The organism is Comamonas testosteroni, from assembly GCF_000761245.1.
Taxonomy (GTDB): Bacteria; Pseudomonadota; Gammaproteobacteria; order Burkholderiales; family Burkholderiaceae_C; genus Comamonas; species Comamonas testosteroni_C.
Map to the genome: position 1 here is coordinate 458464 of NZ_AWOR01000068.1, position 55691 is coordinate 514154.

Consider the following 55691-nt stretch of genomic DNA (forward strand, 5'->3'; position numbering starts at 1 on the left):
CTCCTTGATTCATGGCCCCTTGAATAGATTTTGGTGACGGGGCCTTTAGGGGATGGCGCAGCTGCCGCCAGGCCGGCGGCGCGCTGCATCTCAAACGGCAGCGTGTACCGGGGCAACCGGTGTCACGGCGCCGCGCTCGGCCGGGTCTGCACCGGCAGGAGCGAATCCTGCGCTGGCGCGGGCCAGTTCGAGCGCATGCAGCAAGGTCTCTTGATGGCCGATGTGATTGGCCAGCAGCAGCACCAGGCGGGCATTGAGGGCATGGCTTTGCGCGGTTTCCAGGCCCTGATGCGTGGCGATCAGGGCTTCATAGAAATCGTCGCAGGCCTGCAGATTCGGGTGAGTGGACAGCAGCATGGCGGTCTCCTGAAAAAAAGGGAATCCTCTGGGGTGTTTCATTGCAAGGCGCCGCTGGCTTGCAGCAGCGCAGCACGCACGCCAGCCTCGTCAGGACGGCGCCAGCGCGCGCAGACATGCTGGTCGGGGCGCAGCAGATAGCAGGTGCCGGGGCGCGCATCGAGGCGCTGTGCGGCCAGACCCTGCACATCCAGCAGATCGGCTTGCGCGGCCCCGGCATCGCCCTCGGCGGCTATCGAGAGATTGAGCACACCGCCAAGCTCGCGTGCCCAGGCCGGCGTGGGGCCGAAATGCAGCAGCGTGAAGTCCGTGCCCAGGGCGCGCAGCAGCCATGTGGTCTGGCTGTCACCGGGGCGGCGCATGGGCGCGTCGCTGAGCACGGCACCGGGCATTTGGGAGCCTTCGAAGACCTCGCCGTCCGGCGTGTTGAGCGGCGAATGCTGCAGCGTGGCCGGCACCGACAGGCGCCCGCTGTTGACGATGCGACGCGCAAACTCATGCTCGCGCGCCAGCTCCAGTGCCGCATCACGAAACAGCCGGCTGATCTCGCTCTTGGGCGTGATGAAGTCGGTGGCGCGTGTGGAGTTGCGGATGTTCTCGTCGGCCGCGTATTCGCGCTCGGCGCCGTAGGTCGCGATCAGCGCAGAATCGGCCTGACCGCGCAGCACGCGGTCGAGCTTCCAGGCCAGGTTCTCGGCATCCTGCACGCCGCTGTTGGCGCCGCGTGCGCCGAAGGGCGAGACGCCATGCGCGCTGTCGCCCGCAAAGACCACGCGGCCGTGGACGAAGCGGTCCATGCGCAGGCAGGCAAAGGTGTAGACACTGGCCCATTCGAGCTCGAAGTGCGCGTCCTTGCCCAGCAGTGCGCGGATGCGCGGAAGGATGTTCTCGGGCTTTTTCTCCTCCTCGGGATCGGCCTCCCAGCCCAGCTGGAAGTCGATGCGCCAGACATCGTCGGGCTGGCGGTGCAGCAGCACGCTCTGGCCCGGATGAAACGGCGGATCGAACCAGAACCAGCGCTCGGTCGGGAAATCCGCATGCATCTTCACATCGGCAATCAGAAACCGGTCGCGGAAGATGCGGCCATGGCTTTCCTGGCCCAGCAGGCCGCGCAAGGGCGAGCGCGATCCGTCGCAGGCCAGCACCCACTGGGCATCGATCCGGTACTCGCCCTCGGGCGTTTCCACGCTCACCAGGGCACCGTCGTCGCGCGGCACCAGCGCCGTGACCTTGTTGTGCCAGCGCAGGTCGATCAGCGGCAGCTGCAGTGCGCGCTCGACCAGATAGGCTTCGGCGTAGTACTGCTGCAGATTGATGAAGGCCGGGCGCTCGTGACCAGCTTCGGGCAGCAGGTCGAACTGGTAGAGCGACTGATCCCTGGCAAACACCTTGCCCAGATTCCAGGACACGCCCTTGTCCACCATGGGCTGGCCCACGCCCAGGCGGTCCCAGATCTCCAGCGTGCGCTTGGAAAAGCAGATGGCGCGCGAGCCGGTGGACAGCTTGCAGTCGTTGTCGAGCACCACCACCGGCTGGCCGCGCTGCGCCAGATCGATGGCCAGAGACAGGCCCACGGGCCCTGCGCCGACGACGACCACGGGGTGGCGAGCCGGCACATCGGCATCCTGATCCGCATGCCGCCGATAGGGAATCTGGATGGACTGAATGTCGGCGGCGCTGCCGCGCAGGGCCTCAGGAGCAATGGCTGGGGTGGACATGGCGTTCATCGGTGCGCAAACCTTGAAAAGCGTGGATCTGTTCTTTGGGGCAAAAGCCACCCCTCCGGCTCTTTGCGGCCGGATTCAAACTCTGTATTTTTGATAGCTACTACCGCCTGTCAGTCATGGAATTCAATATCTTTTCAACTTGAATTCCTTTATGCAAAAGCGCAAGCAGCTCCTGTATTAGATAGCTTCGCCGCAGACCGCCGCGCTAGGTGCTGGAGACTGCCAGCCGGGCGGCCCGGGGATGACTAGCCTTCCAGCGCCAGCCACATCTCGCGGTCGCGCTCGGCGGTCCAGATGCGCGGGTCGGCATGGCCGGATGCCTCGTCATAGGCGCGCGTCACGTCGAACGGCATGCAGTGGTTGAAGATCACCCAATGGCCGTATTTGGGCTGCAGCTTGGCAAAGGCTGCCTCGTAGACCTTGCGCAGGTCCTGACGCGCATCGGCGCCGGCCTTGACCTCGGCCCACAGGTCGCTGATGAAATTGCGCGTGCCTGCCAGGCCGGCCTGCACTTCGGCTGCGTTCTGCAGCGCCGCACCGCGGCCGGGCACCAGCTTTTCGGGCTGAAGCGCGGCGATGGCATCCAGCGTCTGCGGCCAGTCCTGGAAATAGGCGTCGCCGGCGTAGGGCGTGGCATCGAACTCGACCAGATCGCCGCTGAACAGCACCTTCTCCTGTGGCAGCCAGACCACGGTATCGCCCTTGGTGTGGCCGCGGCCCAGCTGCAGGATCTGCACCTCGAGCTTGCCCAGCCACAGCGTCATCTTGCCGGTGAAGGTCATGGTCGGCCAGGTCATGCCATCGGGCACGCTCTCGACGTTCTGGAACAGGCGCGGAAAGCGGCCGATCTCGCTGGCCTTGTCCTGCTCGCCGCGCTCGACGATGAGGTCGTAGGTGTCCTGGCTGGCAATGATGTGCTCGGCGCCGTAGGCCGAGGCACCCAGCACGCGCACCGCGTGGTAATGCGACAGCGTGACGTATTTGATGGGCTTGTCCGTGACCTCGCGAATGCGGCGGATCACGTCCTCGGCCATGACGGGCGTGGCCTGGGTGTCGATGACCATCACGGCATCGTCGCCAATGATGATGCCGGTGTTGGGGTCGCCCTCGGCCGTGTAGGCATAGGCATGTTCGGAGAGCTTGTCGAAGCTCACCTTCTTGACTTCAAGGTCGGCGGCGGAGGCAAAGGTCTTGGTGCTCATCGTTGCAATCTCTTTGTTTTAAACAAATGCATTCATCTTTATCGAATTTCTGAATGCTAGATATAAATTCAACATTGCACAATCGATTTGTCATAGTGAAAAACCCTGCAGGACTTCCAGCCGCTTTTCCGCCGTCACAATGCCGTCATGCCTCACGCCAACTCTTCTTTGACCGACGCCCGTTTGATGCTTGAATCCAGTGACGACGAGCCCACGCGCGCACCGCGCGGCATACAGAGCGTGGAGGTCGGCGGCCAGTTGCTCAAGGTGCTGGCGCGCACGGGCCGGCGCATGGCGCTCAAGGATCTGGCACGCGAGGCCGAGATGACGGCGGCCAAGGCCCACCCCTATCTGGTGAGCTTTTGCAAGCTGGGCCTGATGGAGCAAGATCGCGTCAGCGGCCATTACGGCCTGGGGCCGCTGGCCATTCAGATGGGGCTCATCAGCCTGCAGCAGGCCGACCCTGTGCGCATGGCGATTGCTGATTTGCCCGCCCTGGCGCAAGAGGTGGGCTACACCGTGTCGGTTTCCATTTGGAGCGGCCAGGGGCCGACCATCATCCGCGTCGAGGAAGGCCCGACCCATGTCTATGTGGCCATGCGCCACGGCACGCCGGCCTCCTTGCGCCATACCGCCACGGGCAAGATTTTTGCTGCCTTTGGCGACCCAGCCCGTATCGCACCGCTGCTGCAGGCCGAAGGCCACAGCCTGGACGAGCCGGCGTTTGCCAAGGAGCTGGACGCCATTCGCAGCAACCACCTGAGCGTGGTCGAGAACCAATTGCTCTCAGGCGTAAGCGCGCTGGCGGTGCCGGTGTTCGACGGCTTCGGCCACTTGGTGCTGGCGATTGCCGCCATCGGCCCTTCGGTCACGCTGACGCTGGACCCCTCCGGTCTGCCGGCCCGCAAGCTGCAGGCCCAGGCGCGTCAGCTGTCCCAGCGCCTCGGAGCCCCGGCTGCACTGACCGGGGCCTGATCACAGACCTAGACTCGGTAGCCCAGCGAAGCGCTGATGGCGCGTGCCTCTTGGCATACAGCCTGGGCAATGCGGCCCTGCGGATCGGGGTCGAAGCCGCCGCTGGCCCCGAGCGCGCAGAGCACGGCCACCACATGGCCGTGGTAGTCAAACAAAGGTGCAGCAACGGCGCTGATGCCGGGCAGATTCAGGTCCCGGATCGCTGCGCAGCCGGCTGCGCGAATCTCGCTGCGCAGCTGCTCCAGAGGCTTGCTGGCATGCAGCAGACGGCGATGCTCGGGGCTGGCTGCCTCCAGCTCACGCGCCAGCAGCGCCTCGACCTCGGGCTGCGGCTCCATGAAGGCAAAGAATGCCCGCCCCGTGGCCGACCACAGCATGGACATGACCGAGCCCACACGCACATTGACGGTAATGGGCAGGCTGGGCTCTTCGAACCGCACGATGGTGGGCCCCATATTGCCCATGACCGCGACAAAACTCGTGACCTGCAAGGACTCGCGCAGATGCTGCAAAGCGGGCTCGGACATGCGCACAGGATCGTTCTGGCGCATCGCAGCCAGGCCGATATGGATGGCCTCGCGTCCGAGCGCGTACTGGGTGCCGCCACGGTCCTGCTCCACCAAACCTTCGGCCATGAGACTGGCCAGATAGCGGTGCACCTTGGCCGGACTTTCATCGACGGCAGCACCGATGGCCGTGAGACTGGCACGCCCGCCCAGACCGGCCAGCGCCTTGAGCACGGCCAGACAGGTCTCTGCTGCCTGCACACGCTGGCGACGCTGATCCGGCTCTAGCCGGGCATTCTGCGACGCCACTCTTGCTGCAGGGCTGGCTGCTTGCCGCTTCGCCATAGCCAAAGTCTTCTTCTCGATTTTCATAGCTGGTTGCGCCTGTCTCGTAAGCCGTTGAAGACATTTTCACGCATGTCTCGTGCTGGCTCTCGGGTAATCCCTTGAAGCATATTTACGCTATGCGTATAAAAATTACGCAAAATAATTTCCGTATTAAAGCGGAACCGCAGGCGGAGTGAAGCTTGGTTAACCCGCAGGCAAACAACACCACAGCCCAGGAGACACCCTCAATGAAAAAACGCCTCTTCACCGCCTCGGTTCTGGCCACCAGCATGCTCTGGCTGGCCGCAGCCCCTGGAGCCGTCATGGCCCAGGACAAGTTCCCCAGCAAGAGCGTGCGCTGGATCGTTCCCTACGCCGCAGGCGGCGGCTCGGACTTCCTGGCCCGCACCATAGGCCAGGCCTGGGGTGCCCAGGCCCATCAACCCATCGTCGTGGACAACCGCCCGGGCGGCAACACGGCCATCGGTGCCTCGGAGACCGCGCGCGCACCGGCCGACGGCTATACCGTTCTGTCGGCCGACAACGGCACGCTGATCTTCAACCCGGTGCTCTACAAGAGCCTGAGCTACAACCCCGGCAAGGACCTCTTGCCCGTCACGCTCATGGGCCGCTTTCCCATGATTCTGGTGGCCGGCCCCGCCGAAAAGGCCAAGACCGCCAAGGAGTTCATTGCCGCCGCCAAGGCCAGCGCCGAGGGCGTGAACTACGGCTCCGCCGGCGCGGGCAGCCCCCATCACCTGGCCATGGAACTGCTGAAGTCCGAGGCCGGCCTCAAGCTCGCCCATGCGCCTTATCGCGGTGCGGCTCCGGCGCTGGCAGATGTGGCGGGCGGTCAGATTCCCGTGATGATGGTGGACCTGGCCGCTGGTGCCGGCTTCATCAAGGGCGGCAAGGTGCGCCCCCTGGCCGTGGCCAATGCCACGCGCCTGCCCCAGCTGCCCGATGTGCCCACCTTTGCCGAGCTGGGTCTGCCCGGCGTGCAGGCTGCGGCCCTGGTCGGCATGGTGGCCCCCGCCAAGACACCGGCCAACGTCGTCACGGCGCTGAACAAGCAGGTGGTTGCCGCCATCAACGAGCCTGCCGTCAAGCAAAAGCTCATCGACTTTGGCGTGGAGCCCGTGGGCAACACGCCCGAGCAGTTCCAGGCGCTGATCCACAGCGAAAGCGCACGCTGGCAAAAGCTGATCAAGGATCTGAACATCACGCTGGACTGAGACTGCCACCTTGAGTCGCTTCGCGCCTTCCCCCAATGGGGGAGCCTCGCTGCGGGGCGGCTCTTGCTCGCTGTCTCTCTTTTGCGAGCGCGCCAGTTTTGCAGACCAGGAACTACTTTCGTAGCGCAAGCTTTGCAAGCGCAGAGGCTGGCGGCAGGCCGCCTTTGCATGTCCTATAGATGGTTGCCCCATCCACCTGCCACCCCCATGAGATAGCCATGACCATTTCCACCCCCAGCCGTTGCCCCATCGATCACAGCCAGTTCGGCAAGCCCACCGGCCACAGTGGCCCTACGGGCTGCCCCATCAGCCACGGTGCCGCCGGCTTCGATCCCTTTGCCGACGGCTACCAGCAGGACCCGCCCGAATATGTGCGCTGGGCGCGCGAGCAGGAGCCGGTGTTCTACAGCCCGCAGCTGGGCTACTGGGTGGTCACGCGCTTCGACGACATCAAGGCCATCTTTCGCGACAACCTGACCTTCAGCCCCTCGATTGCGCTGGAGAAGATCACGCCCACGGGCGATGAAGCCAATGCCGTGCTCGCCAGCTACGGCTTTGCGCTGAACCGCACTCTGGTCAACGAGGACGAGCCCGCTCACATGCCGCGCCGCCGCGCGTTGATGCAGCCCTTCACGCCCGAAGAGCTCAAGCACCACGAGCCCATGGTGCGCCAGCTGGCCCGCGAATATGTGGACCGCTTCATCGACGACGGCCGCGCCGATCTGGTCGATCAGATGCTGTGGGAGGTGCCGCTCACCGTGGCCATGCATTTCCTGGGCGTACCTGCGGACGATATGGACACGCTGCGCCAGTACAGCATTGCCCACACCGTCAACACCTGGGGACGCCCACGGGCCGAAGAGCAGGTGGCCGTGGCCCATGCCGTGGGCAATTTCTGGCAGCACGCAGGCCGGATTCTCGACAAGATGCGTGCAGATCCCGACGCCGAAGGCTGGATGCAATACGGCATTCGCAAGCAAAAAGAGCTGCCCGAGGTCGTCACCGACTCCTATCTGCACTCGATGATGATGGCCGGCCTGGTCGCCGCGCACGAGACCACGGCCAACGCCACGGCCAATGCCGTCAAGCTGCTGCTGCAGCACCCCAGGGTCTGGCAGGAGATCTGCGCCAATCCCTCGCTGATCCCCAATGCTGTGGAGGAATGCCTGCGCCACAACGGCTCGGTGGCCGCCTGGCGGCGCCTGGCCACCAAGGACGTGGTGATCGGCGGCCAGGCCATTCCGGCCGGCAGCAAGCTGCTCATCGTCACCTCTTCGGCCAACCACGACGAGCAGCATTTTGTCGATGCCGACCTGTTCGACATACACCGCGACAATGCCAGCGATCACCTGACCTTCGGCTATGGCTCCCACCAGTGCATGGGCAAGAATCTGGCGCGCATGGAAATGCAGATCTTCCTCGAGGAGTTCACACGCCGCCTGCCCCATATGCAGCTGGCCGAGCAACGCTTCACCTATGTGCCCAACACCTCGTTCCGAGGCCCCGAACACCTGTGGGTGCAGTGGGATGTGAGCCGCAATCCCGAGCGCGCCAATCCCGCCGTGCTGGCCGAGCAGCAGCCCGTGCGCATCGGCGAATCCTCGCAAGGCGGCGTCAGCCGCAGCATGCTGGTGCAAAGCACCGAGCTGATTGCGCAGGACGTGCTGCGCGTGCGCCTCAAGGCTCCCGACGGGCGCGAGCTGCCGCGCTGGACGCCGGGCTCGCATATCGACCTGCACTGCGGCGACACCGGCATCTCGCGCCAGTACTCGCTATGCGGCGATCCGCAGCAAGCGGACACCTACGAGATCGCCGTGCTGCGCGAGGAGCACAGCCGTGGCGGCTCGGCCTGGGTGCATGGCGTGCTGCAGGCCGGCATGAAGGTGCAGATGCGCGGCCCGCGCAACCACTTCAAGCTCGACGAAGGCGCGCAGCAGCTGATTCTCGTCGCCGGCGGCATAGGCATCACGCCGGTTGCGGCCATGGCGGCGCGCGCCCAGGCCTTGGGCATCCCCTATGAAATTCACTACAGCTGCAGCCAGCGCGAGCGCATGGCGCTCCTGGATGCATTGCAGGCACGGCATGGCGAGCGTCTGCAGATCTATGTGGGCGCGGAAGGCCGGCGAGCCGACTACCAGGCGCTGCTGGCCGAGGTCAGGCCCGGCGCACAGATCTATGCCTGCGGTCCGCAGCGCATGCTCGACGGGCTGGCTGAGGCCAGCCGTCACTGGCCAGAGGACAGCCTGCGCGTGGAGCATTTCTCCAGCACCCTGGGAGCCCTCGACCCGGACAAGGAGCACGGCTTTGAAGTCGAGTTGCGCGAATCCGGCATCACGCTGCAGGTGCGCAACGATGAGACCCTTCTCGATGCACTGCGCAGCGCCAATATCGATATCGAGTGCGACTGCCGCGAAGGCCTGTGCGGCTCCTGCGAGGTGCCGGTGCTGGAAGGCGATATCGATCATCGTGACATGGTGCTGACCCGCACCGAGCGCGCGGCCTGTACCAAGATGATGAGCTGCTGCTCGCGCGCCAGGACGCAGGAGTCCAGAATCGTTCTGGCGCTGTAGCCCCGGCCGCTGCCGCCAGGCCATGCATGGCATCTGCCTAGAATCACCGCCCATATGGGCCTGTTGCAAATACTGCTGATTCTTGTGTGGGCGCCGACTGCAGCGCTCATTGCCTTCGTGGCCACCACCTGGCTGAGTCATGGCGTGCAAGCCATCTGGAGCGCCGTGACCCGCACCCCCTCCGACGCGCACTCCAGCTGGCCGCTGGTGCTGGGCGGCGTGGCGGCCATGGCAGGCATGGTGGGGGCCGTCATCACCTTCCCGAACCAGGCCGTCATGCGCCATGCGTTTGACAAGCTGCTCGGCTATGGCTCCACACGCGTGGAGATCACGCTGCGCCAGGACGATGCCGCCACGCGCAATGCCCTGGTGCAGACGCTGCGCCCTTTCATGGAGATCGGCGGGCGCGAGATCCGCTACCGCGTCTCCACGCGCCACGGCAGCTATACCGAGACCGACGAAGTGCCCAGCTACTACCGCTTCGTGAACGGGCGCCTGGAGATCGCCACAGGCGGCGTGGTCGGCAACGACAGACTGTCCGTGATGCAGCCCGGCTTCAAGGCCCTGGCGCAATTTTCCACGGTGGCCGCCATCGACGCCAGCGTGGCGGCCACCGTGAGCCTGGGCAAGGCACGGATAGCCGTGCAGATGCTGCCGCGCACGGCAATGCTGGTCCACGGCGACGCCGCCAAGGAATTGCCAAGCCTGCTGCGCCCCGCTGCCCCGGCCCGCTGCCATCTGGAGGTGCAGGCGCTGTTCTCCACTGATGCCTTCAGGCTGCTGATGTTCGCAGGCCGGTCCTCGGGCGTGCTCGAGATCCATGCCGGCCCCGATACCGCCTTGCGCGACACGCAGTACCAACTGCTCGGCATGGGCCTGGTGCCGGGCAGCAACGGGCGCAGCGTCAAGGAGCTGGAGACCGATGCCACCCGCATCTATGGCGTGCTGAGGCTGTTGCCGCCGGGCCTGAATCCCGATGTCATGGACTGCGATACGGCGCTGGGACGCATGACCGACCCGGCCCTGGTGGCCGCCGCCATGCTGTCCACATTTCCCGACCTCTCCGGACGCGTTGACGGCATAGAGATCACGCCTTCTTCCTCCTTCTCGCCCTGGCACCACCGCGGCTGGACGGCCGTGCCGCCCGGCACGCGCGCGCAAGGCGGAACACGCGCCGAGGCCGGCACGCGCAGTTGCTCGCAGGAGCAATACCGATACACGCGCGCCAGCCTGGCCATGATCGAGGAGCGCTGCATGGAACGCGACCCGCAAGCCGGCAGTGCCGCCTGTGCCCGCGTGCGCGAGCGACTGGACTGGAGCCGGTCCGAGCTGGCCCGGTGCACCGGCCGATCGGCGCCTTGAAACCCGGCCCTGCCACAGCGCCAAGCCTATGGGGATGCCGGGATACGACAGTCGCAGATCGGGCCGGCACTGGCTCACATGGACCAGATTCTCGGCGTGCCGCCCTGCAGGCCCCAGAGTTCTTCTCTCCAGAAACTCCACACGGTTTTCCACAGCATCATCACAGGCTCAACCACAGGTGATGCACAGCGCAGAACCAGCATGTTTTCATTGGGAGCAGTGACCCCGCTCAACACCGCCGGGGCGGCCTTTGCAAGCAGCTCCTGCGTGCCTTCCAGCAAGGCTTCGCGCTGATGGCGCGCCAGGGCTGAGCCGCTGGCAAAGATCAGACTGCCCAGGCAGCGATGCCCGGCCAGCCCCAGATCGCCATTGAGCAGCAGCTCATCCTGCGCGTTGACCACGCCGCGCTCCAGAAAACGGCCCGGCCATTCGATGTGCTGCTCGAAGCTGCCGCACGCATAGGGCTGGTCCGCCAGCGGCAGGCCCAGTGCCGTCACATCCCAGGTCAGCAGCTGCGCGTCTTCGGCAAGCTCGAACTCCAGGTGGTTGACGGCATCGCAGGCGTTGTACGCGATCGCCTCCAGCGGCAGCCACTCCAGCCTCGCACCGGGGTCCAGACGCAACCGCGTGCGCTGCATGGCCTGCTTGCCGTTGCTTTTGTAAAAGCGCGTGGCACCGGGCGTGGTGACCAGCGCATGCGCACCTTCTGCGACATGGACATCAATGTCCAGCACATCGCCGCCCACCAGCCCGCCCGGCGGGTGCACCAGCACGTTGTGGCAGATGGCTGGCCCCTCGGGATAGAGACTTTTGAGGATGCGCAGCGGACCATCGTGCGTGAAATGCACCGAGGTCTTGCCGGCCTGCAGGGAATAGTTCAGCGCCAGTTGCGCATGCCAGGTCATTTTCGTTCTTGCCTCTTCAAGCAGGCCTGCCGCTCAGGCCCGGGTAGCTCAGCTCTTTTGCTTACTAACTCATGAAAATTCATTCGTTGTTGCGAGGCTGCCGCGCTTCTACAGTCTTCAGCACGCCAGCCCGCAAAGCGCATGGCGATTGATTTCAGGAGCATTCATGTCGGCCAGTACCGTAACTCATTCCCGCCTGCATCGCACTCTGGCCCCATGGCTGACATCGATGGCGGTGCTGTGCTGCGCACTGACAACAGGCCCTGCTGCCGCGCAATCCGGCAGTGCAGCGGCATCGGCCTGGAAGCCCGGCAAAGCCACGGAATTCATTGTCCCCAGCGGTGCCGGCGCGGCGCTGGATCAGGCGGCACGCAAGCTCACCGAGCTGCTGGCACGCGATGGCCATGCACCGCAGTTCGTGGTCAGCAACAAGTCCGGCGCGCATGCGATCGCCGCGCTGGAGAGTCTGCACCGCCACCCTGGCGACGCCCACACGCTGATGACGCTGAGCACCAGCTACGGCAACAGCCTGGCGCAGAACGCCCTGCCCGCACACCTGCAAAAAGGCACGCCGCTGGTGACCTTGCTGCGCGAGTTCACCACGGTGGTCGTGCGCGCGGATTCGCCGCTGCGCAACGCCCAGGACCTGATCGCTCAGTTGCGCCAGGACCCCGAGAAATACTCCATAGGCATCGCCACCACGCTGGGCAATCACATCCATCTGGGCGTGGCTAAGCCCCTGCAGCAGGGCGGCGTGAATATCCAGAAGCTGCGCATCGTTCCCTACAAGTCCTCCGCAGAATCCATGGTGGCGCTGGCAGGAGGGCATCTCGATGTGGTCTCGGCCACCACGCCGAACCTGCTGCCCTATCTGCAGTCGGGCCGCGTGCGCGTGCTGGCGATTGCGGCCGATCAACGGCTTGAGGGCCTGTTCGCCCAGTCCCCCACCTGGAAGGAACAGGGCATCGACTATGTCAGCGACTCGTTTCAGGGCGTGATGACGGCACCCGGTGCCAGTGCCGCGCAACAGGCCTACTGGGTGAACGCCTTGCGCAAGGTTTCCGAAACCCGGGAATGGAGGGACTTTGTGAGGATGAACCAATGGGAGCCCATCTTCCTCGGCCCGCAGGACACGGCTCGCGCACTGAATGCCTAGGTCGAACGCAGCCATGCGCTTCTCTCCGAGCTGGGCCTGCTGCCGGCCGGCACCTCCCGTATTGCCCAGGCCCGCTGAAGCTCCGCTCTCACCCGGAAAAAAACCATGAACATGCCCCTGCCCCACGCTCCGCTGCAGCATCTGGACCAGCGTCTGAGCTCTGCCAACCACATCACTCCACATATCCGCATCGCACCGCAGTCGGCGCATATCGGTGCGCTGATCAGCGGCGTCAATCTGAAGCAGGCCTTGAGTGCCGCCGAGGTGCATACCATCCGCTCGGCCCTGCTGCGCTGGAAAGTGGTCTTCTTTCGCGACCAGCACCTCAGCCATGAGCAGCAGATTGCCTTTTCGCGCCAGTTTGGCGAGCTCACGCCTGGCCATCCCGTCTTCGGTCATGTCGAAGGCTTTCCCGAGCTGTATTCGATTGCCAAGCACCGCAAGGCCAACCGTCACAGCGGCCAGGCCGAACAGCGCCCCTGGACCGGCTGGCATGCCGATGTGACGGCCGCCCACAACCCGCCGGCCGCATCGATTCTGCGCGGCGTGACGATTCCGCCCTTTGGTGGCGACACGCAATGGACCAATCTGGCAGCCGCCTACGAAGCGCTCTCCAGACCGCTGCAGGCCTTTTTGCAGACCCTGCGCGGCGAGCACCGCTTCAGCGCCCCGCAAGGCGCCACGGCGTCGCAGGAATATCTGGATCTGGTGCGCGACAACACTCTGATCAGCGAACACCCGCTGGTCACCATTCATCCCGAGACCGGCGAGAAAGTGCTCTACATCAGCCCCGGCTTTCTCAAGTCCATCGTGGAGCTCAAGACCCGCGAATCGCGCGTGCTGCTGGAGCTGCTCTGGGAGCATGCCGTGAGCAGCGAATTCACCGTGCGCTTCAAGTGGGAGCCCGGCTCGCTGGCCTTCTGGGACAACCGCGCCACGGCCCATGTGGCGCCACAGGATATCTTTGCGCTGGAGTTCGATCGCCAGCTCTACCGCACCACGCTGGTGGGCGAAGTGCCCCTGGGTGCCGACGGCCGCGCCAGCACTGCCATACAGGGCAATCCGGTGCTGGCCGCGCACGGCGCAGCGTATTGACGAAATGAGTTGTCCTCCGGGCATGGCCTGAGGCTTTGGGGTGCCGCTTGCGGCACCTTTTTTTATGCGCGCAAGGCTCAGATAGCCACCAGCGAGCGCACGTTTTTTTCCTGCATCTCGCTGCCCGGGCCCGATGCAATCACCTCGCCGCGCTCCATCACCACATAGTGGTCGGCCAGCTCCTCGGCAAAGTCGTAGTACTGCTCGCACAGCAAGATGGCCATGTCGCCGCGATTGGCCAGCATGCGGATCACGCGGCCGATGTCCTTGATGATGCTGGGCTGTATGCCCTCGGTGGGCTCGTCGAGGATCAGGATCTTGGGCTGCGGCGCCAGCGCGCGCGCAATGGCCAGCTGCTGCTGCTGCCCGCCCGAGAGATCGCCGCCACGGCGGTGCAGCATCTGCTTAAGCACTGGGAACAGCTCGTACAGTTCGCCCGGAATCCGGGTGCCTGCCGAGCAATAGGACAGGCCCATGCGCAGATTGTCTTCCACCGACAGCCGCGAGAAGATTTCCCGCCCCTGGGGCACATAGCCGATGCCGCTGCGCGCACGCTCGTACGGCGTCCTGCGCGCGATATCGCGGCCCTGCCATTCAATGCCGCCGCTTCTGATCGGCACCAGCCCCATCAGGCTCTTGAGCAAGGTGGTCTTGCCCACGCCGTTGCGGCCCAGCAGCACCGTGACCTTGCCGATCTCGGCCGTGAAATTCACGTCCCGCAGGATGTGCGAGCCGCCGTAATACTGATGCAGGTTCTGAACTTTAAGCATTTTTGACCTCTAACGCTTACACAGCAGGCGCAAGCAGCTATCTTTTTTCAATAGCCTGCTTCGATAAACATGGCGCACAAAACCGGCGCGGCCCATCGGCGGACGCCGAGCAAGGGCCGCCCCGCAGCGACGGTGTCGTCCCCCTCCCGCGAAGCGAGAGAGGGGGAAGGCGCGGGGCCGCCCAGGCAAAGTGCCTCAGGGGGTTACCTCCCAAGGTACACCTCGATCACGCGCTCGTCGGCCTGCACCTGGGCCAGCGTTCCCTCGGCCAGCACCGAGCCATCGCAAAGCACCGTGACCTTCTCGCTGATGGTGTCGATAAAGCTCATGTCGTGCTCGACCACCATCAGCGAATGCTTGCCCTTGAGCGTCAGAAACAGCTCGGCTGTGCGCACGGTTTCCTCGTCGGTCATGCCGGCCACGGGCTCGTCGAGCAGCAGCAGTCTGGGCTCCTGCACCAGCAGCATGCCGATCTCCAGCCACTGCTTCTGGCCGTGACTGAGCAGGCCCGCCTGGCGCGTGACGCTGGCCGCCAGATGAATGGTGTGCAACACCTCGGCAATGCGGTCCTTCTGCGCGCCGCTGAGCTTGAACAGCATGGAGGAGGCAATGCCCTTGTGGGTCTTGAGCGCCAGCTCCAGGTTCTCGAACACGCTGAGCTGCTCGAACACCGTGGGCTTCTGGAACTTGCGGCCTATGCCCATGGCGGCGATCTCGGGCTCCTTGTAGCGCAGCAGGTCGATGGTCGAGCCGAAGAACACCGTGCCGCTGTCGGGCCGGGTCTTGCCGGTGATGATGTCCATCATCGTGGTCTTGCCAGCGCCATTGGGTCCGATGATGCAGCGCAGCTCGCCGGGCGCGATATCGAGACTCAGACCGTTGATGGCCTTGAAGCCGTCGAAGCTCACATGCACGTCCTCGAGATAGAGGATGCGGCCGTGGGTCACATCCACTTCGCCGGCAATCACGGGGCGCGCCAGACTGGCGTTGCGTCCGCCGGATTCGGTGCGCAGCGCGGCTTCGCGCTGCTGGTAGGAGGTCAGGCGCTGCTCGCCTTCCTGCATCAGATCGGGGGTCATGCGCGCACTCCTTCGAGGGCATCGGCAGAAGCCGGATCGGCAGCTGTTTTGACACCTGTGGCTGCAGCCTGATTCAACGGCACCCGGACCTGGGCTTTGCGCTTCTCACGCCACTGGCGAAGCTGCTGCGGCAGCCGAATCAGTCCTCCCGGCATGAACAGCGTCACGACGATGAACAGCGCTCCCAGCACGTACAGCCAGTACTCGGGTGCAGCCACGGTGAGCCAGCTCTTGCCGCCATTGACGGCAAACGCGCCGATGATGGGGCCGACCAGCGAGGCACGTCCGCCCACGGCCGTCCACACCGCCATTTCGATGGAATTGCCCACGCTCATCTCGCTGGGGTTGATGATGCCCACCTGGGGCACATACAGCGCGCCTGCCAGGCCGCACATCATGGCCGAGATGACCCAGATCGACAGCTTGTAGGGCAGCGGGTTGTAGCCGCAGAACATGGTGCGCGACTCGGCATCGCGCACGGCCTGCAGCACGCGGCCATACTTGCTTCGTATCAGCCAGCGCGAGAACAGAAAGCAGCCCAGCAACGCCAGCCCCGACAGCGCGAACAGCAGCACATGCATGGCCTGCGAATTGACCGAATAGCCGAGCAAGGTCCTGAAGCCCGTGAACCCGTTGTTGCCGCCAAAGCCGGTCTCGTTGCGGAAGAACAGCAGCATGGCGGCGTAGGTCAGGGCCTGGGTGATGATGGAGAAATACACGCCCTTGATGCGCGAGCGAAAGGCGAAGTAGCCGAACAGCCCGCCGATCAGGCCCGGCACCAGCAACACCAGCAGCACGGTGGCGGCAAAGCTGCCCGACAGCGCCCAATGCCAGGGCAGCTCCTTCCAGTCCAGAAAACCCATGAAGGCTGGCAAGGCGTCGGGGCCTGCGGCCTCGCGCATCAGATACATGCCCATCACATAGCCGCCCAGTGCGAAGAACAGGCCGTGACCCAGACTCAGGATGCCGGTATAGCCCCAGATCAGATCAATGGCCAGTGCGCAGATGGCATAGCACATGAACTTGCCCAGCAGGCCGAGCATGTAGTCGGACAGGTGCAGCGCACTGTCCTCGGGCACCCACAGATTGAGTGCGGGAGCCACGGCGCAGACCAGGATCAGCGCGATGAGAAACACCGTCCAGCCCTTGGCGGATAGCAGCGGCGCGGGCTTGGGCAGTTCGATGGGTATGGATTGGGTTGTCATGTCAGTTTTCCCTCATGTGGAGCAAGGCACATGGCCTGCGCAACTGGCGCGGCCCAGGTACGAGACACCGAGCAAGGGCCGCCCCGCAGCGAGGGTGTCGTCCCCTGCCCGCAGCGCGCAGCAATGCGAGAGCGGGGGAAGGCGCGAAGCGACTCAGGGGGTGTTTCATGTTTCCGCACTGCGGCCCTTCAAGGCAAAGATGCCTTGCGGACGCTTTTGAATAAAGACCACGATGAACAGCAGCACGGCGATCTTGGCCAGCACGGCCCCGGTCCAGCCTTCCAGCAGCTTGCTGAGCACGCCCAGACCCAGAGCCGCATAGACGGTGCCCGCCAGTTGTCCCACACCGCCCAGCACCACCACCAGGAAACTGTCCACGATGTAGTTCTGCCCCAGGTCAGGGCCCACATTGCCGATCTGGCTCAGGGCGCAGCCGGCAAGACCGGCGATACCGGAGCCCAGCGCAAACGCATAGGTGTCGGTGCGTGCCGTATTGACCCCTACACAGGAAGCCATGGCGCGGTTTTGCGTCACACCGCGCACGAACAGGCCCAGCCGCGTTCTGGCGATCATGAAGGCCACGCCCGCCAGCACGGCGAATGCAAAGACGATGATGGCGATGCGGTTGTAGGGCAGCGTGAGATTGGGCAGCAGCGCAATGCCTCCGCTCATCCAGACGGGGTTTTCCACGCCCACGTTCTGCGCTCCGAAAATGCTGCGCACGGTTTGCTGCAGCACCAGGCTGATGCCGAAGGTGGCCAGCAGGGTCTCCAGCGGACGGCCGTAGAGAAAGCGGATCACGCCGCGCTCCAGCACCGCGCCCACCAGCGCCGAGGCAAGAAAGGCCACGGGAACGGCCACCACCAGATACCAGCCAAACCAGGCCTCGGGCAGCCAGCGCTGGAATGCGACCTGCACCAGATAGGTGGCATAGGCACCGATCATGATCAGCTCGCCATGCGCCATATTGATGACACCCATCAAGCCGTAGGTGATCGCCAGACCCAGCGCCGCCAGCAACAGCACGGAGCCCAGGCTGATGCCGCTGAAAATCGCCCCCAGCCTGTCGCCCCAGGCCAGGCCTTCGGCAATGCCGGCCAGCGCGGCCTTGATGGCTTTTTGCACGCCGGGGTCGGACTCTTCGGAAAGACGCTGGTTCAACAGCAGCTGCGTCTCCGGCGTCTGCTGGCGCGACAGCTGCTCCACCGCCTTCAGACGCTGCTGCACGTCGTCGCTGCCCAGCAAGCTGGCAGCCAGACTGCGCTCCAGCAGGGCTCTGACCTGTCCGTCCTGTTCAGTGGCCAGTGCTTTTTCGATCAGGGGAAGCTGCCCTGCATCAGGCTCGGAGGCCAGCTGCTCGGCCGCCTTGCGGCGCTCCTGCACATCGCCGCTGCCCAGCGCCAGCGCGGCCTGGGCCGTGTCGATGACGGAGCGCAGATAGTTGTTGCTGACGACCTCCTCGGCATCGGCCGGGAGCTTGACGGCTTCGCCGGTCGCCGCATCGCTGACTGCATCGCCGCTGACCACATAGGCCCGGCCCTGGGACACGCGCACCTCGTCGTCGGACAGCGCCTTGAGATAGGCCGAGAGGCGACCGCCGTCGCTCTGCGCATCGGGTGCCAGCACGGCCTGATTGATGGCCAGCACGCGTTGCTCGGAGTCGTCTGCCGCCGCCATGGCATAAGCCTGCTCGGTCGTCAGCGCGTGACTGGCAAAGCTCAGCAAGGAGCCCAGCCCGGCGGCCAATGCCAGCCTCCATGACTTGCGCAGTATGTTCATAGAAATTTCAGAGTTTTAGCGCTTCAACCCTTGTCAATAAAGCGCAACAAGCTATCTTTTCAGGACTGGAAAGCCCACCAGACCTCTCCAGCCCGAGGGAGCGAATCAGGAGCTCTTGCCGTTGGGCTCGTCCTTCTTCTTGTCGTTACCTTCGATATACGGGCTCCAGGGCTGGGCCTTGACCGGACCCTTGGTCTTCCAGACCACGCTGAACTGGCCGTCGGCCTTGATCTCGCCAACCATCACAGGCTTGTGCAGATGGTGATTCTTCTCATCCATCTTCAGCGTGAAGCCGCTGGGTGCAGCAAAGGTCTGGCCGGCCATGGCGGCAATCACCTTGTCGGTATCCGTGCTCTTGGCTTTCTCCACGGCCTGCTTCCACATGTGGATGCCGACCCAGGTTGCTTCCATCGGGTCGTTGGTCAGCGGCTTGTCCTTGTGGCCGGCGATGTTCTTGGCCTTGGCGTAATCGCCCCATTGCTTGATGAAGGCCGTGTTGGTCGGGTTCTTCACGCTCATGAAGTAGTTCCATGCCGCCAGGTGGCCGACCAGAGGCTTGGTGTCCACGCCGCGCAGCTCTTCCTCACCCACGCTGAAGGCCACGACCGGTACATCCTTGGCCTTGAGGCCGGCATTGCCCAGCTCCTTGTAGAAGGGCACGTTGGAGTCACCGTTGATGGTGGAGATCACGGCGGTCTTGCCACCGGTGGAGAACTTCTTCACATCGGCCACGATGGTCTGGTAGTCGCTGTGGCCGAAGGGGGTGTAGGTTTCCATGATGTCGGAATCCTTGACGCCCTTGGACTTGAGGAAGGCACGCAGAATCTTGTTGGTGGTGCGTGGGTACACATAGTCCGTGCCCAGCAGCACAAAGCGCTTGGCACCGCCGCCTTCCTTGCTCATCAGGTATTCGACAGCGGGAATCGCCTGCTGGTTGGGCGCTGCACCGGTGTAGAAGACGTTCTTGGAGAGTTCCTCGCCCTCGTACTGCACGGGGTAGAACAGCAGGCCGTTGTTTTGCTCGAACACCGGCAGCACGGACTTGCGCGACACACTGGTCCAGCAGCCGAAGACCACGGCCACCTTGTCCTGGGTGATCAGCTGCTTGGCCTTTTCGGCAAACAGCGGCCAGTTGGAGGCAGGATCCACCACCACGGGCTCCAGCTTCTTGCCCATCACGCCGCCCTTGGCATTGATGTCGTCGATGGCCATCAGCACCGTGTCCTTGAGCACGGTCTCGGAGATGGCCATGGTGCCCGAGAGACTGTGCAACACGCCCACCTTGATGGTGTCTGCAGCCAGCACCTGAGAAGTCAAACCCAGGCCCAGAGCCATGGATGCAGCCAGTGTTGTGAGGGTTCCGCGACGATTCATTTCAGCACTCCCAGGAGGTTTTGTTCGGTCACATTGACCGCAGAACCTGAAGTGCAATTACCGTGCCAGCCCCCCCGCGCCACGGCCTGAAAGCTGCCGGAATCGGCGCCGCTGCCTCTTTTGGGTCAGATGCGGCCCGAACGCGTCTTCCTGCGCTCAGCAACGGCCGTCGGCAAGCACCATTGCAGTGCCCCATGCACCAGATGCAGACCGCACCGGGCCCCAGGCACTATTGAAGTGCATGACCGCCTCAGTCGGCCCGAATGCAGGCCGGCAGCGCCGCGCTGCGCAGCTTTCCGGGATTGAGCAGATTCAGGGGATCGAGATCGGCCTTGGTCTGCAACAGCGCAGGATCGAGCTGGTTGTTGGCCTTGCCGTCTTCCACCACGTAGACATGCGGATTGTTGATCTGCACGCCATGCTTGCGATAGATGTCCATGATCGCGTTGAGCCGCTCAGCGGAGCTGAAGCGCACCAGCTCCAGCCCGCTGCAGTTGAACTGTCCCTCCTTGGTGCGCAGAAACTCCAGATGGAACAGGACCTCGTCACCGAGCTCGCTGCGCAAGGCCTTGAGCTGCTCGCCAAACCTTGCGGGGCTGTAGCCGGTCTGCAGATAGGTCAGCTCCCGGTCCAGCTTCAGCGCATGCAAGGTCGTATGGTTCCAGCAATACTCGATCAGCGATTTGTAGCCCGCAGCCGGCTGTGCAGACCAGCGCCCGCGCTCGCAGTAGCTGAGGGTGCCTCCCTGACGCTCCAGCAATAACTGCATGGCCTCCTCGGCTTCGGGTGCCACCAGCGCAATGACCGCGTGGCAGCCCGGGGGCAGATGCTCGGCCAGACTGGTGAAATAGGCCGGCACCGGAGCCGCCATCAGGCTCAGCTCCTTCTTGCGGATGCCAGGAGCATTGCCCAGCTGCTGCGCAAAGCCCAGCGCCTCGTCAAAACCCGTGAACGTGGCAATGCATTCCGTCCAGTTCGTAGCATCTGCCAGCGCCACTTCGAGCTCGAGCACGATGCCGGTCGTGCCATAGGTATGGTGCAGACGCATGGCGTCGGCACCGCGCAGTTCCAGAATGCGGGGCTCGGCCTCCACCGTCATCACGCGCGCAGCCAGCACATTGCCCGCAGAGGCGAGCGGCCCGTAGGTGATGGAGCCGGCGCCGCCGAAGCCTCCGCCGAACAGTCCGCCCAGGGTGGCGCTGCGATAGGTGGACGGCAGCCAGCGCAGCTCCTGCCCCTGCTCGCGCGCCAGCTGATCGAAGTCCGCCAGACGTATGCCGGCCTGTGCCCGGCCCACACTGCCGCGCACCCAGCACAGGCTGTTGTAGCCGCTCAGATCCAGGATCAGGCCCCCGTGCAGCGGCGTGCTCTGGCCGTAATTGCCGGTGCCGCTGCCGCGCAGCGTGATGGGAACGCCCCGACGCGCGCAATGGGCCACAACCTGGGCAATCTCGGCCTCGGTGCGCGGGCGCACGGCAATGTCGCCGCGCTTGCCGTGCAGGGCCTGCTTCAGAACCGGACTGAACCAGGAAAAATCCTGGGACAGGCGCGACACTTTCAGGGAGTCGGTGATCCAGTCCAGCGCAGGCAAGGCGCTGGCCAGCTGGCTGCTGTTCTCGGCAATCGGATTGGTGTTCATGGTCGTGTCGCAAAAATGCAAGGCATGAGTCGGCCCATATGCCGCGCAGTGCAGGCATGACGGGAGCAGAAATGAAGAAAGGGGGCAGCGCTAGTCGCTACCGGATTCGCTGGCATGCCAGCCGCCCAGCGCCCGGCGTGTGCACCAGGCCATGAGCACGAACAGCGCCACGCCGGTCAGCGAAATCAGCAGCAGCGCAGCGAACATGCGCGGGATGTTGAGCTGAAAGCCCGCTTGCAGGATCTGGTAGGCAAGACCCGCCCCCTGCCCGCCGGTTCCGGCCACGAACTCGGCCACCACGGCACCTATCAACGCCAGGCCGCTGGAGATGCGCAGCCCTCCGAAGAAATAGGGCAAGGCACTGGGAATGCGCAAGCGCATCAGCACCTGCAGGCGCGTGGCCCGGTTGAGCTTGAAGTAGGCCAGCAGATCCGGCTCCACACTGCGCAGGCCCAGCGTGGTGTTGCTGATGATGGGAAACAGCGCCACCAGCGCCGCACAGATCACCATGGACAGCACCGGGTCCTTGACCCAGATGATGATCAGCGGAGCCACGGCCACGATAGGCGTCACCTGCAGCAGCACGGCATAGGGAAACAAGGCCGTCTCGATCAGCTTGCTCTGCACGAATACAAAGCTGATCAGCACGCCCGCCACGGTGGCCAGGGCAAAGGCCAGCAAGGTGATCTTGACGGTGACCCACAGGGACAGACCGAGTGCCGCCCAGTCCGTCATCAGGGTCTGCAGCATCAGCAGCGGCGAAGGCACCAGATAAGGCGGCAACTCCAGCCCCGTCACCAGAGCCTGCCAGACCAGCAGCAACACAAGGCCCACCAGCGCCGGCAAAAGCACACGCTGCACCTTGGGCTGCAGCAGCCAGGGGGTGGCCGCCTTGCCGGACTTGACGGCAGCCACCGCACGCGCGCCGGTCGCGGCAGACCTGCTGTCGGCGGCCCTGGCCGCATCATCGGGAATGGAAGCGGACAAGGCGCTCATGACAGACTCTCCTCCACAATGGCACTGGCGCGCAGCAGGCTCGATTGCAACTGCTGCGCATGGCGGGCGAACTCGGGGCCGAGCATGAAATCGGCAGGCCGCGGATAGGGGGCATCGATGCGAAACTCCTCCACCACCCGTCCCGGTCTGGCCGCCATCATCACCACCCTGCTGGACAGAAAGACGGCTTCGTGGATGGAGTGGGTGACAAAGATCACCGTCAGCTTCTTCTTGCTCCAAAGCTCCAGCAACTCCGCGTCCAGCTTGTGACGCGTGATCTCGTCGAGCGCGCCGAAGGGCTCATCCATCAGCAGCAGATCTGGCTCGGTCACCAGGCCGCGGGCAATCGAGACGCGCATCTGCATGCCTCCGGACAATTCGCGCGGCAGGGCTTTGGCAAAGCGTGCCAGGCCCACCAGTTGCAGTGCCTCTGTGACGCGCGCATCGGCCTCGGCGCGCGGCACGCCAGCCAGATCCAGCGGCAGCCGCACATTGGTATGCACGCTGGACCAGGGCATGAGCGTGGGCTGCTGAAAGACAAACGCCATCTTCTTGCCGCCAGCATGCAGCTGCGGCACCGGCTTGCGCCAAAGCAGCAGTCTGCCGTCGCTGGGATCGAGCAGACCCGCAACCATCTTGAGCAAGGTGCTCTTGCCGCAGCCCGAGGGGCCGAGCAAGGTCACGAACTCACCCTCTTCGATGCGCAGATCGACGGGCAGCAACGCCTGCGTTCCGCCGGGATAGGTTTTCTCTGCAGACAACACCTCCACTGCGGGAATTGCTGCTGCGGGAATTTCAGAGCCGCTCATAGTCGCCTTTCGCTGACGCTGCCAGCCCATGCCATCAGGGCAGGACCTTGATGTTTTGAATCAGGCTCAGGTTGTAGGCATCTGCCTGCTTGACCTTGGCCGGATCGATCAGCTTGGCGCTGACCAGGAAGTCGTAGCTGGCCTTGACCCGCGCATCGGTCATCACGCCAATGCCCAGCTTGGCGGCATCTCCGCCGGAGACCATATTCATTTCCTTGAGCTTGCCCACGCTGTAGGCCAGCTGTTCGTCGGTCATGTTGGGGTTGTCTTTCTTGATCAGGGCATTGGCCGGCGCGGGATCGGCAAGATAGCTCCTCCAGCCTTCCATGGAGGCGGTGACAAAGGCCTGCACCGCCTTGCTGCGCTCCTTGACCGTCTTGTCCATGCAGGAGATGGTGGTGGCATAGGCCGGGAAGCCCTGATCGCTGAACATCAGCGTATTCGCCTTGACGCCGGCCTTCTGAATCGCAAAGGGCTCGGAAGTCAGATAGCCTTGCTGGGCCGAATTTTTGTCCACCAGGAACGGCTGGATATTGAAGGTATAGGGCCGGGTCTGGGAGTCGGTGAAACCATATTTAGCCTTGAGCCAGGGCCAGTAGCCGCGCTGCGCGGAGGCGGCGATCAGAATGGTCTTTCCCTTGAGGTCCTCGAACCGCTTCACGTCCTCGTGAGCGATCAGCACCTGTGGATCTTTCTGGAACACTGCTGCCACCGTGGTCACGGGAACGCCGCCCTCGCGCATCTGCACCATCTGCAGATCGCTGGAGCCCATGACACAGTCGGCCTGACCGGCGGCCATCATCTGCGTGATATTGACCTGGGGACCGCCCATCTTGATGCTGACATCGAGGCCGTGCTTTTTGTACAGCCCCGTGGCCACGGCCTGGTAGAAGCCGCCATGCTCGGCCTGGGCATACCAGTTGGTCATGTAGACGAATTTTTCCTCGGCATGGCCGAGGCCGCTCAGACCGCAGGCCAGCATGGCCGCGCAGGTCAGGGGTTTGAGGAATTTGGCAGTCTTCATCATGGCGGTTCTCCGAAGGTTTGAAACAGGCAAGGCGTGGAAAGGCGTCAGGCCAGGGCAGGCTCCACATGCCCCTGATGCTGGGCTCGGCCCCAGGTGGCTTCGTCGCGGCTGGCCCATTGCAGCTCATGCAGCTCGGCAATGGCGGCGGCCCAGCTGCGGGCCAGGGATTGCAGGATCTCCTGCCCCTGCTCCGCGGTTGCGGGGGTCGGGTCTCCTATGACTCCGCTGGGCCCGAAATCCCTGGCAGTCCAGGCGCAGGCGGGACGGCCGTCGGGCGACAGTAGGCTGGAGGGGAACACGGGTGGGTAGTTGATGACGGCCCGCTCCATGTGCACGGTCTGCGGTGCCAGCGCCAGCATCAGCGCGGTCTCGGCATGACCTGCATGCATGGCCAGCTTTTTCTCGAGGTTCGACAGGTACTGGCCTGCGACATGCGGCACGCGCCAGGTAAAGCTCGGCACCACGATGAAGTCGCCATGGCGCAGGCGCAGCTCGCGCGCCGCGATCTCCAGCACCTGTGGCTGGCCGCCGTGGCCGTTGACGAACAGCAGCTTGCGAAAGCCTGCGCGATATACCGACTCGCCGATTTCATTGATCGTGGCCAGCAGGGTTTCGCCGCTCAAGGTCACCGTGCCTGGAAAGTGCAGATGCTCCTCCGACTTGCCATAAACGATGGGGGCCATGGCGAATGCAGGCACGGCAGGGGGCAGCTGCGCCATGGCGGCGCCAACCACGCCTGCCGCAATCGTTGCGTCCACCGAGCAAGGCAGATGCGGTCCATGCTGCTCCATGGCGCCCACAGGCAGCACGATCACGGTATTGGCCTTGTCTGGCAGGGCCGCAACCTCGGTCCAGCTCAGATAGGGCAGAAAGCGGTCGGCAGGGGTGTATCCGTGCAGCATGGGTTCTCCGGGGTGAGTGATGAATGGGTCAACGCAAGGGCAGATAGGCCGTGGCCTCCACCTCGATCAGAATGTCCGGCGTGGGCAACATGCCCGTCACCTCGACCACCGTGGAAGCCGGTGATTCGGCAGGAAAAAACAGCTTGCGTACACGGCTGTATTGCGGGAACTGGTCCAGATTGCGGAAGTACTGCACCAGCTTGAAGACATCCGACATCTGGCCGCCGGCGGCCTCCACCGTCTGGCGAATGCGGTCCAGCACCCACCAGCTCTGTGCCAGGATCGGGCCCTCCTTGATGTCGGTGCTGAATTCACCGGTACGCCCGATCAGCGCCGCCGCTTCAGCAGGAATGTCGGCATAGCCACGCACGATGCGATTGGCACCCGGGTCAACGGCGATCACGCCCGACAGGAACACCAGATCGCCCGCCCGCCGCCAGGCCGCATAGCGTGCCAGGGGCTGGGCAATGCCTGTGGTATCTGTACTCATGCAACGCTCCGTTCAATGCAGGGTGTGAACCAGGCAGCCAGCGGCTCTCCGTTGCTGACGCGCCCCTCGCGCATCACCACACGGCGGTGGCTACGGGATGGAAAGCCGCTGACGCTGGACTGAGGAAGGATCACCAGATCGGCTGTCGCGCCTGGCTGCAGCGGCAGGCGGCCGACACCGTGACCCAGCCAATCGCGGCGACAGACGCTGTCGCTCCACTCGTCAAAGGCCGAAGTCAGCTGCGCGGCCGCCACTGCGGTACTCAGCGCCTCCAGCGGATCGAAACTGCCCAGCGGGCAGAAAGGGTCCTGCACGTTGTCGCTGGAGATCATCAGCGGTATGCCGCGCGCCCTTGCCTCCTTGACCAGCGTCAGACCTCGCTGCCGCGGCGTGACACCGGTTTGCGCGTCCTGCAGCAGCAGGTTCGTCACCGGCAAGCTGACCATGGTGATGGGAGTGCTGACCACCGCATCCAGCGTGCGCAGCGCCTGCTCCAGCGGTTGTGCCGCCAGCGCGCAGGTATGGCCGCAGACCACACGGCCTTCGAAACGCAGTTCCTTGAGCAGCGCGGCCGTGGTGGCTAGCCCCTGGGCTGCGGGGTTGAGTTCCTCATCCACATGCAGGTCCACGTCCAGGCCGTGCTGCTGCGCGGCCTCAAGCAGATTGCGCAAGGCCTGCGGGCTCCAGTTGGTGGAATGGACAAAGCCGCCGAGTAAGGCCCCCGCGCCACTGAGCGCCACCTGCTTGGCCAGACGCATCGCCACACCGCGTTCCTCATACAGATGCAGGGGAATCAGGCTGACGCGCTCGAGCAGCACACGCCCCGCCCATTCCTGCGCCAGCTCGCGCAGCACTTCCCAGGCCACGGGCACCGAGTCCGGCTCCCACCAGTCGCAATGGCTGCGTGCATGCGAAACACCGGCTTCATAGGCCCATTGCAGGCCCTGACTCGCACGGTGGCGCACATCGGCTGCCGTCCAGTTCTGCTTGTCCACCATCATCGCCTCTATCGCTGCCAGCAGGCCCGGCTTCACCGGTCCCATGCGCTCCAGCGTGAACGCCTTGTCCAGATGCAGATGCGCGTCCACCATGGTCGGCAGCACCAGCGCTCCTTGCAGATCCCAGACCTGGGAGCTGAAGCTGCGCGGCAGTCCCGGGGCTTCGGCGGCTATGGCCGCAATGCGCCCGTTGGCGATTTCCAGGCGCGACAGCGGCATCTCGCTGCGCTGCCCCAGGGCCGCGAGCAACCAGTGCGGCAGCCGTGCATTGCAGAGTGTCAGATGTGAGGACATGGAGAGCTCTCCTAGGCAAAGCGGCGCATGGCCCGGCCGACATGGGCCTTGAAGGACTGCAGCCGAGATGGCGTTGCCACGTTCATGTGGTAGCAGGCGTGATAGTCGATACGCGCCTTGCCGCCCGTGAGGATGCGCAGATAGCGCGTGATGCATTTGCGCGGTGGATCCCCCATGAACAGCGCGGTCCAGCGCGGGCGCCCGTAAGTCACTACCGCCGCAATGCGCTTGAGATGGGTCAGCGCCGGTTTGACGTTCTGCGGATCGCTGATGTCGAAGGCCACACCGGGCATCAGCACGCGATCGAAGAACCCCTTGAGCATGGCCGGCAAACCAAAGCACCAGGTCGGAAAGCAGAAGACCACCGCCTCGGCCCACAGCAGGCGATCCACATAGCGCTGCACCGGCAGCCGGTTCTGCGGCACCTCGTGATAGCCCAGGCGTTCCTCGCGGGACATCACGGGATTGAACCCTTCCGCATACAGGTCGCAGTCATCGACCTCATGCCCGGCGCCGCGCAACTGCTGTACCACCTCGGCATGCAATGCGGCCTGATAGCTGGTTTCCACAGGATGGGAAAAGATCACAAGCACTCGCATGTCGGCCCTTCAAAGATCCAGGCTCAGAGCTGCGCCGCGATTGCGTGCGCAGCACAAAGCCACATGCGTGCTGCGCTCCTCATCGGTCAGGCAGCGGTCATGGTGCTCGGGATCACCGGCCGTCCAGCGAGTGACGCAAGTTCCGCAAATGCCTTGCTCGCACACCGTCTCTATGGCCACACCGGCCAGTTGCAGCACATCGGTGATGCGCTCTCCGGGCTCCACCGGCAAGCGCAATCCCTGACGCAGCAATACCAGCTCAAAGCCTTGTTCTACGGGCGTTTCCAGAGTATCCGGGGCAATGTTCTGCATGATTGACCATCCGATTTGATCGACTGGTCAAATCTAAGCAAACGGTGTGCCAAAACACGCCAGGGAGAGCTACCCGCCTGCCGCCCGGCCACCTGCACCAGGCTTGCGCAGAGCATCTTCAAATTGGTGCCAGACCACAGCTCAACAGCACGGAAGTGGTGAGCTCCCGGGCGATATGCTCGCGATCCAGCGGCTGGTCGTCGGCGCACTCCAACATGACCCTGGCCTGCACCGCATAGTCCGCATAGTGCTGGGTCATGCCCCAGATCTGCATCAGCAGCACGCGCGCATCGAGGCTGCGCATGCGGCCCTGCGCGATCCAGGCGTTGATCAGATTCACCTTCTGCGCCGTGGAGCTCAGCGCGACAGGCCAGTATTGATGCAGACGCAAGCCACCACCCAGCACCTCGTTGGTGAAGATGCGCGACAGGGCCGGATTGTCCAGCGCATAGTCCAGCTTGCGCCGCACATAGTTGCCGATGATCTGCGCCGGATCGTCCAGTGCAGGATCGAACGCAAATGCCGCCGACCAGGCCTCCAGCAGCGCATAGAGCAGTTCGTCATACAAGGCCTGTTTGCTCTCGATGTAGTAATGCAGCTGGGGCTTGGTCAGGCCCGCTCTTTCCGCGATCGCCTGCGTGGATGCGCCCTTGAAACCATGGCTGCTGAACTCCGCAATCGCAGCCTCGCGGATGGCTTGCAGAATCTGCTCTCGGGAGCGGCGGGCAACAGGCGTGGAATCGGTCATGGCAGCAGGCTGTGAAACGGATCTTGAACTGACGGAACGCGGCTTCATCAATGCACGGCAAAGCGCAGCAGATACTCGTAGCTGTTCTCGGTTGTCATGGGATCGCCCTGCACCGGCTGGCGCAGTATGGCCTGCAGCGTATTGCTGCCGACAGCCGGCGTCATGGTCGCCTGCCCTTGCGCGTCCGTCACCGTGGGAGAGCCGCTCTCTCCCCAGGACAGCCTGACGCCGGGCTGCGGCTTGCCATGCAGCAACACCTGCAGCTTGAGCGGCTGCCCGGCATGGGGAGACTGTCCCTGAAGCGGCACCACCTCGAACATCTGGCCCAGCGGCTTTTGCGTGACAGCGCCCCACTGCACCACGGTCTTGTGGAACTTGCGCGCATGCACGCCGCGCACCGCACCGGGGTTCTGGTCCATGGGCAAAGGCAACATGGCGCCCTCGGCACCCGTACTGCTGAAGTAGCCGTTATCGAGCTCCACCGCGATCAGGGCAGCCCTGGCATCGGGCCTGATGCGGATGCCGCCCTGCACATTCTGTACGGCGCTGGGCACTTCACGGCCGCGCAGGTCGTAGGCATGCACACGCTGCAGCTTGGCCGGGTCGAAGGCTTCTGTCCTGCCTTCATGACCGCCAAACTGCATGACATAGCCGCCCTGCGCGTCGGGCTCCAGCCAGACGTTATGGGCAGAAGCCGGATGCGCGCAGAGCAGCCAGGCAGCGGCCGTGGTGCACAGAATGCGCGCGATGATGTGGTGACGTGTCCTGCAAACAGACATGGAGGCTCCGAAAAATCATAAGGAAAACTGCAGGCCCAGCTGCACGCTGCGCGGCGCGCCGGGCGCGACCAGACGCTGGCCGGCAATCATGGTGGTGGTACTGGCATAGCGGGTGTTGGCGGCATTGCGCAGCCACAGGCTCAGGCGGGCGTTGCGCGCGATGTTGGCGGGCAGACGGTATTGCAGGCCCAGATCCAGCCAGCGATAGCTGCCTGCCCATTCGGTATTGCCGGTGTTGATGGGCGCGCGGCCCACATGGCGCAGCAATCCATGCACGGAGACATCGCTGCGCGGCATCCAGCGCGCATGCAAGGTGCTGGTGTACTCGGGCACGGCCACCACGCGCCGGCCCAGCAGTGCGGCGTTCGCGTTCTGCGTGACTTCGGAGCGATTGTGGCCATAGGCCCATTCCACATGCCAGTGACGGCTGGGCAGCCAGTGCAGTTGCAGCTCGACGCCCTTGCGCACGGTCGCTCCCAGGTTTTCATACTCGCCGGGGGCCGTGTTGCGTATTTCATGGCTGGAGCCGATGCGGTAGAGCGAGGCATCGATCAGCCAATGGGCCGATGGCTTCCACTCCACACCCAGCTCGCTCTGGCGAAAGATATTGGCATGCAGATCGCTGTTGCGCAGCGCGTATTTGGCAAAGTCGCTGGGCAGCGCAAAGCCTTGCGACCAGCTGGCCCGCACGGCTGTCCTGGCATTGAGCTGCACCAGTGCCCCCAGCTTGGGGCTGGCATGGCTGCGGCCCTGCATGCGATTGCATTCATCGCCACCGGCCTCCGCCCCCAGCAGACGGCAGCGGCCGTCAAAGTGGTCCCAGCGCAGGGCCGCCGTGGTCTGCAACCAGGCCGTTGGCTGCCAGCCAGCCTGGCCGTAGATCGCCGTGTTGTCGAGCCGCGTATTGCGATCATTCAATGCAGGACCTGTGCGCCGGCGGTCGAGCAATCCATCCCAGTAGCCATAGTCGGTGGACTCACGCACCTGCTCCAGACCAAGCATCCAGTTCAGCTCGCGCGCCGCCAGGCGGGACTTGCCGCCGACATTCAGCCCCGCTCCCAGCACGCTGCGGTCATAGCGCTCCTCGCGCTGCATCCAGGTGGCGCTGCGCGGGCGGGTGAACCAGCGCACAAAATCCTGCTGCGTGCCGTAGACAAAGCCCAGCAGCCGGGTATCGGCATCCAGTGCGTACTGCGCATCCAGACGCAGCGTGCCAAAGTGCTTGTCGGCACCATCGCCCACCACACGGCTGTCCTTGCCCTGAGGATTCTCTCGCCATTGCGCTTCGGTCAGGTAGCCGGGCGAGTCGCCACGCGCCTCGTGCCAGCGGCCGGACAGCGAGATATCGAGCTTTTCATGCACATGGTGCTTCCAGGTACCGCTGATGGTGCTGCGCTCATGACGCGAGGCGGGCCGCGCTCCGTCACCGCGCGAATGCTGGGCCGCCAGATTGAGCTGATCGCCCCCCTCCAGCCCGCGCCCGAGAGCGGCCTGTGCATCGAACATGCCGTGCGAACCGGCACTGACATCCAGCTCCGTATAACTGCCGCTGCGCCGCGTGCGCAGCTCCAGCAATCCGGCGCGGTTGTAATTGCCCTGCAGCACCGACACGGGACCGCGATAGACATTGAGCTGATCCAGCTCCAGCGGCACCACCACATTGAGATCGAAATAGCCATCGGCATGCGACATGGCTTCGTTGAGCGGGATCCCGTCCAGTGTGGCCGCCACATCGCCGCCATGGCCTCCGCCGCCAAAGCCGCGCAACACCAGCGCATTGGCCACACCGCTGAGCTGGTAGTGATTGACATGCATGCCGGGCACCAGACTCCACAGCGACTCCACTTCCTGTCTGGGCTGCTCGCGAATCTCGTCGCGCCTGAACTCGGTGACGGAAAACGCGCGTTGCGCCTCATCCAGTGCCTGTCCCTTGACCATGGCGCTCACCTGCACCTCGGGCAATGTCTTGTCACCGTCCTGACCCGCCCTCGCCCACACCGCGCCCGTACAAAGGGCCGCACACCCACAGGTCAACAAACCCTGTCTTGCGGCAGCCCGCAAAAGCGGCATGCCTTTCCTGTTCAACAGTCCTTGATACATGCACCAGAAAAGCAAGGTCCGTGCCACACACTGCACCGCCATAGCCCCGCAATGCACCAAGAAGTGTCCGCCGCGGCATCCCCGGAACACGATGGTGCATATATTCAATTCTTATGCACCAACAAAGTGCCGAGTCACAACAACCCAGGCTTCATCCACCTGCAACAAGGGCTTGCCATTGGCATAGCACTTGCTACATAAAAGAGCATGAAAACCCACATTACGCGCTCTGCCGGTGCCACCGGCTGCGCGAGCTGACTGAGGGATTGAAGACGATGGAACTGACACCGCGCGAAAAAGACAAGCTGCTGATCTTCACTGCTGCCCTGCTGGCCGAGCGGCGCATGGCCCGCGGCCTCAAGCTCAACTACCCCGAGGCCGTGGCGCTGATCAGCGCCTTTGTGATGGAGGGTGCACGCGATGGCAGGACCGTGGCCCAGCTGATGAGCGAAGGCCGCAGCGTGCTGACCCGCGCCGATGTGATGGAGGGCATCCCCGAGATGATTCCCGACATCCAGATCGAGGCCACCTTCCCCGATGGCACCAAGCTGGTCACCGTGCACGAGCCCATCGCCTGAAGCAGCATCCAGAAACTTCAAGCCTTTTAGCCATCAACCCCTTACCCATCAAGCGCAGACAGCAATGAAATTCAATAAGCTCCTTGCCACCACAGCCGCTGCGGCGGCTGCACTGCCCCTGTCCGCCCTCGCCCATATGGGCGCCGATGCAGGCGGTCATCACCACTTTCTCGACAGCCTGGGTCATGCCTTTGCCCACCCGTTTACCGGTGCAGACCATCTGGCCGCCATGCTGGCTGTGGGCGCCTGGAGCGCGCTGACCATGCCCGACCTGCGCACGGCCTGGCGTGCACCTGCGGCCTTTGTGGCCCTGCTGGTGGCAGGCGCCGTGGCCGGCTTTGCCGGCCTGTGGGTGCCGGGCGTGGAGCCCATGATTGCCGCATCCGTGCTGGTGCTGGGCCTGCTGGTGCTGGTTCAGCAAAAAATGCCCTGGGGCGTCGCCGCCGCACTGGCTGCAGTGTTTGCCTTCTTCCACGGCGCAGCGCACGGCTTTGAGCTGGCCGGAGACAGCGGCCTGGCTGCCGTCGGCGCACTCGTGGGCATTGCGCTGGGCTCGGCCTCACTGCATATCGCCGGCATGGTGCTCGGTCATGCCCTCATGCAGCGCCACCAATGGACGGCTAGGTTCGGCGGTGCGGCTACCGCCGCGCTCGGCGCTTTCATGCTGACGAAACTGGCGTGAATGAAACACCCCGGCACAGCGCAGCACAGGGCCTTTGCGCAAGGAGACGATAGATGATCCCCGGTGAACTGATTCTTGACGAGGGCAGCCATGCACTCAACCCCGGCCGCAGCACGCTCACGCTGGTAGTGAAGAATGCCAGCGACCGGCCGATTCAGGTTGGCTCGCACTACCACTTCGCCGAAACCAATGCGGCCCTGGATTTCGACCGCGCTGCCGCCCACGGCATGCGCCTGAATATTGCCAGCGGCATGGCCGTGCGCTTTGAGCCGGGCCAGCAGCGCACGGTGGAGCTGGTCGAGATCGGCGGCGAGCGCCAGATCTTTGGCTTTCGCGGCCTGGTCCAGGGTGCATTGCCCTCAGCTGCCAGGGACTGACCGGCCATGCTGATGCTGTTTGCTTCTGCTTTTGTGCTGGGCCTGGTGTTCAATGCTGCGCCCGGCGCGGTGTTTGCAGAAACCGTGCGCCAAGGTGTGCGCGGCGGCTATCGCCCTGCGCTGGCGGTGCAGCTGGGCTCCCTCGTGGGCGACGCGAGCTGGGCCTTGCTGGGCCTGGCCGGCATTGGCCTGGTCATGCAGATCGATGCCCTGCGCTGGCCGATTGGCCTGGCAGGCACCGCCTACCTGCTCTGGCTGTCCTGGGACAGCTGGCAGGCCGCGCGTGCCGAGCACCGGCTCGATGCCTCGGCCAGCGCAGCCGCCACGCAGAAACAGGCCCTGCGCCGCGGCATGGCGCTGTCGCTGAGCAACCCGCAGAACCTTGCCTACTGGGCCGCCATGGGCAGCGCCCTGGGGGCGGTGGGAGTGAGCCAGCCCGGCGCCAGCGACTACGGGCTGTTCTTCGCGGGATTCATGACTTCATCCCTGCTCTGGTGCTTTGTCTGCGCAGCCTTGGTGGATCGGCTTTTCCGCCGCGCTGCCGCGCACTGGAGCCGCTTCACCTACCGCTGCTGCGCCGCACTGCTACTGGCCCTGGCACTGGGCACCTTGCGCGACCTGCTCGCCACAAACCCCGCCGTCCTGCCACCGGCAGCCCAGCAGCAGTCTCTGCGCTGAATACCTGAATCGGAGATTCCTCAATGGCCACCATGGACCGACGAGCCTACGCAGAAACCTTTGGCCCCACCGTGGGCGACCGCCTGCGCCTGGCCGATACCGAACTCATTGTCGAGGTCGAGAAAGACTACACCCTGGCTGCCGGCGGCTATGGGGAGGAAGTGAAGTTCGGCGGCGGCAAGACCATCCGCGACGGCATGGCGCAAAGCCAGCGCACACGCGACGGGACGGGAACGGGGCCTGACGGAGGTGGCGCGGTCGATACCGTGCTGACCAACGCACTGATCCTGGACCACTGGGGCATCGTCAAGGCCGACATCGGCCTCAAAGACGGCCGCATCGTGGCCATCGGCAAGGCCGGCAACCCAGACACCCAGCCGGGCGTGAGCATCATCATCGGCCCTGGCACGGAAATCATCTCCTGCGAAGGCAATATCGTCACCGCAGGCGGCATCGACACCCATATCCATTTCATTGCCCCGCAGCAGATCGAAGAAGCACTGACCAGCGGCGTGACCACCATGATCGGCGGCGGCACCGGCCCGGCCACGGGCACCTTCGCCACCACCTGCACGCCAGGCCCCTGGCATATGGAGCGCATGCTGCAGGCGGCCGATGCCTTCCCCATGAATCTGGGTTTTCTGGGCAAGGGCAATGCCAGCCTGCCTGGCGGCCTGCACGAGCAGATCAGCGCCGGCGCCATCGGCCTCAAGCTGCACGAGGACTGGGGCAGCACGCCGGCAGCAATCAGCAACTGCCTGGATGTGGCCGAGGAGACCGACACCCAGGTCGCCATCCACACCGACACCCTGAATGAATCCGGCTTTGTGGAGGACACCGTGGCCGCCTTCAAGGGCCGCACCATTCACACCTTCCACACCGAAGGTGCGGGTGGCGGCCATGCGCCCGACATTCTGAAAGTGGTGGGCGAGGCCAATGTGCTGCCCAGCTCCACCAACCCCACGCGCCCCTACACCATCAACACGCTGGACGAGCATGTGGACATGCTCATGGTCTGCCACCACCTGGACGCGGGCATTGCCGAAGACCTGGCCTTTGCCGAAAGCCGCATCCGCAAGGAAACGATTGCGGCCGAGGACATCCTGCACGACATCGGCGCCATCAGCATGTTCAGCTCCGACAGCCAGGCCATGGGCCGCGTGGGCGAGGTCATACTGCGCACCTGGCAGACCGCGCACAAGATGAAGCTGCAGCGCGGCGCCCTGAGCGGCGACGGCGCGCGCAACGACAACTTCCGCGTCAAACGCTATATCGCCAAATACACCATCAATCCCGCGATTGCCCACGGCATCAGCCACGAGGTGGGCAGCATTGAGGTGGGCAAGTGGGCCGATATCGTGATCTGGAAGCCCGCCTTCTTTGGCGTCAAGCCGTTTTGCATCCTCAAGGGCGGCAGCATCGCCATGGCGGCCATGGGCGATCCGAACGCCTCCATTCCCACGCCTCAGCCCGTGCATTACCGCCCCATGTTTGCAAGCTTTGGCGGTGCGGTTGCCAGAACTTCTCTGACCTTTGTCTCCCAGGCAGGTCTTGTCGCCGGCATCGGCCAGCGCTTCGGGCTGCACAAGACCCTGTCGGCGGTCAAGGGCATACGCAAGGTGAAGAAGCAGCACATGATCCACAACGATCTGGCGCCGCATATGGAGGTGGACGCCCAGACCTATGCTGTGCGCGCCAATGGCGATCTGCTGACCTGCGAGCCCGCGGTCAGCCTGCCCATGGCACAGCGCTACTTTCTGTTCTGAGCGGTGTTGAGCTGAAACTCCGAATCCGGATGCTGCATGCCCTTGCCCTCAAACCAGGCCAGCCAGTCACTGACGGCGAGCTGCGGCGCAGCGCTCACGGTGGCGGGCAAGGCCTCGTACACCAGCACAGTGATGGACTGCTGACCGCCCTGGGTCAGCATCACGGGCAGGGTCAGAATGCGCTTGGCGTATTCGCCCAGGTCTTCGGGCCACAGGCCTTCGATGCGATCCATGGCCCGCTCCAGCGCTGCGTCCATGGGGTAGACCTCGGCCAGCACGGTCTGCGAGCCTTGCAGCCTCAGGCCAGGGTACCAGCCCAGGTCATGCAAAGTGCCGGTCAGCAGGGCCCTGCCGACACAGGCGATGCCCGGCTGGAGCCTGGCAATATCGTTGATGCCGCCGGCACGCAAAGTGCCATACACCGCCACATAGGCTGCGCCACAGCCCTGCCAGTCAGCAGGCGCATCATGCAAAGAGGTCGGAGCTGCCATTTCTGCCGAAGTTTCCAAAAGAGTTGTCATCTTGCTCGAGCCATCAAAATCACTGAGATGCGCAGCACATGCAACATGCGCGCCAACCTGGCTCAGGCCTTTTATTTCATTGTGAATTCACCATGCTGACTGCCAACAAACTGCTGCTCCAGGGCCAGGGCCTTTCCGCCGTCATCCTCAAACGCGCAGCGTCCGTGGAACTGGACTGGGATGTGCGTCAGAAGAGCCGCTTTGCCGCCACCGACAGCCAGGGTCGCGAGCTGGCCGTCTTTTTGCCACGCGGCCAGGCCGTGCGCGGCGGCGACGTGCTGGTGGCCGAAGACGGCAGCCTGATCCGCGTGCTGGCCGCACCGCAAAAAGTGCTGCACATCACGGCCTGCGCCGAGCATGGCACGCCGTTTGACCTGATGCGCGCGGCCTACCATCTGGGCAACCGCCATGTGCCGATCGAGCTGCAACCCGACCATTTGAAGATCGAACCCGACCATGTGCTGGCCGATATGCTGCGCAGCATGCATATGACGGTAGTCGAAACCGATCTGCCTTTCGAGCCCGAAGGAGGCGCCTATGGCGGCCATGTGACCAATGACGGCCACAGCCACCATCATCACGGCCATGGACACTCGCATGACCACGCCCACTGAGCCACTGCTGGCTCTTGGCGCGCAGAGCTTTCTGCAGCTGATGTGGCTGGCCTCACCGGCGCTGCCCATCGGCGGTTTTTCCTATTCTGAAGGGCTAGAAGCGGCCATCAATGCAGCGCTGGTCACAACGGAGGCAGAGGCCGCCGGCTGGCTGGTTCAGCAGCTGCATCTGACCCAGTCACGCGGGGACATGGCGGTGATTGCGCAGGCCATGCCGGCCTGGAAAAGCGCGGATCTGGCGCGCATTGCCAGCCTCAACCAGTGGGTAAGAGTCACGCGCGAAACCAGCGAGTTGCGCCTGCAGACCGAGCAGATGGGCCGCTCACTGACCGAGTGGCTGAAAAACCGCTACGCCGATGACACAACCCTGCTCACTCCCATCCGCTGGCTGGCCGCGCAGGATGCCAGCTACCCCATCGCCTTCTCGTTTGCGGCCCATTGCACCGGCGCCACGCCGCGCGATGCACTGCTGGCCTATGCCTTTGGCTGGGCAGAGAACATGGTTCAAGCCGCCATCAAGGCGGTCCCCCTGGGCCAGAGCGCCGGCCAGCGCATTCTGGCGCGACTGACTTCCGAGATTCCCGCAGCCGTCGAATACGCACTGGCGTTGCCGGACAACGCAAGACAGGCTTTTTCGCCCATGCTGGCCATTCTCTCGGCCCAGCATGAACACCAGTATTCTCGACTTTTCCGTAGCTGAACCTTCATCCGCCATGTCTGCATTATTTGCCGCCACACCCCAGCCACCGTACTACGCCGCCATCTTCACCTCCCTGCGCACCCAGGCGGACCAGGGCTATGGCGAGATGGCCGACCGCATGGTTGAGCTGGCCGGCCAGCAAGCAGGCTATCTGGGCGCTGAAAGCACCCGAGACGCCCAGGGCTTCGGCATCACCGTGTCTTACTGGGAAAGCGAGGAAGCCATCCGTCAATGGAAGCACAACGCCGAGCACCAGATCGCCCAGGAAAAAGGCCACACCACCTGGTACCAGCATTTCGAGCTGCGCATTGCCAAGGTGGAGCGTGCCTACGGCAAGGCCCGCTGATCGCAACCCTCTCATTCCCGAAAGAACTCACCATGTCGACCGCACTGCACCATATCCCCAACCGCACCAAGAAGCTGCCGCCGCTGCGCGTGGGCATAGGCGGGCCCGTGGGCTCGGGCAAGACCACGATTCTGGAGATGCTCTGCAAGGCCATGCGCGGCAAATGGGACCTGGTCGCCATCACCAACGACATCTACACCAAAGAGGACCAGCGCCTGCTGACCATCAGTGGCGCCCTGCCCGCCGAGCGCATCATGGGTGTGGAAACCGGCGGCTGCCCGCACACGGCGATTCGCGAGGACGCTTCCATCAACCTGGAAGCCATTGACCGCATGCTCAAGGACTTCCCCGATGCCGATATCGTCTTCATCGAATCGGGCGGCGACAACCTGGCAGCCACCTTTAGTCCCGAGCTGTCGGATCTGACCATCTACGTGATCGACGTTGCAGCAGGCGAGAAGATTCCGCGCAAGGGCGGTCCCGGCATCACCAAGAGCGATCTCTTCGTCATCAACAAGACCGATCTGGCCCCCCATGTGGGCGCCAATCTGGACATCATGCGCAGCGACACCATCAAGCAGCGCACCACGCCCAAGGGGCTCAAGCCTTTTGTGATGACCAACCTCAAGACACTGGACGGCCTGGACGAGGTCGTGGCCTTCATCGAGAAGCAAGGCCTGCTGGCGGCGTGATCACCTCTTTCGGGACGAAAAAAAGCCGCCTTGAGCGGCGGCTGTTTCTCGAACCAGTGCGTGATTACTGGTTGGCCAGATCCAGATGGAACTCGCGAGCTTCTTGGATGAATTCGATCAGGGAGTTGATAGCTTGGCGCATGATGAGCTTTCTATGAAATCAAGAGATGCACTTCAAGCGATGGACAGCACGCATCTCATGTACTGTCATTCGCGGGTTAGACCTTAAGGGTTAACCCTTGAGGCTAAGTATAAACCACTATCTCCATTTTTGCAAAGCCCGTCCTGCGCAAAGAACGTCAGGCTCGTCAGTGCACTGCCCTGAAGTGCTCGCTCACGCAGTTGCAAGGCCTGTGCAGATCAATGTTTGCGGGACTCCTGCATCAAAATTGCCGCAGAACGCTGTACTTTTCACCAGTACGTCACCGAATTTGCCCTCCGACTGCTACGCTATGGCCTGTTGACAATATTTGTGGCGGGTTCACAACTCCCGCAGGTGGAAAGTGGAAATGGCGCGAGATTGTGGTTTGCAGCAGATGGACGGGCTTTCGTCCCATCGAGTGAATGCCGACATCCAGCCCGGCCGATATGCAGCGCCCGCCTTGCGCCGCAAGGGAGTGCGCATATGAGCTCCACACTGGCCGGCCCCGGCACGACCGACTCCTGGCATATCACCACCATGAACCCAGCAGAAGCCCCCTGGCATCTGCTGCTGCTGGCCGACCCCTCACGCGAGCGCGTCAAGCGCTATCTGCCCGGCTCCACCTGCTTCGGAGCGCGCCAGACGGAACAGTTCACGCCCAGCGGCCTCGGCGCCCTGATCGGCGTATGCGTGCTGATCCCCGATGGCGACGGCCTTCACCGATGGGAACTGATGAACATGGCCGTGTCCACGGCCTGGCAGAGCAAGGGCATAGGCTCGGCCCTGCTGCAGCGAGCCGTCCGCGAGATGCGCGAACGCGGCGTGCAGCAGCTGGATGTGGGAACGGGCAGCTTTGGCGACCAGTTGCTGTTCTATCAACGCCTGGGGTTTCGCGTCACCGATATCGAGCGCGACTTCTTTTTGCAGAACTACACCACCCCGCTCTGGGAGCGCGGCGTACAGCACAAGGACATGCTCAAGCTGACGCTGGAGCTTTGAAGACACGGGCGGCCCGCCCAATGTCCAAAAGAACGACCCTTTGAAAAGAACAAGAGGCGCCTCGGCGCCTCTTGTTCATCTGGCTTCGTTTGCCCGGCGTCAGGCCGCCTTGAGGCGACGCGTGCGCACGGCGGCTGCCAGTTGCTCCAGCACCGGAGTCGTCTGCTCCATGCTAATGCAGGCATCGGTGAGCGAGACACCGTATTGCAGCTCCTGCCCTTCGACAATGTCCTGACGGCCTTCGTGAATATGGCTTTCGATCATCACGCCGGTGATGCGTGTGTCGCCCCCGGCAATCTGCTGGGCCACATCTGCCGATACATCGATCTGGCGGCGATGTTGCTTGCTGCTGTTGGCATGCGAGAAATCGATCATCACCTGCGGATGCAGGCCCGCTTTTTCCAGCACTTCGCATGCTGCCTGAACATGGGCCGCGTCGTAGTTGGGAGCCTTGCCGCCGCGCAAGATGATGTGGCAGTCCTGATTGCCGCGTGTCTCGAAGATCGCACTCTGGCCCATCTTGGTCATGCCCATGAAAGCATGGGATGACTGGGCGGCCAAAATGGCATCGCTGGCCACCTTCACGCCGCCGTCGGTGCCGTTCTTGAAGCCCACGGGGCAACTCAGACCGCTGGCCAGCTGGCGATGGCTCTGGCTCTCCGTGGTGCGCGCGCCAATCGCGCCCCAGCTGACCAGGTCGCTGATGAACTGCGGCGACAGCAGGTCCAGGAATTCGGTGCCGGCGGGCAGGCCCAGCGCCAGCACATCGAGCAGCAGGCGGCGCGCCAGCTCCAGCCCTTCGTTGACGGCAAAGCTGCCGTCGCGGTACGGGTCATTGATATAGCCCTTCCAGCCCACGGTGGTGCGCGGCTTCTCGAAGTAGACCCGCATCACGATCAGCAGATCGTCCTTGAGCGCATCGGCCTGGACCTTGAGCTGGCGCGCGTAATCCATGGCCTGATCGTGATCGTGGATGGAGCAAGGTCCGACCACCACCACCAGCCGGTCATCCTGGCCATGCAGCACGCGCGAGATGGCGGCACGGCTGGATTCGACCAGTTGCTGCGCCTCTTCAGTCACGGGCAGCCACTCTTCCAGCAGTGCCGGGGTCAGCAGCGGGCGCACGATCTTGATGCGTGTGTCGTCAATGCGGGTCTTGTCCAGCGTGGTCAGTTTGGGCTGGGCCTTGCGGACCGAAGCTGCGCTGGGATGCAGGGGCGTCGTGGAGGATGTCATCCCGATATTGTCGCGCCATGCGCTTCACCCCACGCGCTCGTCCCCCGTCGCCATACTGCGTGCCTCGCCAGAATGCCGGCTTTTCACGCCAGGTGATCCGGTACGACCTCCGCATGGAACTGCAGCGCTGGCCGGGACGAAGCCCGGGCATTCACTCCGCTGACAGCTTCATCAGCACCAGACCGCTGACGATCAGGACAGCCGCTCCCACGCGCATGGCGCTGAGCTGCTCGCCCAGCACCGTGACGCCCACCAGGAATGCACCCACGGCACCGATACCGGTCCAGATCGTATACGCAGTGCCCAGGGGCAGCGTGCGCATGGCCACCGACAGCAGGCCAAAGCTGGCGATCATGGCCACGATGGTGATGGCGCTGTATTTGAGGTTGGTGAAGCCATGGGACTGCTTCATGGTGAAAGCCCAGACCACTTCCAGAACGCCGGCCACCAGCAGATAAACCCAAGCCATAGAAAACCTCTTTGAAGATCGAATGGCCAGGCCGTCCCGGCAGGAATTCAGGCCATGCATCGCATCACCCGGCAAGGTCGTCCCTGCGGCATGAATCCTAATCCGCATGGGCAAATCCGGGCCAGCCATGGGTGGTTCGGCCGCCACAACCATGAGCCGGCATCTCGTTCGCCCCGGCCTGCAGCGTCACAAAGCGGCTTGTCCATGGCAGGACGAGAGCTGAGCAATGCACCGATTGATGGGCCGGGCGGGGTCGAATCGCTCGGCGATCTCGATGCCGGCCAGACCTGGCGCATCGGCGCCATGAGTCCAAGGAGGCCCCGGGGCGCGACACCGGCGGCGCGGCGCTCTTGCGGGCCCGCAAAGACTTGGGCCATGCCAGGAGCAACACCCGGTTTGCCGATGGATGCAGCCATACCGACGGTCTGCCCTGGCTGTCCAGGCTGAGCTGATGCACGGCAATGGCACACTGGACGGCTTGTGCCATTGCCGCCACATCCATCATGCTTTCAGGGCTGAATCACCTCACGCTTGCCGTCGCGGATCTGCCGCTGAGCGTGGACTTCTATGTGCGCGTGCTGGGCTTGCGCCTTCGCGCTCAGTGGGACCAGGGTGCCTATCTGGCACTCGGCGATCTGTGGCTGTGCCTGTCGTCAGACGAACAGCGAAACCAGGCCCACGCCTCTGACTACACCCACTACGCATTCACCCTTGCTCAGCAGGACTTCGCGCACTTTGTGGAGCATGCCAGGTCATGCGGTGTCCGGGAGTGGAAGAGCAACCGCAGCGAAGGCGATTCCTTCTACTTTCTGGACCCGGACGGCCACCAGCTCGAAGCCCATGTCGGCTCGCTGGAAAGCCACTTGGCGCAATGCCGCTTGCAGCCTTATGCAGGCATGCAGTTTTTCGACTGAATCGGCGGCCAGGTAACGAAGGCAAGAACAGGTGCAAGAGCCTGTTTGGCACAGCGGCGCGCCAAGGAGCGCTGCCAGTCGATACCGGGGAGCACGCCTGGCCGCGCCACACTAGGCTGCCAGCCGCTCCTCTTCCATCACCACCACATTGCCAACCGTCGCGCCATAGTGCGTTGCCACGCGCTTGCGCTGCTTGAGCACGGCCCTGTCCTTGCTGACCAGCAAGGCCTTGTGCTGGCTGGCCAGATCGAGGAAATGCTGGTCGTCGGGATCGGTGCAGGTAAAGCGGATCTTGGGTGCGGCGGACACATATTCGACGGCGGCATCAAAAGCGGCCATCACGCCTTCGGGCGTCTTGCCGTAGTAGCTGACGCGCGGCGCAATCTGGCTGTAGTGCAGCACGCGACCTAGCTCGATGCGCTGGGCTTCGTCGGCAATCCAGCGCACCTCGCCACGGGCGACCAGCTCGCGGATGGCGGGGATATCCGGGTCGTCAAAGATCAGCATGTCCAGCACCACATTGGTGTCCAGAATCATGGGGCGCGGCAAAGGGCCGTCGTAGCCGGCGTTGCAGGCCGGCCAGCGCAGGGGAGCGATCTTCATTGCTGTGCATCGCCTTCTGCGGCCTTGCGTGGCTTGGTCGAGCCCTTGACCATGTCGAAGCAGAACAGACGGCACTCGATGGGGCCGTTCCACATGGGCGTACGGCGCGACTCCTTGAGGCGCATCTTGCTGGGCAGCTTGAGGTCGGGCGTCAGCATCCAGGCGCTCCAGCCGCTATAGTTCTTCTTCCAGTGGCTGGCCAGCTGACTGAAGAATTCGCCGCCGTCCTCGGTCTGCGCGGTTTCACGGCCTGCGCGTTCGACCTGGCCCATGCGCTCGGCCGCATTGCGGCCTGCGCTGCCGGCGGCCGCGATACGCTCGCCATAGGGCGGGTTCAGCAGCATCATGCCGGGTTGCTCGCTGGGCGGCATGCGCTGCAAGGCATCACCGCCGCGCAGGCTGATGGTATCGGACACCCCCGCACGCTCGGCATTGCGCTGGGCAAAGTCCACCATGCGGAAGGCGATGTCCGAGCCGTAAATGCCCACCGGCGATTCAGGCAGGATCTGGCTCTCGGCCTCATCCAGCATGGCTTCCCATACATGGCGCTGAAACGGCACGAGCTTCTCGAACGCAAAGCGACGCAGAATGCCGGCCGGAATCCTGCGCGCGATCTGCGCGGCCTCGATCACCAGGGTACCGCTGCCGCAGCAGGGATCGTACAGCGGCTGGGGATTGTCGCCATGCGGGTTCCAGCCCGAGGCCGCAATCATGGCCGCAGCCAGGGTTTCCTTGAGCGGGGCATCGCCCTTGTCCTCGCGCCAGCCGCGCTTGAACAGCGCCTCGCCCGAGGTGTCGATATAGAGGGTGGCACCGTCGGTCGTCAGGTGCAGATGCACGCGCACATCGGGGTGATGGGTCTCCACGCTGGGACGCACGCCGTTGCGCTTGGCGCGAAAACGGTCGGCAATCGCGTCCTTGACCTTGAGCGCCGCAAAGTTCAGGCTGGTCAGCGGGCTGTGCTGGGCCGTGACTTCGATCTTGAAGGTTTCCTTGGGCGTGAACCAGATCTCCCAGGCCACCTCGCTGGCGGCACGGTACAGATCGTTCTCGCTGCGGTACATGGTGTGCGACAGCTCGATCAGCACGCGCTGGGCCAGACGGCTGTGCAGATTGAGCAACATGGCATCGCGCCACATGCCGCGCAGCATGACGCCGCCCCGGCCCACGAGCAGATCCTGCCCGGTGGCGCCGGTGATGGCGTGGACCTCGTCGGCCAGAAAGCCCTCGACGCCGGCGGCGCAGGGCAGAAACAAATGCAGTTGGTTCATAGAAATCATTGCGCGCCAGCAACGGCGCAGGTGCCGGACGCTCACGGGAGCCTGTTGTGCGCTTTACAAGGCATAAGCATACGCGCTAGGCCTTTTCCGGTGCCCGCGCACGACAAGCGTTGCTCTACAGATGCACGCAGGGCCCAAGGCATGATGCCAGGCCAAGGAGCAATGACGACATGGAAGAGATCAGCTGGAACGACTTTATGAAGGTGGAACTGCGCGTGGGCCGCGTGCTGCAGGCCGAGGTCTTTGCCGAGGCCCGCAAACCCGCCTACAAGCTGCTGCTGGACCTGGGTCCCGAGCTGGGCCAGCGCAAGTCCAGCGCACAGATCACCGCCCACTACCAGCCCGAGGAGCTGATAGGACGGCTGGTGGTGGCCGTGGTCAACTTTCCGAAAAAACAGATTGGGCCCTTGATGAGCGAATGTCTTGTGACCGGTTTTCACGATGCCACGGGAGCCGTGGCCCTGTGCGTGCCCGACAAGGAGGTGCCGCTGGGCACGCGCCTGCTGTGATCGGCATATTCAGATGCAAAATGGCCGCCAGCCATTCTCCTGCCTACGGATACTGCTATGAATATCAGCTTCAACCCGCTGGTGCGCGTGCGCACCGTCACCGCCTTTGTCAACCTGAACGCCGATGAGGCACAGTGGCAAGCCGGCCTGACACAGGCCAAGCAGCAATGCGATGCCGTGGCCGATGCCATCGAGGCCCGGGGCTACCAGGTGCAGTCCATCCGCATCGTGAGCAACCCGTTTGGTGAATACCTGGACGTCCGCGGCATAGACGGTGCCCTCGCCGGCCTGCAGCGCATTGCCGAAACGCTCAAGGCCATCAACACCGGCAAACGCCGCATCCGCTTTGCCGTGGGCGAAGCGCGCAATGCGCAGGAAGTGGCCCTGCTGCCGCAGCTCATTGCCGCCTATGGCGACCTGTGCAACGCCTGCGTGAATATCGATCTGGATGAACATGGCTTTGTGCAGACCGGCTTGCTGGCCAGCAGCGTGCAGGCGATTCAAGAAATTGCACGCACCACGCCGCGCGGCGAAGGCAATTTCAACTTCACGGTCAACTTCAACTGCGCGCCCGGCATTCCCTACTTTCCGGCCAGCTACCACTGCGGCCAGCACCATGGCGCCCTGGTGCTGGGACTGGAAACGCCAGACCTCATGGTGGCTGAACTGCAGGCGCTGCAGCAGCAGCGCCTGCAGCTCGATCATGCGGCGTGGTTCAGGCTCGCATTCGAGCGCCTGAGCCAGACCCTGAACGAGCATGCCAGCGCCATCCAGCGCTGCGCCGACGGCGTGACGCTGGCCGAGGGCTGGCATATCGCAGGCATGGACACCTCAGCCGCGCCGTCCAAGTCCTGCGCCTCCATGGTCGATGTCTACCAACTGCTGGGCGTGCCCCATTTCGGCGCCAGCGGCACGGTGGAAGCCTCGGCGCTGCTGACACGGGTGTTCAAATCGGTCAGTGGCGTCACGCAGATCGGCTTCAGCGGCCTGATGCTGGCAGTCACCGAGGACGAGGGCCTGGCCCAGGCCAGCCTCGACGAGGAGTTCGATATCCGCGCCCTTCTGACCTACAGCAGCGTCTGCGGCATCGGCCTCGATACCGTGCCCGTGCCGGGCGACAGCAGCGCCGAGCAGATCGCTGCCGTCATGCGCGATACGGGCACCATGGCTTTTCGCCTCAACAAGCCGCTGACGGTGCGCCTGTTCCCCGTGCCGGGGCTCAAAGCGGGCGACATAACGGCCTTCGAGAGCGCGGATCTGTGTAACTGCGCCGTCCTGGCTCTGCCTTGAGCACTGCCTTGAGCATTTAACAAGCGGGCTGCTGCGCTTGGCCATCAAGCGCCGGCAGCTATTGCTTTTGATATTCCCCTACCCCGGTTCTGTTTGACCTGCCCCCATGGTGGCAGCCGGGGTGCCCCCGGTAAAATTGCTCCTTATGGCAAAAATTATCGTTCTGGCACTGGTACTGCTCTTCTTTGGCTGCGGGCTGTACATGCATCTGCGCGGCAAGGTGCGCCACAAGGTGGTCAAGCAATTGTTTGACCACTCCACGTTCACAGCGCCGTTCAACGTCTTCATGCTGATGTTCAGCAAGGTGCCGCGCACGCCCTATCTGCCCACCAGCACCTTCCCCGAGCTGGCGCCGCTGCAGGCCAACTGGCGCGAAATCCGCGAGGAAGCCGTCAATCTGCAAAAGAACATGCAGATCAAGGCCGCCGCCAACAACGACGACGCAGGCTTCAACTCCTTCTTCAAGACCGGCTGGAAGCGCTTCTACCTCAAGTGGTACGGCGACGCCCACCCTTCGGCCATGGAACTGTGCCCCAAGACCACGGCCCTGGTGAAGTCGATTCCCAGCGTCAAGGCCGCCATGTTTGCCGAGCTGCCGCCCGGCGCCAAGCTCAACCTGCACCGCGACCCCTATGCGGGCTCGCTGCGCTACCACCTGGCCGTGCTGGCGCCCAATGACGACCGCTGCATGATCGAGGTCGACGGCAAGCCTTACAGCTGGCGCGAGGGCGAAGGCGTGATCTTCGACGAGACCTATATGCACTGGGCCGAGAACCGCTCGGAAGGCAACCGCATCGTGCTGTTCTGCGACGTGGAACGCCCCATGACCAATGGCTTTGCCCAGTGGCTCAACCACTGGCTGGGCAAGAACGTAGTGGCCGCTGCCAGCTCGCCCAATAACGAAGGCGATCCGCGCGGCATGATCAGCAAGCTGTTCAAGATTTCCTTCTATGCCGGCAAGTACCGCCGCGCCTTCCGCGACTGGAATCCAACCTTCTACAAGGTCCTCAAGTTCGGACTGATGATTGGCGTGCTGGTCTGGTTTATCTGGTGGCTGGTTTCTTGATAACCCCCTGAGGCGCTACGCGCCTTCCCCTGGCCGGGCGCCCCCAAGGGGGACGGCAGCATCGCCGCAAGGGCGGCTCTTGCTCGCTGCCCCTTACTTGAGGAATGCCTTATCAAGGCTCCCGCCCTAAATACAGAACAAGAAAGCCGCTGTGCGATGCATCAGCGGCTTTCTTGTTTCTGCGGTGCCCTACAGCGCCTTGCGCAGCGTGGTCGTCGGTATCTTGAGCTGCTCGCGGTATTTGGCGACGGTGCGGCGCGCACACTCAATGCCCTGCTCTTTGAGCATATCGGCCAGCTTGGCGTCCGACAGCGGCTTTTTGGCATCTTCGGCATCGACAAACTGCTTGATCAGCGCACGCACGGCCGTGCTGGAGGCACTGCCGCCGGTTTCCGTCCCCAGGCCCGAGCCGAAGAAATACTTGAGCTCGAAGGTGCCTTGGGGCGTGGCCATGTACTTGGCCGTGGTCACGCGGCTGATGGTGGACTCGTGCAGACCCAGCGTGTCGGCGATATCGCGCAGCACCAGAGGTCGCATGGCCAGCTCGCCATGCACAAAGAAGTTCTTCTGCCGCTCCACGATGGCTTCGGAGACGCGCAAGATGGTGTCGAAGCGCTGCTGGATGTTCTTGATGAACCAGCGCGCCTCCTGCAGCTGCTGCTGCAGCGCCGCATGACCGTCGCTGTTCTTGTGGCGACGCAGCACGCCGGCATAGATGTCGTGCACGCGCAGACGCGGCATGACCTCGGGGTTGAGCTGCACGGAAAAGTCTGCCCGACCCGAGCCGGCACGCATCGGGCGCACGATGACATCGGGTATCACGATATGGCGCTCCACGTCGACAAAGCGGCGCCCCGGACGCGGCTCCAGCCTGGCGATCAGGGCCATGGCTTCGCGCAGTTGCTCCTCGCGTGCGCCGCACAGGCTGGTGAGCTTGCGCAGATCACGCCGCGCCAGCAGATCCATGGGCTGCGCGCAGATGGATTGCGCCAGCAGCAACCGATTCATATGCGCCTCGGTCGTACCCTCGTCCTCTGCGGTGCGGATCAGGTCGCGCAGCTGCAGCTGCAGGCACTCGGCCAGATCACGCGCCCCCACGCCCACGGGCTCCAGGCTTTGCAGCAGCTTCAGAGCAATGACAAAGTGCTGCTCCAGCTCCTCGCGCTCTTCCAGATCGTCGCCGGCCAGGCTCTGCGCCAGCTCCTGCAGGGAATCCTCGAGATAGCCGTCGTCGCTGAGCGACTCGATGAGAAAGCGCAGCGCCGCCGTGTCCGCCGCGCCCAGATGCAGGCTCAGCGCCTGACGATGGAGAAAGTCGGTCAGGCTCTGGTGCTCGCACGCCAGATCGATGGCATCGGTCTCGTCATCGCCATCACGGTTGCGCGTGGAGCTGCTGGCCGACGGCGCATCCCACTCGCTGCTGGACTCGCCGCCCCACTCCCCGTCCTGGCCGTCCATGCCGTCGGCCTCCCAGTTCAGCGTTTCAGGGGTTTCGGGGCTTGATGCCTCAGCTACCGTTTCAGTAGCTTGTTGCGCTTGCAATGATTCATTCTCAGCACGAATACCATCTGAAGTGCTGTATTCACCGGCGCTAGTAGCTGCATTTTCAGGAGCATCTCCCGCGGTTTCGGCCTCATCGCCCGCACGCTCCAGAAAAGGGTTGTCGACCAGCATCTGCTCGACTTCCTGTGCCAGCTCCAGAGTGGAGAGCTGCAGCAGCTGAATGGATTGCTGCAGCTGCGGCGTCAGCGATAAATGCTGCGAAACGCGTAGCGAGAGACCTGGCTTCATCGAGGCGCGGCTCCCAGACAATCATTGCAAACGCGCGCAGTGCCATGGGTTTGCCGCCGGGCCGCCCCAAGGCAAACCTCGGCGCAGCCGGTCAGGGTCCCTTCTGGGGGCCGCGACCACACAAAGTGAGGGAGCGTAGGGGACATCACATCCTGAAATGTTCGCCCAGATAGACGCGGCGCACATCGGCGTTCTCCACGATCTCCTCGGGCGTGCCTTCGGCCAGCACATGGCCGTCGCTGATGATGAAGGCGTGGTCGCAGATGCCCAGCGTCTCGCGCACATTGTGGTCGGTAATCAGCACGCCGATGCCGCGCTCCTTGAGGAAGCCGATGATGCGCTGGATCTCGATCACCGCAATCGGGTCGATACCGGCAAACGGCTCGTCAAGCAGGATAAAGCGCGGCTGCGTGGCCAGGGCACGCGCGATTTCCACGCGACGGCGCTCACCGCCGGACAGCGCCAGCGCAGGCGACTGGCGCAGATGCTCGACGCGCAGCTCCTGCAGCAGGCCGGTGAGGCGCTTTTCGATCTCGTCGCGCGTCAGCGTCTTGCCCTGCTCGTCTTTTTGCAGCTCCAGCACGGCACGCACATTGTCTTCCACACTGAGCTTGCGAAAGATGGAGGCTTCCTGGGGCAGATAGGACAGGCCCAGACGCGAACGCTGGTGAATCGGCATGCCGCCCACCGGCTGGCCGTCGATGAAGATCTCGCCGCCGTCGCTGCGCACCAGGCCCACGATCATGTAGAACGACGTGGTCTTGCCCGCACCGTTGGGGCCGAGCAGACCGACCACCTCGCCTTTTTGCACGGACAGGGACACATCCTTGACCACCTTGCGGCTGCCGTAGGACTTGGCCAGATGCTTGGCCTCCAGACGGCTGTCGGACTCGCCGCTGCGGCTGCTGGAGAAAGTCGGCTCGCTCATTTCTTCTCGTCGGCTTTCTCGCCGCCCAGCGTCATGCTCGGGCGCAGCTGGGTGGCAGGTGTGGCGGGCTTGGGCTGGGCTCCTGGCGTTCCGTCCTTGGGCGCCATGATGGCGCGCACGCGACCGCCCTGGCCCACGGAGGAGCTGGGCAGGCCACCGCTGGTCTTCTGACCATCGACGGTATAGACGTCGGTGATGTTGTTGTAGACGATGATGGAGCCCGTGACCTGGTCGCTGAGCTGGCCGCCACGGTAGCGGCGCATCTCCCCGCGGCGGATGAACTTGACGATATCGGCCTTGCCGTCGTACTCGATGACTTCGCCTTCGCCTTCGATGAACTCTTCGGGCTGGCCGGCCACGGTGTCGCGCTTCTGACGGAAGAACGCTCGCTTGCCGGCCTCGGCCTTGATCACCCCGTACTGATAGCCCTCGGCGTCCTGCCGCACATCAAGCTGGGCGCCGCGCAGCACGATGGTGCCCTTGGTCATCACCACATTGCCGGTGAAGACGCTGGTCTGCTGCAGCTCGTCATGACGCAACGCATCCGCCTCGATATTCATGGGCTTGGCGCTGTCGGCCTTTTCGGCATGGACAATGCCGGTCGCTGCTGCCAGGGCGCAGGCCAGCGCAAGAGGTAGGAGTGTTTTTTTCATGGAAGGCACGTTTCTTGCATCCATTGTAGTCATTCCCTTTTTGCAACTTGCGTAAAAAACACCCACAAAAAAGCCCGCACGACGGCGGGCTCGTTGGGCGTCAAACGTCACTGGCGTCTGCTGCCTGATCTCAGGCCTTGCGGCTGGAGGCGACCAGCGCATTGACCACGCGCAGCACATTCTCCATATTGCCGGCCTTGGTGCCGTCTGTGTAGTAGCGGCCGGCCACACCCATGGCGGGCACGCCTTCCACGTCATATTCGTTTTGCAGCTGAGCGGCCTTGCGCGCCTGATTGGCCACGGTGAAGGAGTTGTAGACCTCCTTGAACTTGGCCAGATCCACGCCCTGCTTGCCGACCCAGTCAAAGATGGCGTCATCGGTCTTGAGCAGATTGCGATCCACGTGAATGGTACGGAACACCTTGGCGTGCAGCTGGGGCAGCAGGTTCATGCCCTCCAGAGCGTAGTACAGCTTTTGCTGGGGCACGAAAGAGGCATTGAAAGCCACGGGCACGCGGCGCACCACCACATCGGCAGGCTGGCCCTTTGCCCAGGCTTCGAACTGGGGCTCGAAGGCATTGCAATGCGGGCAGCTGTACCAGAAGAACTCGACCACCTCGACCTTGCCGGCCGGCGCGCTCACGCTGGCGGGCTTGCCCAGCTTGATGTAGTCCTTGCCTTCTTTGGGCGCAGCGCCCTGGGCCCAGCTGGAGGAGGCACCCAGACTCAGGGCACCGGCAGCAGCTGCCGAGGCAGCCAGAGAGAATTCGCGACGTTTCATCTAAACAAACTCCTGTATCAGGTCTGCAGTATCAGAGCCAACAGGCCCAAAAAAGTTCAGCTTTGTCAAAACTACCAATGGCACGAGCCTGAGACCTCAAGCAAGGGCCGCCTCGCCGCTAAGGTGCCCCCCTTTTTTTTTCAAGGGGAAGGCGCTCAGCGCCTCAAGGGCCTTGCTATCTGGCCGCGCGCACCAGAGTCGAGTCCACGCCCGCACCATCGAGCTTGCCCTTGAGCTGCTCGGCATCGTCACGCTTGCTGAACGGCCCCACGCGCACGCGGAAAACGGTGATGCCGTTCTGCTCACGCTCGCTGATGCGCGACTCCCAGCCCAGCATGGCCAGCTTGGCACGCTGCGCTTCCGCTTCGCTCTGGCCGCGGAAAGCACCGGCCTGCACAAAGTAGTTGAATGCAGAGTCCGAGGACGATGCACTCTGCGCGGCCGCCTTTTCCTTGTCTGCACGCGCCTTGTCTGCCTTGTCAGCGGCAGCGGCGCGCTCCTTGACCAGATCACCCAGCGGATCACCCGATGCAGGCTTGGCAGGCTTCTCCGGCGTAGAGGGCGGCGGCGTGGTGACTCCGCCGGTTGCAGTAGGTTGTACCGCAGGCGTGGGCGGCGACACCGTCACGTCGCTCGGAGGAACTGGTGGTGTCACTGGGGGCGGTGCAGGCTGGCGGCTCTGCAGTGGTGCGTTGGGGTCCCAGTTCTTGTTGCGCTCGGCCTCAGCCGCATCGCGCTGAGTGTTGTTTCCACCCTTGTTGAGGAAAGGCACCGGCACCTTGGTCACATAGATGGCCACGGCCAAAGCCGCAGCCAGACCGATGACCATGCCAAAGATAAGCCCCAGGATGGTTCCACCGCGTTGCTGGTTCTTCATATCAGTCGCTTAACGCTTTCTGCTTCAGTTATTCCATTCTCAGATCCATCGACGCCTGACAGGCAAGGCCGGCAAGGCGACCGATGGACAGGAAACTGGGATTACATGCGCTCGGGTGCGCTCACACCCAGCACCGCCAGACCATTGTGCAACACCTGGGCCGTGGCAGCGACCAGGGCCAGACGTGCGAGCTTGACCTTTTCGTCGTCCACCAAGATACGCTCAGCGTCGTAGTAGCTGTGATAGCTGGAGGCCAGATCGCGCAGGTAGAAGGTCACGTCGTGCGGTGCATTGCCTTCGGCAGCAGCAGTCAGCATCTCGGGGTACTTGGCCAGCAGCAGCATCAGGGCCTGGGCCTGCGGGCCTTCCAGAGCGGACAGGTCCACATCCTTGAGTGCCGCCAGGCCTGCACCACCAGCCTCCTGCCAGGCACGCAGCACGGACTGGATGCGCGCATGGGCGTATTGCACGTAGTACACGGGGTTGTCGTTGTTCTGGGCCACGGCCAGATCCACGTCGAAGGTGTATTCGGTGTCCGGCTTGCGCGAGAGCAGGAAGAAGCGCACGGCGTCCTTGCTGGTCCACTCGATCAGATCGCGCAGCGTGACGTAGGAGCCGGCACGCTTGCTGATCTTGACCTCTTCGCCGTTGCGCACCACGCGCACCATGGTGTGCAGCACGTAGTCGGGGTAGCCCTCGGGAATGCCCACATCGGCAGCCTGCAGGCCGGCGCGCACACGGGCAATGGTGCCGTGGTGGTCCGTGCCCTGAATGTTCACCACCTTGGTGAAGCCGCGCTTGAACTTCTGGATGTGATAGGCCACATCGGGCACAAAGTAGGTGTAGCCGCCGTCCTTCTTGCGCATCACGCGGTCTTTGTCGTCGCCGTAGTCGGTAGACCTGAGCCACAGCGCGCCGTCCTGCTCATAGGTCTTGCCGTTGGCAATCAGGCGGTTGACCGTCTCCTCGACATGACCGTTTTCATAGAGGCTGGACTCCAGGTAGTACTCGTCGAACTTGAGGTTGAAGGCCTGCAGGTCCTTGTCCTGCTCGTTGCGCAGATAGGCCACGGCGAACTGGCGAATATTGTCGTAATCCTCGACATCGCCGTTGGCCGTGAACTCGCGGTCATCGGCCTTGATGGTTTCCTTGTTCAGGAAGGCCTTGGCGATGTCGGCAATGTAGTCGCCGTTGTAGAAGTTCTTGGCCAGCGGGTTTTCGCTGTCGGTGGGCCAGCATTCGTCACCGGGCTTGAAGCCCTTGGCGCGCAGCTGGGTGCTCTTGGTCAGGGTGTCGATCTGCACGCCCGCGTCGTTGTAATAGAACTCGCGGTGAACCTTCCAGCCCTGGGAGGAATAGAGGTTGCTGATGGCATCGCCGATCGCCGCCTGGCGGCCATGGCCCACATGCAGAGGGCCGGTGGGGTTGGCGGAGACGAACTCGACCAGGATGTTCTCGCCGCGATCGGCCTGGTAGCCGAACTTCTGGGCCTGCGCCAGCACTTCGCGCACCACCTCCTGCTTGGCAGCAGGCTTGAGGCGGATGTTGAGAAAGCCCGGGCCTGCGATCTCGATCGCATCCACCCACTGCTGGAAGGCGGTGGTAGCCTCCAGCGCGGTCTTGAGCTGCTCGCCCAGGGCGCGCGGGTTGGCCTTCAGAGGCTTGGCCAGCTGCATGGCCGCCGTGCAGGCGAAATCGCCATGGGCTGCCACTTTGGGGTTTTCAAACGCAGCGCGTGCGCCGGCGCCGGGCGAGAGTGTTTCGAGCTCAGCAGCCAGGGCTGCGAGCAATTCCTGTTTGACGGAGAGCATCGCAGGATTTTACGTGCCGGATTCAAGTCCTGCCGAATCGCTGGCGCCACACCCTTGTTCCAGGGCCGGTTCACAGGCTGCGGAGATATATCCGCATGTATCGCCGGCCGTACGCAGTCATTGCGCAAATGGCAATCAATCTCGCCTAAAACCAGAATGCAGACCTTGCCCACGTTCAGCGGCGAGCTCAGCCGCGGCTGGGGCCTGTTTGCCGGCGACACCTACGAGCGCGACATCAACAACCAGGCTCTGGGCTTCAATACCTGCCCGCCCGAGCACATGTTGCGCCTCTGGACCACCTACCACCTACCACCTACCACCTACCACCTACCAGTTGCCAGTTGCCTGGCGCCAGGAGTGCGTTCAGCGGCGACCGGAACACCCGGAGCTCGTCCTACCGCAGGATCGGCACGGTGGACATCACGGCGCCCGGGCGTGCCGTGCGGAGCAGTTATGTGCGCAACCTGATCAACACGCAGTGGCAGGCCTCGCTGAACTTCAGCAATATGTTCGACAAGCGCTACTGCACCTCGATCGGCAACCTGATCAACCGCTGCCACTATGGCAATCCACGCAATGTGATGCTGAAGCTGCGCGGCAGCTTCTGACGCGAGAGGCGTAAAAAAGGCCGCTTGGCGGCGGCCATTCTCATTGCCTGGCGCAGCCTACATGCCGCGCGCCCAGAAGATGGCAACCACGGCAATCACCGGCACCACATGGCCCTGCCACATCACCCATTTGCGCGTCTGCCTGACCTCCTCGGGCGCCGGCAACTGGCCGCTCGCATCCAGCGTCTTCTTCCAGCGGCGGAAGGTCAGCGTGGGCTTGAGCGAGAGCAAAAAGGCGATGACAAACAGCGTCATCTTGAGGTGGAACAGCGGCGAGGCCGTATAGGCCCCCATGCCCTTGACGCCCCAGAGCAGGCGCGCAATACCGGTCAGCAGCAGGACGATGGCGGCAATGCCGTAAATCATGTCCAGCCTGGCCAGGCGCTGCACCACGGCGGCATTCATCCACTCCACACGGCACAGGGCGGCCTGGCTGGTCAGAAACACCACCAGGGTCAGGATCGCCAGCAGATGGGCGCTGGCAAGAACAGCTTCAAAGGTCATGGCTTCACAGTAGAAAAAAGGACGGATTCAGCGGCCCACATGAGGCCACGGCGGCCGGTCCATTGTCTACCGTTTCAAGCCCGCTCAGATATCCACGCCAAGACGAAAGAAGTCCGGCTGGTTGTAGTGGTGCTTGAGGTAGTCGATCCACATGCGCACACGCAGCGGCATGTGCTTGCGCTGGGGGAAGACCACGAAGATACCGTTGGGAGGTGCGGCAAACTCTTCCAGCACGGGCACGAGGCGACCCGCGGCGATCTCGGCCTCCACCTCCCAGGTGCTGCGCCAGGCAATGCCCCAGCCGCCCAGGCACCAGTCGTGCAGCACCTGACCATCGGAGCAGTCCAGCGGGCCGCCCGGCTTGAAGTGCACGACCTCGCTGGTGCCGCTTTCGGGATGCGGGATGCGGAAGGCCCAGCCCCGCGTTTGCGAGGCATCGGACGACAGCGTCAGGCAGTCATGCTGGGTCAGCTCGCTGGGATGCTTGGGCGTGCCGCGGCGCTCCAGATAGCCGGGCGTGGCCACACACAGGCGGCGGTTGTCGGCAATGCGCACGCTGACCAGGGCCGAGTCCGGCAGATCCCCCACGCGCACCGCGCAATCGAAGCCCTCGCCCGCCAGATCGACCACGCGGTCGCTGAGGTTCAGCGAAATGGTGACATCAGGATGCAGGTCGCGAAAACGCGGCACCAGCGGCGCCACATGGCGGCGCCCGAAACCGGCAGGCGCCGTGATGCGCAGATGGCCCGTGGCCTTGACACCGCCGGCCGACACGCTGGCCTCGGCATTGCACACATCAGAGAGCAGGCGCTGGCAATCCTCAAGGAAGGCGCTGCCTTCATGGGTCAGCGAGATGCGGCGCGTGGTGCGCACCATGAGCTTGACGCCCAGATGCTCTTCCAGAGCGTCCAGACGGCGCCCCATGATGGCGGGCGCCACACCTTCGGCCTTGGCGGCAG

The 55691-nt window shown here is 63.8% G+C and carries 55 protein-coding genes and 1 pseudogene (1 of these 56 running past the window's edge); 21 read left to right on the top strand and 35 right to left on the bottom strand.

The window, feature by feature from the left end:
• Positions 1 to 90 precede the first annotated feature (90 nt).
• From P353_RS21065 to P353_RS21075, 3 genes are all read right to left on the bottom strand, one after another.
• Positions 91 to 357, bottom strand: a complete 267-nt coding sequence (locus P353_RS21065; protein WP_034373951.1) for a DUF2783 domain-containing protein — start codon at positions 355 to 357, stop codon at positions 91 to 93.
• Positions 358 to 395: 38 nt separating this feature from the next.
• Positions 396 to 2075: an FAD-dependent oxidoreductase gene (locus P353_RS21070; protein ID WP_034374235.1), complete on the bottom strand. Its 1680-nt coding sequence runs from the start codon at positions 2073 to 2075 to the stop codon at positions 396 to 398.
• A 254-nt stretch (positions 2076 to 2329) separates the two neighbouring features.
• Positions 2330 to 3286 (bottom strand): MBL fold metallo-hydrolase, encoded by a 957-nt coding sequence (locus tag P353_RS21075; protein WP_034373954.1) that lies wholly within the window; start codon positions 3284 to 3286, stop codon positions 2330 to 2332.
• Between the two features lie 147 nt (positions 3287 to 3433).
• Here P353_RS21075 and P353_RS21080 point away from each other — a divergent pair, with 147 nt between their 5' ends.
• Positions 3434 to 4261 carry an IclR family transcriptional regulator gene (locus P353_RS21080; protein WP_034373957.1) on the top strand — a complete coding sequence of 276 codons (828 nt, stop codon included), beginning with the start codon at positions 3434 to 3436 and terminating at the stop codon, positions 4259 to 4261.
• An 8-nt stretch (positions 4262 to 4269) separates the two neighbouring features.
• Here P353_RS21080 and P353_RS21085 read toward each other — a convergent pair whose 3' ends face one another.
• On the bottom strand, positions 4270 to 5112 hold the full coding sequence (locus P353_RS21085) for an IclR family transcriptional regulator (protein ID WP_034374239.1): 843 nt from the start codon (positions 5110 to 5112) through the stop codon (positions 4270 to 4272).
• Between the two features lie 230 nt (positions 5113 to 5342).
• On the opposite strand from P353_RS21085, the gene P353_RS21090 reads away from it, so the two are divergent.
• The 3 genes from P353_RS21090 (at position 5343) to P353_RS21100 (ending at position 10261) form a co-directional block, all read left to right on the top strand.
• Positions 5343 to 6329 (top strand): Bug family tripartite tricarboxylate transporter substrate binding protein, encoded by a 987-nt coding sequence (locus P353_RS21090; protein ID WP_034373959.1) that lies wholly within the window; start codon positions 5343 to 5345, stop codon positions 6327 to 6329.
• A 218-nt stretch (positions 6330 to 6547) separates the two neighbouring features.
• Positions 6548 to 8899 (top strand): cytochrome P450/oxidoreductase, encoded by a 2352-nt coding sequence (locus P353_RS21095; RefSeq protein WP_034373962.1) that lies wholly within the window; start codon positions 6548 to 6550, stop codon positions 8897 to 8899.
• A gap of 54 nt (positions 8900 to 8953) precedes the next feature.
• On the top strand, positions 8954 to 10261 hold the full coding sequence (locus P353_RS21100) for a hypothetical protein (protein ID WP_034373966.1): 1308 nt from the start codon (positions 8954 to 8956) through the stop codon (positions 10259 to 10261).
• Between the two features lie 74 nt (positions 10262 to 10335).
• Here P353_RS21100 and P353_RS21105 read toward each other — a convergent pair whose 3' ends face one another.
• On the bottom strand, positions 10336 to 11166 hold the full coding sequence (locus P353_RS21105; RefSeq protein ID WP_034373971.1) for an urease accessory protein UreD: 831 nt from the start codon (positions 11164 to 11166) through the stop codon (positions 10336 to 10338).
• Positions 11167 to 11332: 166 nt separating this feature from the next.
• Between P353_RS21105 and P353_RS21110 the strand changes: the two genes are divergently transcribed.
• Positions 11333 to 12322 carry a tripartite tricarboxylate transporter substrate binding protein gene (locus P353_RS21110; protein ID WP_232776747.1) on the top strand — a complete coding sequence of 330 codons (990 nt, stop codon included), beginning with the start codon at positions 11333 to 11335 and terminating at the stop codon, positions 12320 to 12322.
• A 105-nt stretch (positions 12323 to 12427) separates the two neighbouring features.
• The gene (locus P353_RS21115) at positions 12428 to 13417 is read left to right on the top strand and encodes a TauD/TfdA dioxygenase family protein (RefSeq protein WP_080750627.1); all 990 of its coding nucleotides are present in this window, start codon (positions 12428 to 12430) and stop codon (positions 13415 to 13417) included.
• Positions 13418 to 13494: 77 nt separating this feature from the next.
• On the opposite strand, the gene urtE is transcribed toward P353_RS21115, so the two are convergent.
• The 17 genes from urtE to P353_RS21200 all read right to left on the bottom strand — a co-directional run bounded on the left by urtE (position 13495) and on the right by P353_RS21200 (position 31155).
• The gene (gene urtE / locus P353_RS21120) at positions 13495 to 14187 is read right to left on the bottom strand and encodes an urea ABC transporter ATP-binding subunit UrtE (protein ID WP_034373974.1); all 693 of its coding nucleotides are present in this window, start codon (positions 14185 to 14187) and stop codon (positions 13495 to 13497) included.
• 203 nt (positions 14188 to 14390) lie between these two features.
• Positions 14391 to 15266, bottom strand: coding sequence for an urea ABC transporter ATP-binding protein UrtD (gene urtD, locus P353_RS21125; protein WP_034373976.1), 876 nt, complete (start codon positions 15264 to 15266; stop codon positions 14391 to 14393).
• Positions 15263 to 16471 (bottom strand): urea ABC transporter permease subunit UrtC, encoded by a 1209-nt coding sequence (urtC, locus tag P353_RS21130; RefSeq protein WP_034373979.1) that lies wholly within the window; start codon positions 16469 to 16471, stop codon positions 15263 to 15265. Before urtC ends, urtD begins: the two co-directional genes overlap by 4 nt.
• A gap of 165 nt (positions 16472 to 16636) precedes the next feature.
• Complete coding sequence (urtB, locus tag P353_RS21135) at positions 16637 to 18250, bottom strand: urea ABC transporter permease subunit UrtB (RefSeq protein WP_052084957.1); 1614 nt, start codon at positions 18248 to 18250, stop codon at positions 16637 to 16639.
• 105 nt (positions 18251 to 18355) lie between these two features.
• Positions 18356 to 19624, bottom strand: a complete 1269-nt coding sequence (gene urtA / locus P353_RS21140) for an urea ABC transporter substrate-binding protein (protein ID WP_034373982.1) — start codon at positions 19622 to 19624, stop codon at positions 18356 to 18358.
• Positions 19625 to 19874: 250 nt separating this feature from the next.
• Positions 19875 to 21263 (bottom strand): FAD-binding oxidoreductase, encoded by a 1389-nt coding sequence (locus P353_RS21145; protein ID WP_034373985.1) that lies wholly within the window; start codon positions 21261 to 21263, stop codon positions 19875 to 19877.
• 90 nt (positions 21264 to 21353) lie between these two features.
• On the bottom strand, positions 21354 to 22259 hold the full coding sequence (locus P353_RS21150) for an ABC transporter permease (protein ID WP_080750628.1): 906 nt from the start codon (positions 22257 to 22259) through the stop codon (positions 21354 to 21356).
• Positions 22256 to 23068 (bottom strand): ABC transporter ATP-binding protein, encoded by an 813-nt coding sequence (locus tag P353_RS21155; RefSeq protein ID WP_034374249.1) that lies wholly within the window; start codon positions 23066 to 23068, stop codon positions 22256 to 22258. The genes P353_RS21150 and P353_RS21155 overlap by 4 nt, the downstream gene beginning before the upstream one ends.
• Positions 23069 to 23102: 34 nt before the next feature.
• The gene (locus P353_RS21160; protein ID WP_034373988.1) at positions 23103 to 24095 is read right to left on the bottom strand and encodes an ABC transporter substrate-binding protein; all 993 of its coding nucleotides are present in this window, start codon (positions 24093 to 24095) and stop codon (positions 23103 to 23105) included.
• 44 nt (positions 24096 to 24139) lie between these two features.
• Positions 24140 to 24997 (bottom strand): creatininase family protein, encoded by an 858-nt coding sequence (locus P353_RS21165; protein WP_034373991.1) that lies wholly within the window; start codon positions 24995 to 24997, stop codon positions 24140 to 24142.
• 28 nt (positions 24998 to 25025) lie between these two features.
• Positions 25026 to 25487, bottom strand: coding sequence for a RidA family protein (locus P353_RS21170; RefSeq protein WP_034373994.1), 462 nt, complete (start codon positions 25485 to 25487; stop codon positions 25026 to 25028).
• Positions 25484 to 26779 carry an amidohydrolase family protein gene (locus P353_RS21175; RefSeq protein ID WP_034373997.1) on the bottom strand — a complete coding sequence of 432 codons (1296 nt, stop codon included), beginning with the start codon at positions 26777 to 26779 and terminating at the stop codon, positions 25484 to 25486. The genes P353_RS21170 and P353_RS21175 overlap by 4 nt, the downstream gene beginning before the upstream one ends.
• Positions 26780 to 26790: 11 nt before the next feature.
• The gene (locus P353_RS21180; protein WP_034373999.1) at positions 26791 to 27378 is read right to left on the bottom strand and encodes an NAD(P)H-dependent oxidoreductase; all 588 of its coding nucleotides are present in this window, start codon (positions 27376 to 27378) and stop codon (positions 26791 to 26793) included.
• Positions 27379 to 27387: 9 nt separating this feature from the next.
• The gene (locus P353_RS21185) at positions 27388 to 27690 is read right to left on the bottom strand and encodes a 2Fe-2S iron-sulfur cluster-binding protein (protein WP_034374001.1); all 303 of its coding nucleotides are present in this window, start codon (positions 27688 to 27690) and stop codon (positions 27388 to 27390) included.
• A gap of 118 nt (positions 27691 to 27808) precedes the next feature.
• Positions 27809 to 28438 (bottom strand): TetR family transcriptional regulator C-terminal domain-containing protein, encoded by a 630-nt coding sequence (locus tag P353_RS21190; RefSeq protein ID WP_034374004.1) that lies wholly within the window; start codon positions 28436 to 28438, stop codon positions 27809 to 27811.
• A gap of 47 nt (positions 28439 to 28485) precedes the next feature.
• Positions 28486 to 29217: a DUF4198 domain-containing protein gene (locus P353_RS21195; protein ID WP_034374007.1), complete on the bottom strand. Its 732-nt coding sequence runs from the start codon at positions 29215 to 29217 to the stop codon at positions 28486 to 28488.
• 15 nt (positions 29218 to 29232) lie between these two features.
• Positions 29233 to 31155: a TonB-dependent receptor gene (locus P353_RS21200; protein WP_232776751.1), complete on the bottom strand. Its 1923-nt coding sequence runs from the start codon at positions 31153 to 31155 to the stop codon at positions 29233 to 29235.
• Between the two features lie 437 nt (positions 31156 to 31592).
• Here P353_RS21200 and P353_RS21205 point away from each other — a divergent pair, with 437 nt between their 5' ends.
• The 5 genes from P353_RS21205 to ureC all read left to right on the top strand — a co-directional run bounded on the left by P353_RS21205 (position 31593) and on the right by ureC (position 35398).
• On the top strand, positions 31593 to 31895 hold the full coding sequence (locus P353_RS21205; RefSeq protein ID WP_003068240.1) for an urease subunit gamma: 303 nt from the start codon (positions 31593 to 31595) through the stop codon (positions 31893 to 31895).
• A gap of 64 nt (positions 31896 to 31959) precedes the next feature.
• Complete coding sequence (locus tag P353_RS21210) at positions 31960 to 32577, top strand: HupE/UreJ family protein (protein ID WP_034374013.1); 618 nt, start codon at positions 31960 to 31962, stop codon at positions 32575 to 32577.
• Between the two features lie 53 nt (positions 32578 to 32630).
• On the top strand, positions 32631 to 32954 hold the full coding sequence (locus P353_RS21215) for an urease subunit beta (RefSeq protein WP_034374016.1): 324 nt from the start codon (positions 32631 to 32633) through the stop codon (positions 32952 to 32954).
• 6 nt (positions 32955 to 32960) lie between these two features.
• The gene (locus P353_RS21220) at positions 32961 to 33632 is read left to right on the top strand and encodes a LysE family transporter (RefSeq protein ID WP_034374019.1); all 672 of its coding nucleotides are present in this window, start codon (positions 32961 to 32963) and stop codon (positions 33630 to 33632) included.
• A gap of 23 nt (positions 33633 to 33655) precedes the next feature.
• A complete protein-coding gene (ureC, locus tag P353_RS21225) occupies positions 33656 to 35398 on the top strand; it encodes an urease subunit alpha (protein ID WP_034374021.1) in 1743 nt (580 codons plus the stop codon).
• Here the strand turns inward: ureC and P353_RS21230 are convergent.
• Positions 35383 to 35889 carry a gamma-glutamylcyclotransferase family protein gene (locus P353_RS21230; protein ID WP_034374024.1) on the bottom strand — a complete coding sequence of 169 codons (507 nt, stop codon included), beginning with the start codon at positions 35887 to 35889 and terminating at the stop codon, positions 35383 to 35385. The genes ureC and P353_RS21230 overlap by 16 nt on opposite strands.
• A 122-nt stretch (positions 35890 to 36011) precedes the next feature.
• On the opposite strand from P353_RS21230, the pseudogene ureE reads away from it, so the two are divergent.
• The 5 genes and pseudogenes from ureE to P353_RS21255 form a co-directional block, all read left to right on the top strand.
• Positions 36012 to 36530, top strand: a pseudogene (gene ureE / locus P353_RS21235) (urease accessory protein UreE); the annotation flags it as partial.
• Positions 36517 to 37233, top strand: coding sequence for an urease accessory protein UreF (locus P353_RS21240; RefSeq protein WP_034374252.1), 717 nt, complete (start codon positions 36517 to 36519; stop codon positions 37231 to 37233). The pseudogene ureE and the gene P353_RS21240, both read left to right, overlap by 14 nt.
• 13 nt (positions 37234 to 37246) lie before the next feature.
• The gene (locus P353_RS21245) at positions 37247 to 37579 is read left to right on the top strand and encodes an antibiotic biosynthesis monooxygenase family protein (RefSeq protein ID WP_034374030.1); all 333 of its coding nucleotides are present in this window, start codon (positions 37247 to 37249) and stop codon (positions 37577 to 37579) included.
• 32 nt (positions 37580 to 37611) lie between these two features.
• Positions 37612 to 38271, top strand: coding sequence for an urease accessory protein UreG (gene ureG, locus P353_RS21250; protein ID WP_034374034.1), 660 nt, complete (start codon positions 37612 to 37614; stop codon positions 38269 to 38271).
• Positions 38272 to 38896: 625 nt separating this feature from the next.
• Complete coding sequence (locus tag P353_RS21255; RefSeq protein ID WP_034374037.1) at positions 38897 to 39412, top strand: GNAT family N-acetyltransferase; 516 nt, start codon at positions 38897 to 38899, stop codon at positions 39410 to 39412.
• A 99-nt stretch (positions 39413 to 39511) separates the two neighbouring features.
• Here P353_RS21255 and P353_RS21260 read toward each other — a convergent pair whose 3' ends face one another.
• Both P353_RS21260 and P353_RS21265 read right to left on the bottom strand, forming a co-directional pair.
• Positions 39512 to 40648 (bottom strand): 3-deoxy-7-phosphoheptulonate synthase, encoded by a 1137-nt coding sequence (locus tag P353_RS21260; protein WP_034374039.1) that lies wholly within the window; start codon positions 40646 to 40648, stop codon positions 39512 to 39514.
• A gap of 151 nt (positions 40649 to 40799) precedes the next feature.
• Entirely contained in the window at positions 40800 to 41117 is a 318-nt protein-coding gene (locus P353_RS21265) for a DMT family transporter (RefSeq protein ID WP_003068215.1), read from the bottom strand.
• 503 nt (positions 41118 to 41620) lie between these two features.
• Between P353_RS21265 and fos the strand changes: the two genes are divergently transcribed.
• Complete coding sequence (gene fos / locus P353_RS21270; protein WP_034374255.1) at positions 41621 to 42031, top strand: fosfomycin resistance glutathione transferase; 411 nt, start codon at positions 41621 to 41623, stop codon at positions 42029 to 42031.
• A 111-nt stretch (positions 42032 to 42142) separates the two neighbouring features.
• Here the strand turns inward: fos and P353_RS21275 are convergent, their stop codons facing one another.
• A complete protein-coding gene (locus tag P353_RS21275) occupies positions 42143 to 42634 on the bottom strand; it encodes a PIN domain-containing protein (protein WP_003068209.1) in 492 nt (163 codons plus the stop codon).
• Positions 42631 to 43905 carry a THUMP domain-containing class I SAM-dependent RNA methyltransferase gene (locus tag P353_RS21280; RefSeq protein WP_034374042.1) on the bottom strand — a complete coding sequence of 425 codons (1275 nt, stop codon included), beginning with the start codon at positions 43903 to 43905 and terminating at the stop codon, positions 42631 to 42633. Before P353_RS21280 ends, P353_RS21275 begins: the two co-directional genes overlap by 4 nt.
• Positions 43906 to 44084: 179 nt before the next feature.
• Between P353_RS21280 and P353_RS21285 the strand changes: the two genes are divergently transcribed.
• The 3 genes from P353_RS21285 (at position 44085) to P353_RS21295 (ending at position 46779) form a co-directional block, all read left to right on the top strand.
• Positions 44085 to 44423, top strand: a complete 339-nt coding sequence (locus P353_RS21285) for a tRNA-binding protein (protein ID WP_034374045.1) — start codon at positions 44085 to 44087, stop codon at positions 44421 to 44423.
• A gap of 57 nt (positions 44424 to 44480) precedes the next feature.
• Complete coding sequence (locus tag P353_RS21290; RefSeq protein WP_034374049.1) at positions 44481 to 45713, top strand: DUF711 family protein; 1233 nt, start codon at positions 44481 to 44483, stop codon at positions 45711 to 45713.
• A gap of 145 nt (positions 45714 to 45858) precedes the next feature.
• Positions 45859 to 46779: an aspartyl/asparaginyl beta-hydroxylase domain-containing protein gene (locus P353_RS21295; RefSeq protein WP_080750630.1), complete on the top strand. Its 921-nt coding sequence runs from the start codon at positions 45859 to 45861 to the stop codon at positions 46777 to 46779.
• Positions 46780 to 46968: 189 nt separating this feature from the next.
• Here the strand turns inward: P353_RS21295 and P353_RS21300 are convergent, their stop codons facing one another.
• From P353_RS21300 to argS, 6 genes are all read right to left on the bottom strand, one after another.
• On the bottom strand, positions 46969 to 48570 hold the full coding sequence (locus P353_RS21300) for an RNA polymerase factor sigma-54 (RefSeq protein WP_034374052.1): 1602 nt from the start codon (positions 48568 to 48570) through the stop codon (positions 46969 to 46971).
• 145 nt (positions 48571 to 48715) lie between these two features.
• Positions 48716 to 49498, bottom strand: coding sequence for an LPS export ABC transporter ATP-binding protein (lptB, locus tag P353_RS21305; protein WP_012840179.1), 783 nt, complete (start codon positions 49496 to 49498; stop codon positions 48716 to 48718).
• Complete coding sequence (gene lptA, locus P353_RS21310) at positions 49495 to 50151, bottom strand: lipopolysaccharide transport periplasmic protein LptA (protein ID WP_034374260.1); 657 nt, start codon at positions 50149 to 50151, stop codon at positions 49495 to 49497. The genes lptB and lptA overlap by 4 nt, the downstream gene beginning before the upstream one ends.
• 130 nt (positions 50152 to 50281) lie before the next feature.
• The gene (locus P353_RS21315) at positions 50282 to 50932 is read right to left on the bottom strand and encodes a thiol:disulfide interchange protein DsbA/DsbL (protein ID WP_034374055.1); all 651 of its coding nucleotides are present in this window, start codon (positions 50930 to 50932) and stop codon (positions 50282 to 50284) included.
• A gap of 175 nt (positions 50933 to 51107) precedes the next feature.
• Entirely contained in the window at positions 51108 to 51809 is a 702-nt protein-coding gene (locus tag P353_RS21320; RefSeq protein ID WP_034374059.1) for an SPOR domain-containing protein, read from the bottom strand.
• A gap of 101 nt (positions 51810 to 51910) precedes the next feature.
• Positions 51911 to 53620 carry an arginine--tRNA ligase gene (gene argS, locus P353_RS21325; protein ID WP_034374063.1) on the bottom strand — a complete coding sequence of 570 codons (1710 nt, stop codon included), beginning with the start codon at positions 53618 to 53620 and terminating at the stop codon, positions 51911 to 51913.
• A 413-nt stretch (positions 53621 to 54033) separates the two neighbouring features.
• On the opposite strand from argS, the gene P353_RS30035 reads away from it, so the two are divergent.
• Complete coding sequence (locus tag P353_RS30035) at positions 54034 to 54228, top strand: hypothetical protein (RefSeq protein WP_034374066.1); 195 nt, start codon at positions 54034 to 54036, stop codon at positions 54226 to 54228.
• A gap of 57 nt (positions 54229 to 54285) precedes the next feature.
• On the opposite strand, the gene P353_RS21335 is transcribed toward P353_RS30035, so the two are convergent.
• Entirely contained in the window at positions 54286 to 54732 is a 447-nt protein-coding gene (locus P353_RS21335; protein WP_034374069.1) for a DUF2214 family protein, read from the bottom strand.
• 84 nt (positions 54733 to 54816) lie between these two features.
• A protein-coding gene (locus tag P353_RS21340; protein WP_034355246.1) for a LysR family transcriptional regulator crosses the window boundary here: on the bottom strand, positions 54817 to 55691 show its 3' portion. Its footprint extends 61 nt past the window's final position; the window shows 875 of its 936 coding nt (coding positions 62-936); its start codon lies beyond the right edge, outside the window; its stop codon occupies positions 54817 to 54819.

What these genes read in the sequence shown, in the direction of transcription:
- P353_RS21315 (WP_034374055.1), bottom strand. Translation starts at nt 50,932, where the DNA reads ATGAAACGTCGCGAATTCTCTCTGGCTGCCTCGGCAGCTGCTGCCGGT.
- P353_RS21320 (WP_034374059.1), bottom strand. Translation starts at nt 51,809, where the DNA reads ATGAAGAACCAGCAACGCGGTGGAACCATCCTGGGGCTTATCTTTGGC.
- P353_RS21240 (WP_034374252.1), top strand. Translation starts at nt 36,517, where the DNA reads ATGACCACGCCCACTGAGCCACTGCTGGCTCTTGGCGCGCAGAGCTTT.
- urtB (WP_052084957.1), bottom strand. Translation starts at nt 18,250, where the DNA reads ATGAACATACTGCGCAAGTCATGGAGGCTGGCATTGGCCGCCGGGCTG.
- P353_RS21170 (WP_034373994.1), bottom strand. Translation starts at nt 25,487, where the DNA reads ATGAGTACAGATACCACAGGCATTGCCCAGCCCCTGGCACGCTATGCG.
- P353_RS21145 (WP_034373985.1), bottom strand. Translation starts at nt 21,263, where the DNA reads ATGAACACCAATCCGATTGCCGAGAACAGCAGCCAGCTGGCCAGCGCC.
- urtC (WP_034373979.1), bottom strand. Translation starts at nt 16,471, where the DNA reads ATGACAACCCAATCCATACCCATCGAACTGCCCAAGCCCGCGCCGCTG.
- P353_RS21070 (WP_034374235.1), bottom strand. Translation starts at nt 2,075, where the DNA reads ATGTCCACCCCAGCCATTGCTCCTGAGGCCCTGCGCGGCAGCGCCGCC.
- P353_RS21230 (WP_034374024.1), bottom strand. Translation starts at nt 35,889, where the DNA reads ATGGCAGCTCCGACCTCTTTGCATGATGCGCCTGCTGACTGGCAGGGC.
- P353_RS21195 (WP_034374007.1), bottom strand. Translation starts at nt 29,217, where the DNA reads ATGTCTGTTTGCAGGACACGTCACCACATCATCGCGCGCATTCTGTGC.
- P353_RS21095 (WP_034373962.1), top strand. Translation starts at nt 6,548, where the DNA reads ATGACCATTTCCACCCCCAGCCGTTGCCCCATCGATCACAGCCAGTTC.
- ureG (WP_034374034.1), top strand. Translation starts at nt 37,612, where the DNA reads ATGTCGACCGCACTGCACCATATCCCCAACCGCACCAAGAAGCTGCCG.
- P353_RS21205 (WP_003068240.1), top strand. Translation starts at nt 31,593, where the DNA reads ATGGAACTGACACCGCGCGAAAAAGACAAGCTGCTGATCTTCACTGCT.
- P353_RS21275 (WP_003068209.1), bottom strand. Translation starts at nt 42,634, where the DNA reads ATGAAGATCGCTCCCCTGCGCTGGCCGGCCTGCAACGCCGGCTACGAC.
- P353_RS21190 (WP_034374004.1), bottom strand. Translation starts at nt 28,438, where the DNA reads ATGACCGATTCCACGCCTGTTGCCCGCCGCTCCCGAGAGCAGATTCTG.
- P353_RS21245 (WP_034374030.1), top strand. Translation starts at nt 37,247, where the DNA reads ATGTCTGCATTATTTGCCGCCACACCCCAGCCACCGTACTACGCCGCC.
- P353_RS21220 (WP_034374019.1), top strand. Translation starts at nt 32,961, where the DNA reads ATGCTGATGCTGTTTGCTTCTGCTTTTGTGCTGGGCCTGGTGTTCAAT.
- P353_RS21105 (WP_034373971.1), bottom strand. Translation starts at nt 11,166, where the DNA reads ATGACCTGGCATGCGCAACTGGCGCTGAACTATTCCCTGCAGGCCGGC.
- P353_RS21215 (WP_034374016.1), top strand. Translation starts at nt 32,631, where the DNA reads ATGATCCCCGGTGAACTGATTCTTGACGAGGGCAGCCATGCACTCAAC.
- P353_RS21180 (WP_034373999.1), bottom strand. Translation starts at nt 27,378, where the DNA reads ATGCGAGTGCTTGTGATCTTTTCCCATCCTGTGGAAACCAGCTATCAG.
- ureC (WP_034374021.1), top strand. Translation starts at nt 33,656, where the DNA reads ATGGCCACCATGGACCGACGAGCCTACGCAGAAACCTTTGGCCCCACC.
- P353_RS21160 (WP_034373988.1), bottom strand. Translation starts at nt 24,095, where the DNA reads ATGATGAAGACTGCCAAATTCCTCAAACCCCTGACCTGCGCGGCCATG.
- P353_RS21065 (WP_034373951.1), bottom strand. Translation starts at nt 357, where the DNA reads ATGCTGCTGTCCACTCACCCGAATCTGCAGGCCTGCGACGATTTCTAT.
- lptB (WP_012840179.1), bottom strand. Translation starts at nt 49,498, where the DNA reads ATGAGCGAGCCGACTTTCTCCAGCAGCCGCAGCGGCGAGTCCGACAGC.
- urtA (WP_034373982.1), bottom strand. Translation starts at nt 19,624, where the DNA reads ATGAATCGTCGCGGAACCCTCACAACACTGGCTGCATCCATGGCTCTG.
- P353_RS21295 (WP_080750630.1), top strand. Translation starts at nt 45,859, where the DNA reads ATGGCAAAAATTATCGTTCTGGCACTGGTACTGCTCTTCTTTGGCTGC.
- P353_RS21110 (WP_232776747.1), top strand. Translation starts at nt 11,333, where the DNA reads ATGTCGGCCAGTACCGTAACTCATTCCCGCCTGCATCGCACTCTGGCC.
- P353_RS21085 (WP_034374239.1), bottom strand. Translation starts at nt 5,112, where the DNA reads ATGGCGAAGCGGCAAGCAGCCAGCCCTGCAGCAAGAGTGGCGTCGCAG.
- P353_RS21210 (WP_034374013.1), top strand. Translation starts at nt 31,960, where the DNA reads ATGAAATTCAATAAGCTCCTTGCCACCACAGCCGCTGCGGCGGCTGCA.
- fos (WP_034374255.1), top strand. Translation starts at nt 41,621, where the DNA reads ATGCTTTCAGGGCTGAATCACCTCACGCTTGCCGTCGCGGATCTGCCG.
- argS (WP_034374063.1), bottom strand. Translation starts at nt 53,620, where the DNA reads ATGCTCTCCGTCAAACAGGAATTGCTCGCAGCCCTGGCTGCTGAGCTC.
- P353_RS21265 (WP_003068215.1), bottom strand. Translation starts at nt 41,117, where the DNA reads ATGGCTTGGGTTTATCTGCTGGTGGCCGGCGTTCTGGAAGTGGTCTGG.
- urtE (WP_034373974.1), bottom strand. Translation starts at nt 14,187, where the DNA reads ATGCTTAAAGTTCAGAACCTGCATCAGTATTACGGCGGCTCGCACATC.
- P353_RS21185 (WP_034374001.1), bottom strand. Translation starts at nt 27,690, where the DNA reads ATGCAGAACATTGCCCCGGATACTCTGGAAACGCCCGTAGAACAAGGC.
- lptA (WP_034374260.1), bottom strand. Translation starts at nt 50,151, where the DNA reads ATGAAAAAAACACTCCTACCTCTTGCGCTGGCCTGCGCCCTGGCAGCA.
- P353_RS21255 (WP_034374037.1), top strand. Translation starts at nt 38,897, where the DNA reads ATGAGCTCCACACTGGCCGGCCCCGGCACGACCGACTCCTGGCATATC.
- P353_RS21200 (WP_232776751.1), bottom strand. Translation starts at nt 31,155, where the DNA reads ATGGTCAAGGGACAGGCACTGGATGAGGCGCAACGCGCGTTTTCCGTC.
- P353_RS21150 (WP_080750628.1), bottom strand. Translation starts at nt 22,259, where the DNA reads ATGAGCGCCTTGTCCGCTTCCATTCCCGATGATGCGGCCAGGGCCGCC.
- P353_RS21090 (WP_034373959.1), top strand. Translation starts at nt 5,343, where the DNA reads ATGAAAAAACGCCTCTTCACCGCCTCGGTTCTGGCCACCAGCATGCTC.
- P353_RS21290 (WP_034374049.1), top strand. Translation starts at nt 44,481, where the DNA reads ATGAATATCAGCTTCAACCCGCTGGTGCGCGTGCGCACCGTCACCGCC.
- P353_RS21260 (WP_034374039.1), bottom strand. Translation starts at nt 40,648, where the DNA reads ATGACATCCTCCACGACGCCCCTGCATCCCAGCGCAGCTTCGGTCCGC.
- urtD (WP_034373976.1), bottom strand. Translation starts at nt 15,266, where the DNA reads ATGACCCCCGATCTGATGCAGGAAGGCGAGCAGCGCCTGACCTCCTAC.
- P353_RS21080 (WP_034373957.1), top strand. Translation starts at nt 3,434, where the DNA reads ATGCCTCACGCCAACTCTTCTTTGACCGACGCCCGTTTGATGCTTGAA.
- P353_RS21285 (WP_034374045.1), top strand. Translation starts at nt 44,085, where the DNA reads ATGGAAGAGATCAGCTGGAACGACTTTATGAAGGTGGAACTGCGCGTG.
- P353_RS21335 (WP_034374069.1), bottom strand. Translation starts at nt 54,732, where the DNA reads ATGACCTTTGAAGCTGTTCTTGCCAGCGCCCATCTGCTGGCGATCCTG.
- P353_RS21115 (WP_080750627.1), top strand. Translation starts at nt 12,428, where the DNA reads ATGAACATGCCCCTGCCCCACGCTCCGCTGCAGCATCTGGACCAGCGT.
- P353_RS21175 (WP_034373997.1), bottom strand. Translation starts at nt 26,779, where the DNA reads ATGTCCTCACATCTGACACTCTGCAATGCACGGCTGCCGCACTGGTTG.
- P353_RS21100 (WP_034373966.1), top strand. Translation starts at nt 8,954, where the DNA reads ATGGGCCTGTTGCAAATACTGCTGATTCTTGTGTGGGCGCCGACTGCA.
- P353_RS21075 (WP_034373954.1), bottom strand. Translation starts at nt 3,286, where the DNA reads ATGAGCACCAAGACCTTTGCCTCCGCCGCCGACCTTGAAGTCAAGAAG.
- P353_RS21300 (WP_034374052.1), bottom strand. Translation starts at nt 48,570, where the DNA reads ATGAAGCCAGGTCTCTCGCTACGCGTTTCGCAGCATTTATCGCTGACG.
- P353_RS21165 (WP_034373991.1), bottom strand. Translation starts at nt 24,997, where the DNA reads ATGCTGCACGGATACACCCCTGCCGACCGCTTTCTGCCCTATCTGAGC.
- P353_RS21155 (WP_034374249.1), bottom strand. Translation starts at nt 23,068, where the DNA reads ATGAGCGGCTCTGAAATTCCCGCAGCAGCAATTCCCGCAGTGGAGGTG.
- P353_RS21280 (WP_034374042.1), bottom strand. Translation starts at nt 43,905, where the DNA reads ATGAACCAACTGCATTTGTTTCTGCCCTGCGCCGCCGGCGTCGAGGGC.